55 protein-coding genes and 1 other RNA gene (2 of these 56 cut by a window edge) are annotated in these 55,366 nt (G+C 63.5%); 20 read left to right on the forward strand and 36 right to left on the reverse strand.

Annotated features, from left to right (window positions below; translation table 11 throughout):
* From AC3CB8_RS22895 to AC3CB8_RS22905, 3 genes are all read right to left on the reverse strand, one after another.
* Positions 1-1,599: the 5' portion of a potassium transporter Kup gene (locus tag AC3CB8_RS22895; protein WP_352563899.1), read on the reverse strand. Its footprint begins 321 nt before the window's first position; 1,599 of the gene's 1,920 nt are visible here — the first part of the coding sequence; the start codon lies at positions 1,597-1,599; its stop codon lies off the left edge, out of view.
* 194 nt (positions 1,600-1,793) lie between these two features.
* Complete coding sequence (locus AC3CB8_RS22900; RefSeq protein ID WP_352563898.1) at positions 1,794-3,707, reverse strand: potassium transporter Kup; 1,914 nt, start codon at positions 3,705-3,707, stop codon at positions 1,794-1,796.
* A gap of 98 nt (positions 3,708-3,805) precedes the next feature.
* Positions 3,806-4,546, reverse strand: coding sequence for a pyridoxine 5'-phosphate synthase (locus AC3CB8_RS22905; RefSeq protein ID WP_352563914.1), 741 nt, complete (start codon positions 4,544-4,546; stop codon positions 3,806-3,808).
* A gap of 160 nt (positions 4,547-4,706) precedes the next feature.
* Between AC3CB8_RS22905 and AC3CB8_RS22910 the strand changes: the two genes are divergently transcribed.
* Positions 4,707-5,135, forward strand: a complete 429-nt coding sequence (locus tag AC3CB8_RS22910; RefSeq protein WP_023769748.1) for a SpoIIAA family protein — start codon at positions 4,707-4,709, stop codon at positions 5,133-5,135.
* 30 nt (positions 5,136-5,165) lie between these two features.
* Here AC3CB8_RS22910 and AC3CB8_RS22915 read toward each other — a convergent pair whose 3' ends face one another.
* From AC3CB8_RS22915 to AC3CB8_RS22955, 9 genes are all read right to left on the reverse strand, one after another.
* Positions 5,166-6,293 carry an ATP-dependent DNA helicase gene (locus AC3CB8_RS22915; protein WP_023769747.1) on the reverse strand — a complete coding sequence of 376 codons (1,128 nt, stop codon included), beginning with the start codon at positions 6,291-6,293 and terminating at the stop codon, positions 5,166-5,168.
* 91 nt (positions 6,294-6,384) lie between these two features.
* A complete protein-coding gene (locus AC3CB8_RS22920; protein ID WP_352563897.1) occupies positions 6,385-6,783 on the reverse strand; it encodes a nitrile hydratase accessory protein in 399 nt (132 codons plus the stop codon).
* Complete coding sequence (nthB, locus tag AC3CB8_RS22925; protein WP_023769744.1) at positions 6,770-7,429, reverse strand: nitrile hydratase subunit beta; 660 nt, start codon at positions 7,427-7,429, stop codon at positions 6,770-6,772. The genes AC3CB8_RS22920 and nthB overlap by 14 nt, the downstream gene beginning before the upstream one ends.
* The gene (nthA, locus tag AC3CB8_RS22930; RefSeq protein ID WP_352563896.1) at positions 7,426-8,031 is read right to left on the reverse strand and encodes a nitrile hydratase subunit alpha; all 606 of its coding nucleotides are present in this window, start codon (positions 8,029-8,031) and stop codon (positions 7,426-7,428) included. The genes nthB and nthA overlap by 4 nt, the downstream gene beginning before the upstream one ends.
* A 78-nt stretch (positions 8,032-8,109) precedes the next feature.
* Positions 8,110-11,271: an efflux RND transporter permease subunit gene (locus AC3CB8_RS22935; RefSeq protein ID WP_352563895.1), complete on the reverse strand. Its 3,162-nt coding sequence runs from the start codon at positions 11,269-11,271 to the stop codon at positions 8,110-8,112.
* Entirely contained in the window at positions 11,268-12,542 is a 1,275-nt protein-coding gene (locus AC3CB8_RS22940) for an efflux RND transporter periplasmic adaptor subunit (protein ID WP_023782656.1), read from the reverse strand. Before AC3CB8_RS22940 ends, AC3CB8_RS22935 begins: the two co-directional genes overlap by 4 nt.
* Positions 12,543-12,784: 242 nt before the next feature.
* Positions 12,785-13,381: a LysE family translocator gene (locus AC3CB8_RS22945; RefSeq protein WP_023769741.1), complete on the reverse strand. Its 597-nt coding sequence runs from the start codon at positions 13,379-13,381 to the stop codon at positions 12,785-12,787.
* Positions 13,382-13,493: 112 nt separating this feature from the next.
* Positions 13,494-14,069, reverse strand: coding sequence for an acetolactate synthase small subunit (gene ilvN, locus AC3CB8_RS22950; protein WP_013894763.1), 576 nt, complete (start codon positions 14,067-14,069; stop codon positions 13,494-13,496).
* Between the two features lie 78 nt (positions 14,070-14,147).
* Entirely contained in the window at positions 14,148-15,944 is a 1,797-nt protein-coding gene (locus AC3CB8_RS22955) for an acetolactate synthase 3 large subunit (protein WP_084569459.1), read from the reverse strand.
* A 446-nt stretch (positions 15,945-16,390) separates the two neighbouring features.
* Between AC3CB8_RS22955 and AC3CB8_RS22960 the strand changes: the two genes are divergently transcribed.
* On the forward strand, positions 16,391-18,199 hold the full coding sequence (locus tag AC3CB8_RS22960) for an NAD(P)/FAD-dependent oxidoreductase (RefSeq protein ID WP_023769739.1): 1,809 nt from the start codon (positions 16,391-16,393) through the stop codon (positions 18,197-18,199).
* Here AC3CB8_RS22960 and AC3CB8_RS22965 read toward each other — a convergent pair.
* The 3 genes from AC3CB8_RS22965 to tmpA are packed head-to-tail and all read right to left on the reverse strand — an operon-like array spanning position 18,187 to position 20,150.
* Positions 18,187-18,387, reverse strand: a complete 201-nt coding sequence (locus AC3CB8_RS22965) for a hypothetical protein (RefSeq protein ID WP_023769738.1) — start codon at positions 18,385-18,387, stop codon at positions 18,187-18,189. The two genes, AC3CB8_RS22960 and AC3CB8_RS22965, sit on opposite strands and share 13 nt — an antisense overlap.
* A 30-nt stretch (positions 18,388-18,417) precedes the next feature.
* Complete coding sequence (gene tmpB, locus AC3CB8_RS22970) at positions 18,418-19,002, reverse strand: (R)-1-hydroxy-2-trimethylaminoethylphosphonate oxygenase (RefSeq protein ID WP_352563893.1); 585 nt, start codon at positions 19,000-19,002, stop codon at positions 18,418-18,420.
* A complete protein-coding gene (gene tmpA / locus AC3CB8_RS22975) occupies positions 18,999-20,150 on the reverse strand; it encodes a 2-trimethylaminoethylphosphonate dioxygenase (protein ID WP_352563892.1) in 1,152 nt (383 codons plus the stop codon). Before tmpA ends, tmpB begins: the two co-directional genes overlap by 4 nt.
* 118 nt (positions 20,151-20,268) lie before the next feature.
* On the opposite strand from tmpA, the gene AC3CB8_RS22980 reads away from it, so the two are divergent.
* Positions 20,269-21,150, forward strand: a complete 882-nt coding sequence (locus tag AC3CB8_RS22980) for a LysR substrate-binding domain-containing protein (RefSeq protein WP_023792026.1) — start codon at positions 20,269-20,271, stop codon at positions 21,148-21,150.
* 11 nt (positions 21,151-21,161) lie between these two features.
* Here the strand turns inward: AC3CB8_RS22980 and AC3CB8_RS22985 are convergent, their stop codons facing one another.
* Genes AC3CB8_RS22985 through AC3CB8_RS22995 form a run of 3 tightly spaced genes read right to left on the reverse strand, consistent with a single transcriptional unit; the run spans position 21,162 to position 22,611 of the window.
* Positions 21,162-21,692 (reverse strand): GNAT family N-acetyltransferase, encoded by a 531-nt coding sequence (locus AC3CB8_RS22985; protein ID WP_023769734.1) that lies wholly within the window; start codon positions 21,690-21,692, stop codon positions 21,162-21,164.
* A gap of 42 nt (positions 21,693-21,734) precedes the next feature.
* Entirely contained in the window at positions 21,735-22,043 is a 309-nt protein-coding gene (locus AC3CB8_RS22990) for a hypothetical protein (RefSeq protein WP_140615734.1), read from the reverse strand.
* Positions 22,044-22,047: 4 nt separating this feature from the next.
* On the reverse strand, positions 22,048-22,611 hold the full coding sequence (locus tag AC3CB8_RS22995; RefSeq protein ID WP_352563891.1) for a helix-turn-helix domain-containing protein: 564 nt from the start codon (positions 22,609-22,611) through the stop codon (positions 22,048-22,050).
* 152 nt (positions 22,612-22,763) lie between these two features.
* On the opposite strand from AC3CB8_RS22995, the gene AC3CB8_RS23000 reads away from it, so the two are divergent.
* Entirely contained in the window at positions 22,764-24,593 is a 1,830-nt protein-coding gene (locus tag AC3CB8_RS23000; RefSeq protein ID WP_023769731.1) for an ATP-binding protein, read from the forward strand.
* 282 nt (positions 24,594-24,875) lie between these two features.
* On the opposite strand, the gene AC3CB8_RS23005 is transcribed toward AC3CB8_RS23000, so the two are convergent.
* Positions 24,876-25,670 carry a GGDEF domain-containing protein gene (locus tag AC3CB8_RS23005; RefSeq protein WP_023769730.1) on the reverse strand — a complete coding sequence of 265 codons (795 nt, stop codon included), beginning with the start codon at positions 25,668-25,670 and terminating at the stop codon, positions 24,876-24,878.
* Between the two features lie 106 nt (positions 25,671-25,776).
* Complete coding sequence (miaA, locus tag AC3CB8_RS23010) at positions 25,777-26,742, reverse strand: tRNA (adenosine(37)-N6)-dimethylallyltransferase MiaA (protein ID WP_352563890.1); 966 nt, start codon at positions 26,740-26,742, stop codon at positions 25,777-25,779.
* Between miaA and serB the strand changes: the two genes are divergently transcribed.
* On the forward strand, positions 26,732-27,619 hold the full coding sequence (gene serB, locus AC3CB8_RS23015; protein ID WP_352563889.1) for a phosphoserine phosphatase SerB: 888 nt from the start codon (positions 26,732-26,734) through the stop codon (positions 27,617-27,619). The two genes, miaA and serB, sit on opposite strands and share 11 nt — an antisense overlap.
* On the forward strand, positions 27,616-28,188 hold the full coding sequence (locus tag AC3CB8_RS23020) for a GNAT family N-acetyltransferase (protein ID WP_023769727.1): 573 nt from the start codon (positions 27,616-27,618) through the stop codon (positions 28,186-28,188). Before serB ends, AC3CB8_RS23020 begins: the two co-directional genes overlap by 4 nt.
* 30 nt (positions 28,189-28,218) lie before the next feature.
* Here AC3CB8_RS23020 and AC3CB8_RS23025 read toward each other — a convergent pair whose 3' ends face one another.
* The 6 genes from AC3CB8_RS23025 to AC3CB8_RS23050 form a co-directional block, all read right to left on the reverse strand.
* The gene (locus AC3CB8_RS23025) at positions 28,219-29,736 is read right to left on the reverse strand and encodes a DegQ family serine endoprotease (protein WP_023792041.1); all 1,518 of its coding nucleotides are present in this window, start codon (positions 29,734-29,736) and stop codon (positions 28,219-28,221) included.
* Between the two features lie 144 nt (positions 29,737-29,880).
* Entirely contained in the window at positions 29,881-30,069 is a 189-nt protein-coding gene (locus tag AC3CB8_RS23030) for a DUF2065 domain-containing protein (protein WP_352563888.1), read from the reverse strand.
* A 6-nt stretch (positions 30,070-30,075) separates the two neighbouring features.
* The gene (hflC, locus tag AC3CB8_RS23035) at positions 30,076-31,035 is read right to left on the reverse strand and encodes a protease modulator HflC (RefSeq protein WP_023792047.1); all 960 of its coding nucleotides are present in this window, start codon (positions 31,033-31,035) and stop codon (positions 30,076-30,078) included.
* Positions 31,035-32,150, reverse strand: a complete 1,116-nt coding sequence (hflK, locus tag AC3CB8_RS23040; protein ID WP_023769725.1) for an FtsH protease activity modulator HflK — start codon at positions 32,148-32,150, stop codon at positions 31,035-31,037. Before hflK ends, hflC begins: the two co-directional genes overlap by 1 nt.
* 155 nt (positions 32,151-32,305) lie before the next feature.
* Complete coding sequence (locus AC3CB8_RS23045; RefSeq protein WP_023769724.1) at positions 32,306-32,824, reverse strand: dihydrofolate reductase; 519 nt, start codon at positions 32,822-32,824, stop codon at positions 32,306-32,308.
* Positions 32,824-33,837, reverse strand: a complete 1,014-nt coding sequence (locus AC3CB8_RS23050) for a DUF4424 domain-containing protein (RefSeq protein ID WP_352548653.1) — start codon at positions 33,835-33,837, stop codon at positions 32,824-32,826. The genes AC3CB8_RS23045 and AC3CB8_RS23050 overlap by 1 nt, the downstream gene beginning before the upstream one ends.
* A gap of 221 nt (positions 33,838-34,058) precedes the next feature.
* Between AC3CB8_RS23050 and cobF the strand changes: the two genes are divergently transcribed.
* Complete coding sequence (cobF, locus tag AC3CB8_RS23055; protein ID WP_023769722.1) at positions 34,059-34,820, forward strand: precorrin-6A synthase (deacetylating); 762 nt, start codon at positions 34,059-34,061, stop codon at positions 34,818-34,820.
* A gap of 45 nt (positions 34,821-34,865) precedes the next feature.
* Here the strand turns inward: cobF and AC3CB8_RS23060 are convergent, their stop codons facing one another.
* The 4 genes from AC3CB8_RS23060 to modA all read right to left on the reverse strand — a co-directional run bounded on the left by AC3CB8_RS23060 (position 34,866) and on the right by modA (position 37,931).
* The gene (locus AC3CB8_RS23060) at positions 34,866-35,207 is read right to left on the reverse strand and encodes a winged helix-turn-helix domain-containing protein (protein ID WP_023769721.1); all 342 of its coding nucleotides are present in this window, start codon (positions 35,205-35,207) and stop codon (positions 34,866-34,868) included.
* Positions 35,208-35,281: 74 nt separating this feature from the next.
* Entirely contained in the window at positions 35,282-36,394 is a 1,113-nt protein-coding gene (modC, locus tag AC3CB8_RS23065) for a molybdenum ABC transporter ATP-binding protein (RefSeq protein ID WP_352548650.1), read from the reverse strand.
* Positions 36,391-37,095 carry a molybdate ABC transporter permease subunit gene (gene modB / locus AC3CB8_RS23070; RefSeq protein ID WP_023782669.1) on the reverse strand — a complete coding sequence of 235 codons (705 nt, stop codon included), beginning with the start codon at positions 37,093-37,095 and terminating at the stop codon, positions 36,391-36,393. Before modB ends, modC begins: the two co-directional genes overlap by 4 nt.
* A gap of 41 nt (positions 37,096-37,136) precedes the next feature.
* The gene (gene modA, locus AC3CB8_RS23075) at positions 37,137-37,931 is read right to left on the reverse strand and encodes a molybdate ABC transporter substrate-binding protein (RefSeq protein WP_352563887.1); all 795 of its coding nucleotides are present in this window, start codon (positions 37,929-37,931) and stop codon (positions 37,137-37,139) included.
* Positions 37,932-38,084: 153 nt separating this feature from the next.
* Here modA and AC3CB8_RS23080 point away from each other — a divergent pair, with 153 nt between their 5' ends.
* Positions 38,085-38,327 carry a TOBE domain-containing protein gene (locus tag AC3CB8_RS23080; protein WP_352563886.1) on the forward strand — a complete coding sequence of 81 codons (243 nt, stop codon included), beginning with the start codon at positions 38,085-38,087 and terminating at the stop codon, positions 38,325-38,327.
* On the opposite strand, the gene AC3CB8_RS23085 is transcribed toward AC3CB8_RS23080, so the two are convergent.
* Positions 38,305-39,099, reverse strand: a complete 795-nt coding sequence (locus tag AC3CB8_RS23085; protein ID WP_023782671.1) for a thymidylate synthase — start codon at positions 39,097-39,099, stop codon at positions 38,305-38,307. The two genes, AC3CB8_RS23080 and AC3CB8_RS23085, sit on opposite strands and share 23 nt — an antisense overlap.
* A 173-nt stretch (positions 39,100-39,272) precedes the next feature.
* Positions 39,273-39,584, reverse strand: a complete 312-nt coding sequence (locus tag AC3CB8_RS23090; RefSeq protein WP_015317265.1) for a DUF2853 family protein — start codon at positions 39,582-39,584, stop codon at positions 39,273-39,275.
* 168 nt (positions 39,585-39,752) lie between these two features.
* Between AC3CB8_RS23090 and ssrA the strand changes: the two genes are divergently transcribed.
* Together ssrA and AC3CB8_RS23100 are read left to right on the forward strand one after the other, a co-directional pair.
* Positions 39,753-40,113: a transfer-messenger RNA gene (ssrA, locus tag AC3CB8_RS23095) on the forward strand.
* A gap of 188 nt (positions 40,114-40,301) precedes the next feature.
* Complete coding sequence (locus AC3CB8_RS23100; protein WP_023792070.1) at positions 40,302-40,739, forward strand: VOC family protein; 438 nt, start codon at positions 40,302-40,304, stop codon at positions 40,737-40,739.
* Between the two features lie 104 nt (positions 40,740-40,843).
* Here AC3CB8_RS23100 and AC3CB8_RS23105 read toward each other — a convergent pair whose 3' ends face one another.
* Complete coding sequence (locus AC3CB8_RS23105; RefSeq protein ID WP_023782672.1) at positions 40,844-42,049, reverse strand: multidrug effflux MFS transporter; 1,206 nt, start codon at positions 42,047-42,049, stop codon at positions 40,844-40,846.
* 184 nt (positions 42,050-42,233) lie between these two features.
* On the opposite strand from AC3CB8_RS23105, the gene AC3CB8_RS23110 reads away from it, so the two are divergent.
* The 4 genes from AC3CB8_RS23110 to AC3CB8_RS23125 all read left to right on the forward strand — a co-directional run bounded on the left by AC3CB8_RS23110 (position 42,234) and on the right by AC3CB8_RS23125 (position 44,035).
* The gene (locus tag AC3CB8_RS23110) at positions 42,234-42,923 is read left to right on the forward strand and encodes a TetR/AcrR family transcriptional regulator (protein WP_023769714.1); all 690 of its coding nucleotides are present in this window, start codon (positions 42,234-42,236) and stop codon (positions 42,921-42,923) included.
* Between the two features lie 146 nt (positions 42,924-43,069).
* Positions 43,070-43,606: an SspB family protein gene (locus tag AC3CB8_RS23115; protein WP_023782673.1), complete on the forward strand. Its 537-nt coding sequence runs from the start codon at positions 43,070-43,072 to the stop codon at positions 43,604-43,606.
* 10 nt (positions 43,607-43,616) lie between these two features.
* On the forward strand, positions 43,617-43,814 hold the full coding sequence (locus AC3CB8_RS23120) for a DUF4169 family protein (RefSeq protein WP_023769711.1): 198 nt from the start codon (positions 43,617-43,619) through the stop codon (positions 43,812-43,814).
* Complete coding sequence (locus AC3CB8_RS23125) at positions 43,811-44,035, forward strand: ribbon-helix-helix domain-containing protein (protein WP_352563884.1); 225 nt, start codon at positions 43,811-43,813, stop codon at positions 44,033-44,035. The genes AC3CB8_RS23120 and AC3CB8_RS23125 overlap by 4 nt, the downstream gene beginning before the upstream one ends.
* A gap of 2 nt (positions 44,036-44,037) precedes the next feature.
* Here the strand turns inward: AC3CB8_RS23125 and AC3CB8_RS23130 are convergent, their stop codons facing one another.
* Positions 44,038-45,834 carry a chloride channel protein gene (locus AC3CB8_RS23130; protein WP_352563883.1) on the reverse strand — a complete coding sequence of 599 codons (1,797 nt, stop codon included), beginning with the start codon at positions 45,832-45,834 and terminating at the stop codon, positions 44,038-44,040.
* Between the two features lie 166 nt (positions 45,835-46,000).
* Here AC3CB8_RS23130 and AC3CB8_RS23135 point away from each other — a divergent pair, with 166 nt between their 5' ends.
* The 3 genes from AC3CB8_RS23135 to AC3CB8_RS23145 all read left to right on the forward strand — a co-directional run bounded on the left by AC3CB8_RS23135 (position 46,001) and on the right by AC3CB8_RS23145 (position 47,763).
* Positions 46,001-46,429 (forward strand): MarR family winged helix-turn-helix transcriptional regulator, encoded by a 429-nt coding sequence (locus AC3CB8_RS23135; RefSeq protein ID WP_031247585.1) that lies wholly within the window; start codon positions 46,001-46,003, stop codon positions 46,427-46,429.
* Between the two features lie 104 nt (positions 46,430-46,533).
* The gene (locus AC3CB8_RS23140) at positions 46,534-46,839 is read left to right on the forward strand and encodes a hypothetical protein (protein ID WP_352563882.1); all 306 of its coding nucleotides are present in this window, start codon (positions 46,534-46,536) and stop codon (positions 46,837-46,839) included.
* A 24-nt stretch (positions 46,840-46,863) separates the two neighbouring features.
* Complete coding sequence (locus tag AC3CB8_RS23145) at positions 46,864-47,763, forward strand: sigma-70 family RNA polymerase sigma factor (RefSeq protein WP_023782677.1); 900 nt, start codon at positions 46,864-46,866, stop codon at positions 47,761-47,763.
* Between the two features lie 26 nt (positions 47,764-47,789).
* Here AC3CB8_RS23145 and AC3CB8_RS23150 read toward each other — a convergent pair whose 3' ends face one another.
* The gene (locus AC3CB8_RS23150) at positions 47,790-51,836 is read right to left on the reverse strand and encodes an AsmA family protein (RefSeq protein ID WP_023792080.1); all 4,047 of its coding nucleotides are present in this window, start codon (positions 51,834-51,836) and stop codon (positions 47,790-47,792) included.
* Positions 51,837-51,966: 130 nt separating this feature from the next.
* Here AC3CB8_RS23150 and AC3CB8_RS23155 point away from each other — a divergent pair, with 130 nt between their 5' ends.
* Entirely contained in the window at positions 51,967-52,953 is a 987-nt protein-coding gene (locus AC3CB8_RS23155) for a Dyp-type peroxidase (protein WP_023792084.1), read from the forward strand.
* Between the two features lie 103 nt (positions 52,954-53,056).
* On the opposite strand, the gene AC3CB8_RS23160 is transcribed toward AC3CB8_RS23155, so the two are convergent.
* Positions 53,057-54,472, reverse strand: coding sequence for an FAD-binding oxidoreductase (locus AC3CB8_RS23160; protein ID WP_023782680.1), 1,416 nt, complete (start codon positions 54,470-54,472; stop codon positions 53,057-53,059).
* A gap of 163 nt (positions 54,473-54,635) precedes the next feature.
* Here AC3CB8_RS23160 and AC3CB8_RS23165 point away from each other — a divergent pair, with 163 nt between their 5' ends.
* Complete coding sequence (locus AC3CB8_RS23165) at positions 54,636-55,115, forward strand: thioesterase family protein (RefSeq protein ID WP_023769702.1); 480 nt, start codon at positions 54,636-54,638, stop codon at positions 55,113-55,115.
* Positions 55,116-55,353: 238 nt separating this feature from the next.
* On the forward strand, positions 55,354-55,366 hold the beginning of the coding sequence (locus AC3CB8_RS23170) for a hypothetical protein (RefSeq protein WP_015317249.1). The gene runs 185 nt beyond the window's last position; the window shows 13 of its 198 coding nt (coding positions 1-13); the start codon lies at positions 55,354-55,356; the stop codon falls past the right edge of the window.

Below are 55,366 nucleotides of genomic sequence, written 5' to 3' on the forward strand. Positions count from 1 at the left end.
GGGCTGCGGCGCGGTCACCACCGAAAGGATGACGTTCTGCTCGTGCAGCACCTTGTAGTGCTTGAGGCTGTGCATCAGCGCGGTTGGCGCGCTGAGCGGATCGCTGGTCAGGAACACCGCGGTGCCGGACACCAGCTGCGGCTTCTTCTTCAACAGATTGCCGGCGAGGAAATCGAGCGGGATTTCGTTGCGCCGGGTCTTGTCGAAGAGATAGCGGCTGCCACGCACCCAGGTCCACATGCCCAACACGATGGTGAAGGCCACCACCAGCGACGCCCAGCCGCCTTCGAACACCTTGACGATGTTGGAGGCGAAGAAGCCGACGTCGATGAAAGCGAACAGTACGGTCAGCGGGACCGCGACCGACAGCTTCCATTTCCAGATACGGGTCATGACCACATAGAGCAGGACCGTCGTCACCAGCATGTTGCCGGTCACCGAGATGCCGTAGGCGGAGGCCAGCTTGCTGGACTCGCCGAAGCCGACCACCAGCATCATCACCACCAGAGCCAGCAGCAGGTTGACGCGCGGCATGTAGATCTGGCCGGACTGTTTTTCCGACGTGTGCAGGATTTCGAGCCTTGGCAGCATGTTGAGCTGCACGGCCTGTCGGGTCAGCGAAAAAGCCCCTGAAATGACCGCTTGGCTGGCAATGACCGTCGCCGCCGTCGCCAGCACCACCATCGGGATCAGCGCCCAACCCTCGTTCATTTCGAAGAACGGATGGCCGACCACGCCGTTCTTCGCCAGCACGAACGCGCCCTGCCCGGCATAATTCAACAGCAGGCAGGGGAACACGATCCATAGCCAGGCGAGCACGATGGGTTTGCGTCCGAAATGGCCGAGATCGGCGTAAAGCGCCTCGGCGCCGGTGACGGCAAGGAAGATGGCGCCGATGGTGACGAAAGCCACATCGGGCGAATGGATCAGGAAGGCGACGATATAGTGCGGGCTGACCGCCCACAGGATCTCCGGATCCGCGATGATGTGCTTGAGACCGGAAAGGCCGATGGCCAGGAACCATATCGCGGTCACCGGGCCGAAGACCAGCCCGACGCCACCGGTGCCGAAACGCTGAACCGCGAACACCATGGCGAGGATGACCAGCGTCAATGGCACCACATAGGGCTGGAAGGTGGGGGTGACGACATTCATGCCCTCGACCGCCGACAGCACCGAAATCGCCGGCGTGATGACGGCGTCGCCGAAAAACAGCGAGGCGCCGACGATGCCGATGCCGAGCATCAGCGCCGAGCGTTTCGGAAAACTGCCGCGCGCCAGCGCCATCAGCGACAGCACGCCGCCCTCGCCGCGATTGTCGGCACGCAGCACGAACATGATGTATTTGATGGTGACGATGATCGTCAGTGACCAGATGATCAGCGACAAAACGCCAAGAATGTCGCCACGGTCGGCAACTTGCCCGCCGGAAGACGCGACCAGCGCCTCGCGGAACGCATAGATCGGGCTGGTGCCGATATCGCCATAGACCACGCCGAGCGCGCCCAGCATCAACACCTTGGCGCTGTGCTGTTCGATTTCGGGATGGCTCGATTGGTCGACGGGTTCTGCCTCACTACCAGCACTGGCAAGGGCCATGTACGACACTCCGATAAACGCGCGGTGCTCTACGCTTGCTGCAATGCAATATCAAGTGCCGTAACGTTATGGCACTCATGTCTGCAGCGCGCGGCTTCTTGTGGGCGACGTCGAGCGAATGCCGGTCGATGCGACATTCGCGGGCTCATGTCCGGATCCATGGCAAAACCTGCGGGCCGGCGAGCACGTGTCTGTTAAATGGCGACCTGCGTGCCGATTTCAACGACGCGGCCGGTCGGGATCTGGAAATACTCCGTCGCATCGGCCGCCGAGCGCGCCAAGCCGATGAACAGCCTGTCCTGCCACACCGGCATGCCTGAATTGGGCGATGCCTTGAGCGACCGCCGCGAAAGGAAGAAGGACGTCGTCATGATGTCGAACTTCCAGCCTTGCTTGCGGCAGATCGCCAGCGCGCGTGGAATGTTGGGCTGTTCCATGTAGCCGAAGGTCAGCGTCACCCGCATGAACAACTCGTTGACCGTCTCCATCTTGACGCGTTCGCTGTCGGGCACGACGGGCTGCGGCGCGGTCACCACCGAAAGGATGACGTTCTGCTCGTGCAGCACCTTGTAGTGCTTGAGGCTGTGCATCAGCGCGGTTGGCGCGCTGAGCGGATCGCTGGTCAGGAACACCGCAGTGCCGGACACCAGCTGCGGCTTCTTCTTCAACAGATTGCCGGCGAGGAAGTCGAGCGGGATTTCATTGCGCCGGGTCTTGTCGAAGAGATAGCGGCTGCCGCGTATCCACGTCCACATGATCAGCCCCATTAGGCAGGCAACGGTGATCGAGACCCAGCCGCCTTCCACGATCTTCACGACATTGGCCAGGAAGAAGCCGCTGTCGATGATGCCGAACAGCAAGGTCAGCGCCAGGGCGAGCGCCAGCTTCCATTTCCACATCTTGCGCATCACCACGAACAGCAGGATCGTCGTCATCAGCATTTCGCCGGTCACCGAGATGCCGTAGGCGGACGCCAGCGAACTCGAACTGCCGAAACCGACCACCAGCAGCATCACGCCCATCGCGATGAGTAGGTTGACGCGCGGCATGTAGATCTGCCCGGACTGCATCTCCGACGTATGCTGCACCTCGATGCGCGGCAGAAGATTAAGCTGCACCGCCTGTCCGGTCAGCGAAAAAGCCCCTGAAATGACCGCTTGGCTGGCAATGACCGTCGCCGCCGTTGCAAGCCCCACCATCGGCATCAGCGCCCAGTCAGGCAGCATCTGGAAGAACGGGTTGGTCGGTTTTCCGTCATTGGCGAGCACAAAGGCGCCCTGCCCGAAATAGTTGAGCAGCAGGCAGGGGAAAACCACGGAAAACCATGCCAGCACGATCGGCTTGCGTCCGAAATGGCCGAGATCGACATAAAGCGCCTCGGCCCCGGTTACCGCCAGGAACACGGCGCCGACGGTGACAAAGGCGGCGGTCGGTGTGCTGGCCAGATAAGCGACCGCGTAATAGGGATTGATGGCAAGCAGGATCGATGGATCGTCCAGCAAGTGATAGATGCCGGCAACGCCGATGGCCAGGAACCACAGCGCCGTCACCGGCCCGAACACCGCCGCCACCTTTCCCGTGCCGAAGCGTTGCACGGAGAACAGGATGGCAAGGATGACCAGGGTGATCGGCACGACATAGGCGTCCAGCGTTGGGGTCACCACCGTGAGGCCTTCGACCGCCGACAGCACCGAGATGGCCGGCGTTATGATCGAATCGCCGAAAAACAGCGCCGCGCCGCAAAGACCGATCACCAGAATCAGTCGAGCGCCTTTGGGATAGGCGCTGCGTGCCAACGACATCAGTGACAGTGTGCCGCCTTCGCCCTTGTTGTCGGCACGAAGCACGAAGGCAACGTATTTGACGGTCACGATGATCGTCAGCGCCCAGACGATCAGCGACAGCACGCCAAGCACGTGAACGCGCGTATCGATGCCGGGCGAAGCGTGAAGCGCCTCGCGAAAGGCGTAGATCGGACTTGTGCCTATGTCGCCATAGACAACGCCGAGCGCGCCCAGCATGAGAACCTTGGTGCTGTGCTGCTCGACCCCGGCATGGCCCGATTGCTCGACGGTTTCAGCCTCGCTCCCGCTATTGGCAAGGGCCATCGACCACTCTCCGACAAGCGCGCGGTGCTTTATGCATGCTGCGATACGATATCAAATGCACGCGATGGCTGCCATACCAATACGAAGTATTACCACCCCTACCAGCCGCATGCCCTGAGGAACCGGCCCACTGTGCTGGCCATGCCATACTCCAACGCGTCGGCTGTCAACCCATGTCCGATCGACACTTCGGCCAATGCCGGAACACGCCTTGCCAGCGCGGGCAGATTGACCACCGTCAGATCGTGCCCGGCATTGACCTGGAGACCGGCGGCAAATGCCGCGTCAGCCGTTTTCCCCAATCGTTCCAATTCTTTGGCCGCCTTACCGGAATCGGAATGATAGCTGCCATAAGGACCGGTATAGAGTTCGATACGATCGGCGCCAGTGTCGCGCGCGGCCGCCATGCCGGCGGGATCGGCATCGGAAAACAGCGAGACCCTGAAACCGCCCTTCTTCAGACGTCTGACGATCGGCGTCAGAAACGCCGCATCGGCGATGAAGTTCCAGCCATGGTCGGAGGTCGCCTGGGAGGGATCGTCGGGCACAAGCGTCACCTGTTCGGGCTGATGTTTCTCCACCAGCGCCAGGAAATCCTCGCTTGGGTAGCCCTCGATGTTGAATTCCGCCCGTGGGAACTCGTCGTCGATCAGCGCCCTGATCTCGGGCAGGTCGGAATGCCTTGTATGACGTTCGTCGGGGCGCGGATGCACCGTCAGCCCATGCGCTCCGGCGGCAAGCGCGAGGCGGCCGACACCGATCACATCGGGCCACGGCAGGTCGCGCCGGTTGCGCAGCATGGCGATGGCGTTGAGGTTGACGGAAAGCTTGGCGGGCATGGTTTGGCGTCCGTGAAACAGGCGATCGAGGCGCGCCGCGCTCATTCGTTCCGGCACGGCGCATTTGAGACGGCGCATCTATAGCGTCTTTGACGGGAACAGATAGGGCCTTTCCGGTGTTCCAGAAGACCAACATACTCCACGAAAGGGAGGCACCACCTTGAATTTCCTCCAATCCGTGCCGGCGATCCGCCGCATCGAGACCAGCCGCGACGACCTCTTTGCCATCGACGTGGTCGGCCATGTCTCGGCCGCCGATGCCGAAAACCTGTTCGGTCTGCTGGAGGCGGCCTATTTGCTCCATCAGAAGATCGACGTGGCCGTGCGCATAGTCGATCACGAGGGCGTCGACTGGGCCGACATCTCGGACGAGACCATCAAGAAGGGTGCCATCCATGCATTGGAACATGTTGGCCGTTGCGCGGCGATCGGCGCCCCTGACTGGACGCCGAACGCACGATACGCCTTGCCCGCTTCCTCGCCCGTCGAATTCAGGCATTTCAAGATCGAGGACGAGGCAGCTGCCTGGGAATGGCTCGGCGCGCGGCCGACGAGTGAGGAGGCGACCGCCGCTCCAGAAAGAGGATGAAAAGGTTCTCCCGGCCACCCGCCGAGTCTTCTACCTGACGATGGTCAGGCGTTCGGCGGCCCGGGTGATGGCTGTGTAAAGCCAGCGCTGGCGCGTTTCCTTGAAGGCCCAGCTCTCGTCGAACAGCACGATCTCGTTCCACTGCGAGCCCTGTGCCTTGTGCACCGTCAGCGCATAGCCATAGTCGAAATCGTCGAAGCGCTTCTTCTGCTGCCAAGGGATTTCGGCGTCCGGATCCTCGAACGCCGCCTTCAGCAACTTGATCTTGGCGACGCCGCGATCCGGATCGTCCTCCTCGGGCGAAACCAGAAGATTGATGCCGGGCTTGACCGTCTCGCGCGACGAGGTCATCACCTTCCACAGCGATCCGTTGAGCAGGCCCTTGGCTGGGTCGTTGCGCAGGCACACCAGCTTGTCGCCGGCTTGTGGGTAATCGGCATTGAAGCCCTTGAGCTCGCGCAGGCGCTGGTTGTAGCGCCGCCGCGTGCGGTTGGTGCCGACCAGCACTTGGTCCGCCCTCAGCACCAGTTCCTGATTGACGTCTTCCTTGCCGATCACCTTCGCGGTGCCATAGTCGCCGCGCATGAATTCGCGGCCCTCGCGCACATCGAGCGCCAGCCGCAGGATCGGATTGTCGCGCGCCTGCCGGTGGATTTCGGTCAGCAAGAAGTCCGGCTCATGATCGGTGAAGAAGCCGCCACCCGAGATCGGCGGCAACTGGCCGGGGTCGCCCAGCACCAGGATCGGCGTGCCGAAACTCATCAGGTCGCGGCCGAGCTGCTCGTCGACCATCGAGCACTCGTCGATGACGACCAGTTTCGCGCGCGAGATCGGGCTCTGCCGGTTGAGTGAGAAGGTTGGCGACATCGAGGTCTTGCCGGTGACCTCGTCGGCCACCGATTCCTCGCCCTTGGGCCTGTAGATCAGCGAATGGATGGTGCGGGCGTTGACCGCGCCCTTGGAGCGCAGCACCTGGGCGGCCTTGCCGGTGAAGGCTGCGAACTGCACCTGGCCGTCGACATGTTCGGCGAAATAGCGCGCCAGCGTCGTCTTGCCGGTGCCGGCATAGCCGAACAGCCGGAACAGCTGCGGCTTGCCGGTCTTCAGCCAGCGGGCGACCGCTTGCAGCGCCTCATCCTGTTGGGGTGAAAATTCCATCTGATCGTGTGACCGGATTCGCGAGGCAAACACAAGATCGCCGCCACCACATCGACACTGCCGGTGGCGAACTCCCCTGCAGTTCAGGCTATCAGCCGCAAGCAGGAACGTAAAGGGAACGAAATTCAGCTGGTAGCCGCGGATCGTTCTCCAGTAGGATCGGCTTGCCATGCGGCGTGGCGTACGCGGCGCGCTCCCAGGCCCGCGCCATCGCGTCGACATCGGGTTTGGCGGCCAGCCCCTTGGAGGCGAGCAGCCCTTCCAGCGCCGCCAGCCAATGCTCGTAATAATCGTGGCCGTCCGCCGCGGCATCTGGCTTCTTCACCTCGGCTGACAAGGCATCCGCCCATTCGTTCCACGAAAACAGGCCCTTACGGTGCAGCGCCATAGTCATGGCGAAGGCTTCGGCCTGCCATGGCTCGGCGAACACAGGTGCGTCGAAGCCGGCGGGCAAACTGGCGGCGGACCCCTTCGCTTCAGGCCGGCTCAAGATAACTCTCCCAGGCATCGATCGAGACGACAAGCGTCGGGTCGGCGCCCTCGCCCCAGATTTCCGTGCCGTCGAGAACCACGGTGTAGACCCATTGCGGATTCTCGCCCTGCCCATGCGCGTTGCTGTCGGGAAAGACGAAGCCGTCGCGCACCGCCTCGATGGTGCCCTGCTTGTCGCGCGCATAGCGCGGCAGCCTGGTGTGGCCGGTCGGGTTGAAGTTTTTCGTCCGCACAGAATCCCCGGCCTTGAAGCGCGGCGCTGTCTCCACCGGCCGATCGCAAGGACCGCCCTTGGCCAGCACAGCGGGAACGTTTTCCGCCTTCAGCACTCTTTTGGGCTTCGCCGCCGGATCGATCGCCTCGCCCGCCCCGAGGTCGCGCTCGCTGACGAAACCATGCCGCTTGAGCAAGATCTCAAGCGCCTTGATCCAGATCTGATAGTAGCTGGAGCCATAATAATCGGCCGGATGCAGCGATTCCCGCGCGTGCCGGCTCTCGTCGATGTTCCAGGCGCCCATGCCGCCGGCGCAGAGCGTCACGCCGAGCGCCCGCCTCTCCCATTCGGCATGGAAATACGGCTCATCCCGTTCGGGCGCGACCGGCCCGAAACCCATCTGTCCGCCGAGATCCTGCGGCCCGTTCATGCGGGGTGACTTGCCAGAGCCGTGCCGATCATGGCATCGCGGCTCACCAGCTCGGACAGCCGCTCCTCGCTCCAGCCTTCGGTGCCCTCCGGTCGCATCGGCACGACGAGATAGCGCAGTTCCGCTGTCGAATCCCAGACGCGTATCTTCGTCCCCGCCGGCAGCACCAGCCCGAACTCCTCGAGCACGCCGCGCGGATCGATCACCGCGCGCGACCTGTAGGGCGGCGCCTTGTACCACACCGGCGGTAGGCCAAGCACGGACCACGGATAACAGGAGCACAATGTGCAGACGACGAGGTTGTGGGTATCCCCGGTATTGAACACCGCCTGCATATGCTCGCCTTGCCGGCCGGTATAGCTCAGCGATTCGATCGCCGCCGTCGCGTCGCGCTTCAGCCACGCGGCAAAAGCGGGATCGCTCCAGGCCTTGGCCACTACCCGGGCGCCGTTGCGCGGACCGATCTTCTTCTCGTAGGTATCGACGATGACGTCGATCGCGGCCGGATCGATCAGCCCCTTGCGGGTCAGGATGGTTTCCAGCGCGCGCACCCGCGCGGCAAACGGATCGAGTTCGTTGTCGTGGTCATGATCGTGGGACATGATGGCAAACTAAAGTTCCGATCCACCTGCCGCAAGTATTACGGCTTGGGCCAGCGGAACTCGGCGCGTGCCTGCCTGCTACTCGGCGGCAGTCTTCTGCGGCTCACCGGGGATGTCGTCATTTGTGCCGAACAGCGAGGGCTGGTCGCCCTCTTCGACTAGGTGCAACTCGGCCTTGCGCTTCGGCATGAGTCCGACCAGCCAGCCCGAGAAATTCTCCATGTAGACGTAGATTACCGGTGTCACGAACAGGGTCAGCGCCTGCGAGGCGAGCAGGCCGCCGACGACGGCAACGCCCAGCGGCTGGCGCAGTTCCGCGCTGGCGCCGGTGCCGAGCGCGATCGGGAACGTGCCCATCAGTGCTGCCAGCGTCGTCATCATGATCGGCCTGAACCGCATCAGGCAGGCTTTGTGGATGGAATCGGTGGCCGACATGCCCTCTCGTCGCAGTTCAAGCGCGACGTCGACCATCATGATGCCGTTCTTCTTCACGATGCCGATCAGCATCAGGATGCCGATCACCGCGATGACGGACAGATCCATGCCGGCGAAGCGCAAGGCGACAACCGCCCCGAGCACGGCCGACGGCAGGCCGGTCAGAATGGTGAGTGGGTGGATGAAGCTCTCATACAGAATGCCGAGCACGATATAGATGGTCAGGATGGCGCCGCCGACCAGCAGGCCCTGGTTGGCAAGCGAATCCTGGAAGGTCTTGGCGGTGCCGGCGAAGGTCGTCGAGATCGCCGTCGGCATGCCGATCTGCTCTTTCAGCGCATCGATGCGTTTCACGCTGTCGCCCAGCGCCACGCCCTGCGGAAGGTTATAGGAGATGGTCACCGCCGGAAGCTGACCGAGCTGGTTGACCGTCAAGGCGCCGGCCGTGCGGTCGACCCGGGCGAAGGCGCCGAGCGGCACCAGGCTGCCACTCGCCGTCCGCATCTGGATGGCAAGCATCCGCTCCGGCGACCATTCGATCTTGGGATCGAGTTCGGCGATGACTTCGTAACTGTCGGCCGAGCCGAAGATCGTTGAAACCTGGTCGGTGCCGAACCCGCCATAAAGCGCCGAGCGCAGCGTGTCGGTGTCGATGCCGAGTTGGGCGGCCTTGTCGCGGTCCACCACCAGCGTCGCCTGCAAGGCGTTGTTCTGCAGGTCGCTGGTGACGTCGGTGAAGGTCGTGTGGTCGGCCGCCATCGCGTCATTCAGTTTCTGCGCCCACTGATCTGTCAGGCCGGTGTCGAGGCCCTGAACCACGAGCTGGTAGGCACTGGCCGACGAGCGTGAGCCGAGCCGCAGATTCTGCACCGGCTGCATGTAGGTCTCGATGCCCGCCACGCCGGCCAGTTGCTTGCGCAGATCCGAAAGCACCTTCTCGATATCGGGACGCTGGTCCTTGCCCTTGAGCTGGACGAAGAGCTGTCCCTGGTTCAGCGCATTGTTACCGCTGCCCGCCGACCAGGCCACATGGTCGACATAGGGCGACTTCGAGAACACGCTCGCCACCTGCCCCTGCAGCTTGGCCATGGCGTCGAACGAAATGTCCTGGCGCGCGATGGTGGTCACTGAAATCTGGCCGATATCTTCTTGCGGGAAGAAACCCTTCGGCGAAACCTCGATCAGCCACACCGAGGCTGCCGCGGTGCCGACGAAGACGAGGAACACCAGGAAGGTGTGCCGCAGGCAGAAGCTCAGAATCCGGTCGTAGCCGCGCGTGATGAAATCGCGCTTGTGGCCGGCACCATGTGCCTCGCGGTCGGCCTTGCTGACTGACAGCAGCCGCGAGCACAGCATCGGCGTCAGTGTCAGCGACACGAACATGGAGGCCAGGATGGCGACGGTGACCACGACAGCGAACTCGTTGAAGATGCGCCCGATCACGCCGCCCATCAGAAGCACCGGGATGAACACCGCCACCAGCGAGATCGAGATCGAGATGATGGTGAAACCGATTTCGCGCGCGCCCTTCAGCGACGCGTCGAAGGCTGAAAGCCCATCCTCCTCCATGTGGCGGAAGATGTTTTCGAGCATCACAATGGCATCGTCGACGACGAGGCCGACGGCGAGCGTCAGGCCCATCAGCGATATGTTGTCGATGGAAAAGCCGAACAGGAACATCGCGCCGAGCGTGGCGATCAGCGAGATCGGCACCGCCACGGCCGGGATGATCGTCGCCGTCACGCGACGCAGGAACACGAAGATCACCATCACCACCAGCGCGATGGTCAAGAGCAGCGTGAACTGTACGTCGTCGACCGCCTGGCGGATCGAGCTTGAGCGGTCGTTGAGCAGCTTGATCTGGGCTGCGGCCGGCATCTGGTCCTGGAAGGACGGCAGCATCGCCTTGACCTTGTCGACGACGTCGACCGTGTTGGCGTCCGGCTGGCGCTGCACCGCCATGATGATCGCGCGGGTACCGTCATACCAGCTTGCGGTCGTGGTGGTCTGCACCGAATCGACGACACGGGTCACCTCGCCCAGCCGCACCGGGTGGCCGTTCTTGGTGGCGATGATGAGGTTTGAGAAACCGGCCGCGTCGGTAAGCTGCGTGTTGGCGGTGATGGTGAGCTGCTGCTTGTTGTTCTGCAGCACGCCGAGCGGCGTGTTGCTGTTGGCGGATGCGACCGCTGCCTGCAGCTGATCGATCGAGATGCCGCGCGCGGCAAGCGCGGTCGGATCGATCTGAATGCGCACCGCGTATTTCTGCTGGCCGAAGATCGAGACCTGCGCGACGCCGTCGATGGTCGACAGCGATGGCGAGATCACGTTTTCGGCGAAGGCATCGAGGTCGGTCAGCGGAACCGTGTCGCTGACCAGCGACATTAGCAGGATCGGCGCATCGGCCGGATTGACCTTGCGATAGCTCGGCGGCGCCGTCATCTGCGGCGGCAGCGATTTCTGCGTGCGCGCGATGGCCGCCTGGACGTCCGCGGCGGCCGCGTCGATGTCGCGGTTGAGCACGAACTGGATGGCGATCGAGGTCTGGCCGAGCGAATTGGTGGTCGAAATGGAATCAATGCCGGCGATGGTCGCGAACTGCTTGATCAGCGGCGTCGCCACCGACGTGGCCATGGTTTCCGGCGAGGCGCCAGGCAGCGAGGCCGAGACGTTGACGACAGGGAATTCGGCGCTGGGCAGTGCCGCCACCGGCAGGAATTTATAGGCAAACAGTCCGCCCAGCACGAGGGCGAACGACATCAGAAGGGTGGCGACTGGCCGGCGGATGCAGAATTCGGAGATCATTGGGCCGCCTCGCCGGCGCTGGTCGCCTCGGCCACCTTGGGCGCGGCCGCCTTGCCTTCATGCACCGCGGCGCCGTCCTTCAGCCTTGTCTGGCCCTCGGTGACAACCTTCTCGCCGCTTTTCAGCCCCTGGCTGATGGCGCTGTTTGCGCCTTCGGTCAGCGCCACCTGCACCGGCCGCATCTCCACGGTGTTGTCTGGCTTGACCACATAGACGAACGGCCCCTTCTGGCTGGGCTGCACCGCCACGGTCGGAACGGAGGTCATCCGCGGCATGATGCCGGCGTCGAGCACGACATTCACATACTGGCCAGGCCAAAGGGAAAGATCGGCATTGGGAATGCTTGCCCGCGTTGCGATCGTGCCCGATGCGGTGTCGACGCTGGAATCTACGAAATCGAGCGTGCCCTTGCCAATCGGCGTCGGGTCGCCGTTCTGGGTCAATGTCACGGCGTTCTGCCGTGGATTGGCAAGCGCCTTGTGAAGCAGTGCAAGGTTGCTTTCCGGCAGATTGAAGTTGACCTGCAGCGGGTCCATCTGGGTGATGGTCACCAGTGGCGTCGCCGTGCTGCTGTTCCCGTTGCTGACGGTGACGAGGTCGCCTACGGCGACATTCACGGCGCCCAGCCTGCCGTCGATCGGCGCGGTGATGCTGGCAAAGCCAAGCTGGACGTTGTCGGCGTCGATCGTCGCCTTGTCGGCCTCGACCGTCGCCGCCGCCGCCTTCTGCGCGGCAACGGCCTGATCGTAGGTCTGCTGCGTACCGGCCTGCTTGGCGACAAGGTCCTTGGCGCGCTGAAGATCGGAGTTCGAGCTGGCGAGCAGCGCCTGGTCCTTGGCAAGCGCCGCCTGGTCCTTGGCGAGTTGCGCCTTCAGCGCCCGGTCGTCAAGCGAGAACAGGAGGTCGCCAGCCTTCACCATCTGCCCGTCCTTGACGTCGATCGACACGATCTGGCTGGAGACGCGCGCGTTGATGTTGACCACGGCCGGAGAGGAAACGAACCCGATGGCATAGCGGCGGATCGGGAAATCCGCGGTTGTAGCCGTCGCCGAAACGATCGAGGTCGAACGGGCACCGTTGCCGCTACCCGCCGCCTTGTCCCCCGCCGGCTTGTCGGCCGCTGGCTTGTCGGCCGCCGGCTTGCCCGTCGCGGCGACCTGTTTCGCCCCGAGGAACTGCTGAGCCTTATTCAGCGCGTCCGGCGACAGATAAAGCCAGGCCGCGCCGACACAGGCGACCGCCAGCAATGAAAGAACGACTTTTCCACGCATCGACAAAAGACCTCTCCGTCCGACACGCCGTAGCCAGGTGGTCGTATTCTAGCGCAATTCCGGCTCGTTGCCGCGATTTCGCCGAATAGATAGGACGCGGGTTTGTCGGAAAAGGGCCAAAACACGGCATTACGAAGATTTAATGTGCACTGCACAATAGCTGTGCAGCCGGCTATCGTTAGAAACCGGAGGTAGGGTGGGCTCCGAAAATGGCTTCGAGGGGGCAGATGGAGGCTTATGATCTAGCGCAGCATCGGCCAAAGCGTCGCCGCCAGCAGCACGCCCATGGCGATGTTGAACCATTTCAACCGCACCGGATCGGACAGGAAGCCGCGTAGCGCTGTGCCGAATCCGGCCCAGACCGAGACACTGGGGAGATTGACCACCGTGAAAGCCACGCCGATCAGAATGACGGACAAGAAAGGTCGTTCGGAATTGGTGTAGACGGCCATCGCGGTGATCGCCATCACCCAGGCCTTGGGGTTGACCCACTGGAAGGCCGCGGCATCGATAAAGCGCATCGGCCGCGCATCCGTGTCGCCCTTGCCGCTGAGCGAGCGCGACATGGCAATCTTCCAGGCGAGGTAGAGCAGATAGACGGCGCCGGCAATCTTAAGCCCGGTGTGCAGCGCGGGGAAGGCGGTTAGCACCGCCCCAAGCCCGAAGCCTACGGCAAGCAAGAGGACGAGAAAGCCGAAGCTGATCCCCAGCATGTGTGGCACAGTCCTGCCGATGCCGAAATTCACGCCGGAGGCCAGCAGCATGAGGTTGTTCGGCCCCGGCGTGATCGAGGTCACGAAGGCATAGACGAGCAGTGCGAGGAACGCGTCGAGTGACATGATATCCTCCCAGATACGTCAGCACTATTGTCTTTTCCGATGGTGCACAAAGGCCAGTGCCGACCGTTGGTCACGCCAGTCCCTACACTCATGGAAATTCAGACAGGTCGGCCTACATGCCCTGCGGGCCGCGGTTCATGGCGGCCACGCCGGTGCGGCAGATCTCGACCAGGCCGAGCGGCTTCATGATGGCGATGAACTGGTCGAGCTTGGACCCCTTGCCGGTGATTTCGAAGATGAAATGTTCGGTGTTGGCGTCGATGACGCTGGCGCGGAAAGCGTCCGCCAGGCGCAACGCCTCGACTCGAGCCTCGCCGGTGCCGGCAACCTTGACCAGCGCCAGTTCCCGCTCCAGCGGCCGCTCCTGTCCGAACTCGTGCGAACGAACGGTGAGATCGACCACGCGATGCACCGGCACGATGCGCTCGAGCTGATGCTTGATCTGCTCCAGCACATGCGGTGTGCCGCGCGTCACGATGGTGATGCGCGACAGGTGCTTCTCATGCTCCGTCTCCGAGACGGTCAAGCTCTCGATATTGTAGCCGCGGCCGGAAAACAGGCCGATGACCCGGGCAAGCACGCCCGGTTCGTTGTCGACCAGCACGGATAGCGTGTGGTTTTCCGGCCTCTCCGTCTCCTTGGCGATGAAGTAGGCGGAACCGGTGGGTTGAAGGTGCTGTGCGTTCATGACATGAATCTCAAATTCTTGATCTAATTACCTGTTTTCGCACGGCTTCTTTTGACAAGCCCTGCCCCGGCTCGTCGTCTACACCAGTTCCCTGCCCTTGGCGTCGATTGCATTGGCCACGACCTCGTCGGTGGCCTCGTCCGGCAAGAGCATCTCGTTATGCGCCTTGCCTGACGGGATCATCGGGAAGCAGTTGGCGAGCGTCGCGACGCGGCAGTCGAACAGCACCGGCTTCCTGACCGAGATCATCTCCTTGATCGCGTCGTCCAGTTCGTCTGGCTTGTCGCAACGAATGCCGTGGCCGCCATAGGCCTCGGCCAGCTTGACGAAATCGGGCATCGCTTCGGTGTAGGAATGCGACAACCGGTTGCCGTGCAGCAGCTGCTGCCACTGGCGCACCATGCCCATATACTGATTGTTGAGGATGAAGATCTTGATCGGCGCGTCGTGCTGCACGGCGGCGCTCATCTCCTGCATGGTCATCTGCACCGAAGCATCGCCGGCAATGTCGACGACCAGCGCGTCGGGATGCGCGATCTGCACGCCGAGCGCGGCAGGCAGGCCGTAGCCCATCGTGCCCAGCCCACCCGAGGTCATCCAGCGGTTCGGCTTCTCGAAATGATAATGCTGCGCCGCCCACATCTGGTGCTGGCCGACCTCGGTGGTGATGTAGGTGTCCATGTCCTTGGTCAGCTCGTAGAGCCGCTGGATGGCGTATTGCGGCATGATCACGTCGTTGTTCATCTTGAAGGCGAGTGAATCGCGCCCGCGCCATTTGGCGATCTGCTCCCACCAGGGATAGAGCGCCTTCTTGTCGTGCTTGGCGGTTGCCCGCCACAGCCGCAGCATGTCTTCCAGCACGCGCCCGACATCCCCGATGATGGGCACTTCGGTGTGGACGTTCTTGTTGATCGAGGACGGATCGATATCGATGTGGATTTTGCGCGAGTTCGGTGAGAACGCATTCAGCCTGCCGGTGATACGGTCGTCGAAACGCGCGCCGATGCAGAGCATCACGTCGCAATCATGCATGGCCATGTTGGCTTCGTAGGTGCCGTGCATGCCGAGCATGCCCAGCCAGTTCTTGCCCGACGCCGGATAGGCGCCGAGCCCCATCAGCGTCGAGGTGATCGGGAAACCGGTGAGATCGACCAGTTCGCGCAAGAGATGGCTCGCTTCCGGGCCGGAATTGATGACACCGCCACCAGAATAGATCACTGGTTTCCTGGCGCCGGCCATCAGTTCGACCGCCGCCTTGATCTTATCCAGGTCGCCCTGGACCTTGGGCTGGTAACTGGTGCGCGGCGCGATCTGCGGCGGCACATAAAAGCCCTTGGCGAACTGCACGTCCTTCGGGATATCGACCACGACCGGACCGGGACGGCCGGTCGTCGCGACATGGAAGGCCTCGTGGATGGTCGCGGCGAGTTCGTTGACGTCCTTGACCAGCCAGTTGTGCTTGGTGCAGGGCCGCGTAATGCCGACCGTGTCGCATTCCTGGAACGCGTCGGAGCCGATGAGCGAGGTCGGCACCTGCCCGGTCAGGCAGACCAGCGGGATCGAATCCATCAGCGCATCCTGCAGCGGCGTCACCGCATTGGTGGCGCCGGGACCCGATGTCACCAGCATGACGCCTGCCTTGCCGGTCGACCGCGCATACCCCTCTGCCGCATGGCCGGCGCCCTGCTCGTGCCGCACGAGGATGTGCTCGACCTCGTCCTGCTGGAAGATCTCGTCATAGATCGGGAGAACGGCGCCGCCGGGATAACCGAAGACATGCTTGACGCCATTGTCCTTCAGCGCCTGCACCACCATTTCGGCGCCGGTCATTTCCCTACCTGCCATCTCGCGCCGCTCGTTCTGTCCATTGCTCATCGGTCTGGTCCCGTACTGTCCGCCATTGGGCGTTGCTGGTCGTTTAGTCGTGTTTCAGGCAATAAAAAAGGCCCCCGAGGGAGCCTGTGTCTGCGCATGGGGGGTTTTCGCCCGGCGGTTACACCGCCTTGCCCACGCGCCTTCCTACGAGAATGAGTGCCGTTTTCATGGTGGCGGACCATAAAGGCGAAGTCGCGGGGTCGTCAATGGGGTACCGCACGAATTCACTCGCCTGTGAGATCGGCTCCGCCGCGCGCTACCATAGTACAGTTGAGCCCATCCCATCGACGCACCACTATGCCGGGCTGACGACGTGCCTGGGAGGAGACGCGTTGCCGGCGAATGGGAGTCCCATCCCCAGGGCAGGGAGGTCCTGGCCGGCCGCTTGCTGTTCCAGTGGAAGCCTGAACAGGCGTTCTTGGAAAACGACAACCGGAGGAGAAACCATGCTCGAGAGAACACCCACCACGAAGGCGCAGGCACTGCTCGACAAGCTTGGCAAGGCGCTGGAGACCGGCGACATCGACGCGGCGGTCAACTGTTTCCAGGCGGATTGCTACTGGCGCGACCTCGTCACCTTCACCTGGAATCTCAGGACGATGGAGGGCCAGGAGCAGATCCGCGACATGCTGAAAGCAACCCTGGCTGGAACCCTGCCGAGCGACTGGAAGGTGGCCGAAGGCGAGGAGGCGACCGAGGCGGACGGCGTCACCACCGCCTGGATCACCTTCGAGACCGAGGTGGCGCGCGGCTTCGGCCTGGTGCGGTTCAAGGGCGACCTGATCTGGACCTTGCTCACCAGCATGGCCGAGCTCAAGGGCCATGAGGAGAAGGCCGGTTTCAATCGGCCGCTCGGCGCCAAGCACGGTCACGGCAAGGACAGGAAATCCTGGCGCGAGGAGCGTGATGACGAGATCGCCGAACTCGGCCGCGGCAAGCAGCCTTATGTCGTGATCATCGGCGGTGGCCAGGGCGGCATTGCGCTCGGCGCGCGCCTGCGCCAACTCGGCGTATCGGCCATCATCATCGAGAAGAACGAGCGTCCCGGCGATTCCTGGCGCAAGCGCTACAAGTCGCTCTGCCTGCACGATCCGGTCTGGTACGACCATCTGCCCTATATCGACTTCCCCAAGAATTGGCCGGTCTTCGCCCCGAAGGACAAGATCGGCGACTGGCTCGAGATGTACACGAAGGTGATGGAGCTGAACTACTGGTCCTCCACCTCGGCTAAATCCGCGAAATACGACGACGAGGCCAAGGAATGGACCGTCGTGGTCGAGCGTGACGGCGAAGAGATCGTTCTCAAGCCCAAGCAGTTGGTGTTGGCGACCGGCATGTCCGGCAAGGCGAACTGGCCGAAATACAAGGGCCAGGACATCTTCAAGGGCGAGCAGCAGCATTCCTCGACCCATCCCGGCCCCGATAAATATCGCGGCAAGAAGGTCGTGGTCATCGGCTCCAACAACTCCGCCCACGACATCTGCGCGGCTCTCTGGGAGGGAGGCGCGGACGTCACCATGGTGCAGCGCTCCTCCACCCATATTGTCAAGTCCGACACGTTGATGGATATCGGGCTCAGCGCACTCTATTCCGAGCAGGCGGTGGAGAACGGCATGACGACGCGCAAGGCCGACCTGATCTTTGCCTCGCTGCCCTATCGCATCCTGCACGAGTTCCAGATCCCGCTTTACCAGCAGATGAAGGAACGCGACGCGAAGTTCTACGAGGACCTGGAAAAAGCGGGCTTCCTGCTCGACTGGGGCGATGACGGCTCAGGCCTGTTCATGAAGTATCTGCGCCGGGGTTCGGGCTACTACATCGATGTCGGCGCCTGCGACTTGGTCATAGACGGCTCGATCAAGCTCAAGAGCGGACCAGGTGCGGCGGTGCGGGAATTGACCCAAACCGGCGTCAAATTCGCCGATGGCACCGAATTGCCGGCCGATCTCGTGATCTACGCCACAGGCTACGGCTCGATGAACGGATGGGCGGCGGACCTCATCTCGCAGGAGGTGGCCGACAAGGTCGGCAAGGTCTGGGGCCTTGGCTCCAACACCGCCAAGGATCCCGGCCCCTGGGAAGGCGAGCAGCGCAACATGTGGAAGCCGACCCAGCAGGAAGCGCTGTGGTTCCATGGCGGCAACCTCCACCAGTCGCGCCACTATTCGCAATATCTGGCGCTGCAGCTGAAAGCCCGGCAAGTCGGCTTGCCGACGCCGGTCTACGGGCTGCAACAGGTCTATCACAAGGGATAGTTCGCTTCTCCCGCATCGACACGGTGAACCTGTCTCGCCTCGGCGACATCGAACAAGGCGGCAGCGGCGAGTTCGCCGCCGGGGCTGGTCGGCGATGGCGTGAAAACGCCCTCGTCAGCCAAACGATCGCGGCAGGTCTCCGGCCGGTATGCCGCCACCGCGCTTTCGCCGTCGAAGCAGAAGCACATTGGCTGTCTCCTCCCGGTGATCGGTTTGCATCAGGGCCGATTGGCGAAGTCGTGCACGACGCGCTGCAGCAACGGCACATAATCGCGAAACGCCCGCGTCCGCATATTGGCGACCTTGCCGCCCTCGTCCCAGATGCGAACTCGCACCGCTTCTTCATGGAACGGGTTCTCGCGGAACGCAGCCACCTCGTCGGCACTCATCGGTCCGCCCTGCAGCGACAAGGTATGAACCGAAGCCGGCGACAGCCTGGAGAAATAGGTCGGGTCGGTGGCGCAGAGATAGCGCTTGGCGGCAACGTGCAGCCGGACGCAGTCGACAACAACAGGCGGGAAGAACGGCGCCAGCACCTCGCCGCCGGCCTCGTCATGGTGCTTGTCCTCGACATCCTCGGGCGAATAGGTGCCGAACTCGCTGGTGTAGTGGCCGATGTCGTGCAGCAGCGCGGCGGCCACCAGCACGTCTGGGGCTCCATCCTGTTCCGCCAACCAAGCCCCTTGCAGCATATGCTCGGACATCGTCACCGGCTCGCCAAGATAGGATTCGGCGCCGCGGCGCTCAAAAATGTCGGCGATGAATTCGACGATGGTGTCCGCGTTCAGATCCTGGCCGATCATTCCGCTGCCTCCTTGAAGCCGTGTTCGATCGCCGCGAGCGTCGACAACAGGCCGTCCTTGTCGGCGTAGCATCCCTGCAGCCAGCGCTTGCCGGTGCCGGAGAACGCCTTGCGGGCATGCATGACGCGGGTGTTGTCGACGATAAAGGCTTGGCCGGGCTCAAGCTTGAAGGTGACTTCGAAGGATGGATCCTCGATCAGCTCGGCGAAGCGGCGGTAGGCGGCATAATAAGCGCCCATCTCGGCGAACGGCACATCGACGGTCGGCGCCAGCGAACGGTTGTTGAAGCGGATGCAGATCAGTTCGCCGTCGGGTCCAAGCTCGATCATCGGTCGCTTCGCCTGCAGCCGCACGCCGGACGACCCAGCATATTCGAACCGCGCCGCATGGGAGCTCAGCAGCCGAAAACCTTCGGGATTTTCCGCTTGAAGGGCGGCCGCGACGGCAAAGCCATCAACGACGCTGGATTCACCGCCCTCCACCGTGTTCTCGATGCAGGACAGGATCTGCAGCGTCGGCACCGGATCGCGATAGGGGTTGTCGGTATGCGCCTGCAGGCCGAGATTGGTGTAGGCGAGATTGTTCGGGTTGACCTCGGCGCGCACTTCGAACCAGCGCCCGTAATTGGTCTCCCTGATATAGCCGAACAAGTCGGACACCTTGCACAGCCCCCCGGATTCGGCCGGCAGCCCGTCCATCACCGCAAAACCGTAAGTCCTCACCGCCGAAAGCCATTCGCGCAGGACGCCGCGGCCCTGCAAGGCCGCCGGATAGCTGGCGCGCGGCACCGAGTTCTGCATCGTCGCCCTGGTCCAGCGCTGGACAACATCGCCTGTCCAACCAAGCTGCCGTGTCTCGTCGCTATCATAGGCGTTCGCACGCAGCCATTGAGCGGGAAAGCTGACCGTTTTTCCCTCCGGTTCGAAGCTGATCTCCAGCGCTCCGGCCTTGACGGCGGCAGCGCCAATTCTCGTTTTCACCGGAATGTCGAGGATGGTGATCAGGCGCTGGCCGTTGCCGGCGCTGCGCGTCTTGTCGTCAAGCGCGTTGTCGCGCAGCCAGATGGCGTGAAAGCGGGTACGTTTGCCGTCTGTCCAACCAAGTTCGATTGTTCTGCCTTCATCGCCAACCAGCGCGTGGGTGAGCATGGAAATCCGTCCTGTCGCCTTGTTGCCCACGGTTCGTGCCGTGGTTTGGATTGCATGTTGACCTCCCAAGAGGCATAATTCCAATTATCATTTTTTGGTCTATGGTACCGGTCTACTAATGGCTCGGCGAACCATCCCTACCCTCCCTCCGCTCGACTGGCTGCGCAGTTTCGAGGCTGCGGCACGGCTGTCGAACTTCACCGCGGCGGCAGCCGAACTCGGCCTGACCCAGGCGGCCGTCAGCCAGCACATCCGGCTGCTCGAGGAAAGGCTGAAGACGCGTCTGTTTTCGCGGCTGGCGCGTGGGGTCGCGCTGGCGCCGGCAGGTGCCGCCTACCTGCCCCACATCCAGTCGGCCTTCGCCACCATTGGCAGCAGCACCACGGAACTGTTCGAACCGCGTGCCGTCCAGACCGTCTCGATCCGGGTGCCGATCTCGTTTGCGCTGCTGGCGCTGGTTCCGGCGCTGCCCGATCTCGCCGAGGCGTTGCCACGCATCCAGCTCGATCTGGTGACGATCCATCGCCCGACCGACTATGATTTGCCGGGCTCGGCGCTCGACATCCGGTTCGGCAACGGATCCTTTCCCGGACGCGAGGCCGAGAGGCTGACCGCCGAGCGGCTTGTGCCAGTGGCAAACCCGGCCTTGGCCAGTGCCGCCGACTGGACGTCGCTGCCGCTGCTTCTGGTGGCCGGGGCGCGCGAGATGTGGGCGGAATGGTTCTCGGCGGCCGGATTGGCCGGCCATCCCCAGCGCTCGCACCGCTTCGACAGTTTCGTCGCCGCCATGCAGGCGGCGAGCGCCGGTGCCGGTGTGCTTCTGGGGTCAAGACCCCTAATCGACGCGGCGCTCTACAGCGGAGCGTTGGTCCGGCTTTCCGATTTTGAGCTCCCCAGCACGTCAGGGCATTTTCTGACCAGGCGTTCGACCGCGCACCTGACAAGCGCCGAGCAGGATTTCCGCCAATGGCTGCTGAAGCGCCTCGCCGGGAAGGCATGAGGTGACTGGCGTTACCGCGACGCTGTGCCGATGCGCTTCCAATAGATCAGCGTGCCCGTCAGCCCGCCATGCGGCTTCAGCGCATAGTCCGGCACTTCGCCTGCCAAGGTAAAGCCGAGCTTCTCATAAAGCGCCGAAGCACCCTCCTCGGTCGCCGTATCCAGAACCAGCAGCGTGCGTCCCTTCTCCGCCGCGAGGCGTTCGGCGGCTAGCATCAGGCGCGTCCCGATACCCCTGCCCCGCTGCCCGACCGATGTCATCAACTTGGCGATCTCGGCCCGATGCGGCTGATTGGGCGGACAGTCGAGCAGCAAGGTAACGGTGCCGACCAGAGCGCCGCCGTCCCATGCCCCAATCACCGTTCGTTGCCCTCGTGCCGCCGCGGCCAGCGACGTCTCCCAGAACGCGCTGGCCGCATCCGACGCCAGCGGATGCATAAAGCTGACCGATCCGCCGGCGGCAACCGTTTCGACCAGCAGATCGGTCAGCTGTGCGAGTGTTTCCCGGCTTGCGGTCAACGGCCCGATTTCTACAATGTTCATACCTGGTCCTCTGGAAACGATTGATGGTCGACAGCGCCGGCGTCAGTCGAGATGGCGCACACGCCGCCGTTTGCGCGCGGCCTTGATGGCGCCGATGCGTTCGGTGTCTTCTTCCTTGAGGTGCCGACCGCGCTCCAGGATCTCGAGCGTGTATTCCTCATAGGTCAGGCCCAGCCGTTCAGCCTTGTCCATCCGCATCAGCATGACTTCGCGGCTCGGCGCCTTCCATGCCTTGGCGTGCGCGGCCTGCCAGGCCAGGAAGATGTAAGGATCGCCCTTGCCCCATGGCGGCCCCTTGTAGTCGTCAAGAGGCGGCCCCCCATTGTGGGAGCGCTTTGGCCGTCTTGCCATGACGTCAGCTCCTGACCAGGGCGACGAGATAATCGGCGCCCGGCTCCAGAGCATGAAAGGTGCAATCCGACGGCGCTCCGAGCGCCAGGCAGTCGCCCGGTTCGAGCCTGTGCACATGGTCACCCTCGGTGAATTCGAGTTTTCCCGAGATCAGCCAGATCTGCTGCTTGATGAAGGCGTAGGAAGCCGCCGGCAAGCTGACCTTCGCGCCCGCCGGCAGATGGACCTTGATCAGTTCGAGCGGCATGTCGCAGGCCGGCGACAAATGCCGCCTGACATAGCCTGTGTCGGGGTCGCGCCACACCGGCTGGCCGGCCGCGCGCAGCAGCCCGCCGCCCTGCAATTCCGCCCGTGCGATGAGGGTCGAGAGCGTCATGCCGAAGGCCGCGGCTATGCGCACCAGAAGTGCCGCCGTCGGGCTGGTCATGCCGCGCTCCATCGTGCTCAGCATTGCCTTGGAGACACCGGACTGTTCGGCGAGCTCCGCCAGCGACCAGTCCCGCATGGTCCTTTCGGTACGGATACGTCTGCCGATGGTTAGGGAAATGTCGTTCGTTATATCATCCATTCGTTCATTATAACGAAACCATGAGGGCGCGAATAGCTATCTCAAAGCAATTTTCACCAGGCCCTTAATCCTCTCTACACCATCCGACCTCATCCGACCTTAACCCCGTTCCTGTAGGGTTCGCCTCAAGGGAAATGGGGATTGGCCTGTCCATGTATGTCGAACGCGAAGCTTCAGTCGGAGAACCGACATCGCAGGAGCGCCGCACAGCCGACCAGAACGACAAGCGCATCCTGGGCAATGTCGTGCAATGCGACGGTGCGCGCGCCACCATCAGCGCCTATGCCGACGATGTCGACGGCGCGGTCACCGGCCTGTGGACGGTCGGCAAGATGATCTCGATCAACCTTGGCACGACGCGAACCGTCGGCCTGGTCTACGCGATCGGCAAGTCGGATCTGGCCTGGAACAATGACGGCCAGAACGCCATCGAGGTCAGCATCGAGTTGATAGGAGAAGTCCGTGACGGCGCCGAACCCGAGGCCAAACCGATCTTCGACCGCGGCATCACCGTATATCCGCATATCGGCGCCGTCGCGCACCGCATCCGCACCCGCGACCTGCAGGCAGTCTATGACCTGGCCGGCCGCCATTCCATCACCATCGGCTCGCTGGCGCAGGACGAGGCGATCGCCGCCAACATCGCCATCGATGACACGCTGGCGCGCCACTTCGCCATTGTCGGCACGACCGGCGTCGGTAAGTCGACAGCGGTTTCGCTGCTGCTGCGCAAGTCGATCGCGGCGCGACCGGACCTGCGCATCCTGATCCTCGATCCGCACAACGAGTTCGCGGCCTCGCTGCCGGAATATTGCGTCAGGGTCGATTCCAAGACGCTCGACCTGCCGTTCTGGATGTTCACGCTGGAGGAATTCGCCGAAGTGCTGTTTCGCGGACGCGAAACGGTGCCGGAAGAGATCGATGCCCTTCGCGACCTCATTCCGCTCGCCAAGAATCTCTATCGCAACCCCGGTTCAGGGGCCTACCTCAGGCGCGGCAGCGATGCGCTGACCGCCGATACGCCGGTGCCCTACCGCATCGCCGACCTGCTCAAGCAGATCGACGAGCGCATGGGCATGCTCGAAAGCAAGACCGATCGTCCGACCCTCAAATCGCTGAAGACACGCATCGAATCGGCGGCGGCCGATCCGCGCTACCGCTTCATGTTCAATTCGCGCCTGATCGAGGACACCATCCACGAAACGATCGGCAACATCTTCCGCGTGCCGCATCATGGCCGTCCGGTGACCTGCTTCGAGATGGCCGGCATGCCGTCGGAAGTGGTCAATTCCGTCTGCTCGGTGCTGGCGCGTCTGGCCTTCGACCTCGCTCTGTGGAGCGAAGGCAAGCTGCAGCTGCTGTTCCTATGCGAGGAAGCACACCGCTACATGCCCGCCGATGCGCGTCTCGGCTTCGCGCCGACCCGGCACGCGTTGTCGCGCATCGCCAAGGAAGGCCGCAAATATGGCTGCTATCTCGGCGTCGTCACCCAACGCCCCGGCGAGCTGGACCCGACCATTCTCTCGCAGTGCTCGACCTTCTTCGCCATGCGGCTCGCCAACGAGCAGGACCAGGCGATCATCCGCTCGGCGATCGCCGACTCTTCGGCCTCCACGCTCGCGTTCCTGTCCTCCATGGGCCAGCGCGAAGCGATCGCCTTCGGCGAAGGCGTGGCGACGACCATGCGGCTGAAATTCGAAAGACTGCCCGCTCACCTGCTTCCGGGCACGGCCAAGCGCGAGGAAGACGTGACGTCCAAGGCCGGCGAGGTCGACCTGGTGGCGATCGTGGAGCGGCTGCGCAACGTACCAAAGCCACAGAGCCAGGCGATGGCCTTCGCCGAGGTGGTCGATTCCGGCCGGCAAGCCGGCGACCCCGACTACCGCAAAGCGCCGGCGGCGCGCGTGCAGTCGGACGAAGATTTCGACACACGCTACGGCCTCAAACCCGCCACCTTCGGCCTGCGCCCGCAGAACGATTGAGCTGAGCGTCACACCTCTGCGAAAAGTCCTGAGAACCCGCGCAAGCGGCCTATCCCATGTTCGTCGGAAAGCTTGGGTAATCCCGTCGGGGAATTCGTCAGGCTGGGCCGATTGGTGTCGGCTTCGAAAACCGAAGCCGAGCGACTCTAGGTTCATGAGCACCGGCCTTCGCCGGCCGCAGCCTTAAAGGCCACAACGTCTCATAGGTGCTTCGGCCGGCGAACGCCGGAAGCACGGAAGTCGGCGGCAGACGGCCAGCCTCACGAATTCAGTGATGGGATTTTAGGCGCAGACGCGGTTGCGGCCTTGCCTTTTGGCTTCGTAGAGCTGGCGGTCGGCGCGGCGATAGAATTCCTCCGCCGTTTCCTTGCGATCCCAGACGGCAAGGCCCACGCTGGTGGTGATCTTGAGCCGGACATTGTTACCGGACAGGATCGACATGTTGGCGACCGCCTTGCGGATGCGCTCGGCGAATTTGGCCAGAAGGTCCGCCTCCATGTTGGGCGTGACCACGGCGAACTCCTCGCCACCCAGGCGCGCCACCACATCGTGGAAACGTGTCATGTCCCTGAGGCATCTTGCGACAGCCTTAAGCACCTCGTCGCCGACATCGTGGCCGTGCGTGTCGTTGACCTGCTTGAAATGGTCGAGATCGAGGATCATCAGCCCGACCGGTTTTTCGATGCGCCGGAACTCCTCGAGATATTCCTTCAGCGCGTCGTCGAAATAGCGCCGGTTCTGCATGCCGGTCAGGCCGTCGGTCAGGGCGGCATGCTCGAGCGTTTCGGAGCGGGCGCTGAGCGACACCGTCATGGCGCGCAGCTTGCCCTCTTCGGTCGCCTGTTTGCGGATCAGCGGATAGATGAAGAAGATGCCGAAAAACAGCGCGGTGGCGAGCAGTACGCCGGTCGCGAACAGGAGCTTGTTGAGGTATATGACCTTGTCCAGGCCGGAGGCCGTATGGAGTTCCGTCGCGAAGGATTGCAGTTGCCCATAGGCGTGCAGTGTCACCAGGCCAGCGGCCAGGATCACGAAGATAAAGACGAAAAAAGCGGATTCCGCTTTGTGGAAACGCATCTGCTCCCCGATAGAAAAGTACCCCATGACCTTATGGCATCGACCGACTTACGGAGCGTTAAACTCCGACAACTTCGGCGAGAACCCTTCCCTCAGGGGCAACTTTTTACGTTGCATTAGCAACAAGTGTTTGGATCGTGGTTTCGAGATCGTCACCGGGGCGAAGTCTCTGCCATTCCGGCCCCAGCTGATGGCGGAACCAGGTAGCCTGGCGTTTGGCATATTGCCTTGTCGCGATCTTGGCGCGCTCGATCGCCTCGGGAAAGCTCGACTGCCCTGAGATCGCGGCCTGGAGCTCACGAACCCCGATCGCCTTCATCGCCGGCAGGTCTGGATCCAGACGAAGGGCCGCAAGCTGCTTGACTTCCTCCAGCGCGCCCTTGTCCAGCATCTGGTCGAAACGCCTTTCGATGCGGTCAACCAATGCTGCCCGATCCGGCTCGACGACCAAGAAATGCGCGCTCGGCCTGTCGATGAGCGGCGGGCCACGCTCTGCCTGCCAGTCCAGGATCGAGCGGCCGGAGACGTCGAGCACCTCGAGCGCCCGCACGATGCGCTGGCTGTCGGTTGGTTTCAACTGCATGGCGACGCTCGAATCCTCGCGCAGCAGCAACGCATGCAGCTTGACCGCGCCTTGCTCCTTCAATTCGTAGCGCCAGCGGTCGCGTATCCGTTGCGGAATATCAGGCATTTCCGAGATGCCTTCCGCCAGCGCACGAAAGTACAGGCCGGTGCCACCGACGAAGATTGGCCGCCGCGAGAGCGTCCCGTCATCAATGAGTTTCATGACGTCGCGCAGCCAGGCGCCGGTCGAGTAGGCGGTGCCGGGATGGACATGCCCATAGAGAAAATGCGGCGCTCGTGCGAGCTCGGCCGCCTGCGGCCGAGCCGTCAGCACGTCGAGAACCGCATAGCCCTGCATGGAATCGGTGTTGACGATGACGCCGCCTGTGTGTTCGGCAAGTTCAAGCGCCAGCGCCGACTTGCCGCTGGCGGTCGGCCCGGCTATCAGGATCGCGTTCTTCACGCGGCCTTCGCCCGCATCCGTGCCGGAATTCTCGATGCCGCTCATTGCCACGCTTGTTTCCCGTCCCGCCGATCGCGCTCTGTCGCCATCGCTTGCGAATATGGCCTCACGGTCGGTGGGCGCAAGCGCTGTCGTGTGGCTGGCCGAAGGCATTGCCTGTGATCTTGCCCTGCCGCCAGCTGCGCAGGCTGATGAAACGACCGCGAGCCTTCGTGCCGCACTGGCGGCTGAACCCCTCGACGTGATCGTCCAGCAGGCTGAAACACGCCGCAAGAAAATCCTTCTCGCCGACATGGATTCGACCATGATCGACCAGGAGTGCATCGACGAGCTGGCCGACGAGATCGGCGTCAAGAATCATGTCGCGGCGATCACCGCACGGTCGATGAACGGCGAGATCGCCTTCGAGCCGGCGCTGCGCGAGCGCGTGGCACTGCTCAAGGGGCTCGATGCCGCCGTCGTCGACCATATCGTCGCCAATCGGCTGACCTTGGCCTCGGGCGGCCGCGCGCTGGTCCAGACCATGCGCGCCAACGGCGCCTGGACGGCGCTCGTCTCGGGCGGTTTCGAGGTCTTCACCACGCGCATCGCTGCGATGCTTGGTTTTCAGGAAAACCGCGCCAACCGCCTTCTCGACCAGGACGGACGCTTCACCGGGCTGGTCGGCGAGCCGATTCTTGGCCGCGCCGCCAAGGCCGAGGCGCTGCTCGAAATCTGTGCGCGCCTTGGCCTGGCGCCGGCCGATGCCATCGCCGTCGGCGACGGCGCCAACGATCTCGACATGATCCGCCTGGCCGGAACCGGTGTCGCGCTGCATGCCAAGCCGACGGTGGCAGCGCAGGCCAAAGTCCGGATCGACCATGGCGACCTGACGGCGCTGCTTTATCTGCAGGGCTATCGGCAGGAAGAATTCGTCCAATGAAGCCGATCCGTACCGAACGCCTGATCCTGCGCAATTGGGAGGATCGCGACCGCGAATTGTTCCATCGCATCAATTCCGATGATCGCGTGATGGAGTTCTTCCCGTTTCGCCGCGACCGTGCGGCCGCCGACGCCAAGATGGATGAGTTCCGCGCCTGGGTCGATGAGGACGGCTACGGCTTCGCGGCGGCCGAGATTGCCGCGACAGGCGAATGCATCGGTTTCGTCGGCCTCCTCGCGACCGATGATGTGCCATCGCTGCCGGCCGACACAATCGAGATCGGCTGGCGGTTGGCTCCCGAATACTGGGGCAAGGGCTATGTCACCGAGGCCTCGGAGGCATGGCTGGCCTACGGCTTCGAGACATTGGCCGTCGACGAGATCGTTTCCTTCGCCGTGGCGGAAAACCACCGCTCGACCGCCGTTATGAAACGCCTCGGCATGACAGCCGACCCATTGAGCGATTTCGACCACCCCAGCATTCCAGACAGCCATCCCGCGCTCAAGCGGCATGTGCTCTACCGGCTGTCGCGCGAGGACTGGCAGGCAAGAAAAAAGGCGGCCGTTTAGCCGCCTTTTTCAAATCGCCGTATTGAAATCTCAATCCATTCGGATCGTCACGAACCTGAGCTCACCGGTCTTCGACGCCAGCATCAAGAGCGCGTTCTTGCGGCCCTGCTCCTTCAGCGCACCGATCCGGTCCATGACGTCCTTGGGCGTGGCGACCGACTCCTGTGCGATCTCGGTGATCACCTCGCCCGGCTGGATACCGCGTTCGGCGGCGGCGGAGTCCTTGGCCACGTCGGTGATGACGACGCCGGAGACATCGCCGGCGATGCTGAACTTCTTGCGAGTCTCGTCGTTGAGTTCGCCGACCGTCATGCCAAGCACCGAGGCGGTCGAGACGGCCGGAGCCTTGTCAGCGCCCTTGTTCTGATCGGTATTGCCGTTCTCGCCGCTGGCCAGCTTCTCGCCATCCTCGAGCCGGCCGAGCGTCACCTTCACCGTCTGCTCGACACCCTTGCGCACGATCAGCACGTCGACTGCCTTGCCCACCGGGCTTTCGGCGACGACACGCGGCAGGTCGCGCATTTCATGGATGTCCTTGCCGTCGAACTTGATGATGACGTCGCCGGCCTGGATGGTGCCGTTGTCGACTGGTCCGCCCTTGATGACGCCGGCCACCAGCGCGCCCTTGGCGGTCGCCATGCCGAGGCTTTCCGCGATGTCGTCCGTCACCGGCTGGATGCGCACGCCGAGCCAGCCGCGCCGCGTCTCGCCATATTGGCGCAACTGCTCGACGACGCCCGACGCGAGCTGCGAGGGAATGGAGAAGCCGATGCCGATCGAGCCGCCGGACGGCGAAATGATCGCGGTGTTCATGCCGATGACCTCGCCGGCGCTGTTGAACAGCGGTCCGCCCGAATTGCCGCGGTTGATCGCCGCGTCGGTCTGGATGAAGTCGTCATAGGGGCCTGAATTGATGTCGCGGTTGCGCGCCGAGACGATGCCGACCGTAACCGTGCCGCCGAGGCCGAACGGATTGCCGACCGCCATCACCCAGTCGCCGACGCGCATCTTGGTGGAATCGCCGAATTTCACCGCTGTCAGCTTGTGGCCTTTCGGATCGACCTTCAGCACCGCGACGTCGGTCTTGGTGTCGGTGCCGACCAGCGTCGCCTTCAAGGTCACGCCATCGGAGAAATTGACCTCGATGTCGTCGGCATCGGCGATGACATGGTTGTTGGTGACGACGATGCCTTGTTCGGCGTCGATGACGAAACCCGAACCGAGCGACTGCACCTTCTGCGAGCCGCCATCCTTTTCGCCACCGCGGTTCTTGAAGAAATCGTCGAAGAAATCCTGGAACGGCGAGCCTTCGGGCAGTTGCGGCATCGGCACCGCGCCCGGCCCTTCCGTCCCCTTCACCGTCTGCGAGGTGGAGATGTTGACCACCGCGCCAAGCACGCCTTGCGCCAGGTCGGCGACCGAGGCTGGTCCGTCGGCGGCGAATGTCGGGGTCATCAAGGACGGAACGGCGACGGCGCTCAGCACCAGCGCGGCCGCGCCGGCCATCAACGTCCGTCGAGCGGCGGCCAAAAGGGTGTTGGATGTCATCGAGAAGCCTCCCGGCATTTCTAAAAGAGAAAAGCGCTTCGACGAAAACGCCGTGTCGCGCCATGATGGCAAGAAATACGGCACGTTTGCGGCTATGACTATCGGCGGAGTGTAAATCGAGCGTTATTCCGCAAACCGCCGCCTCTACACGCCCCGCACCAGCCAGACGACGCCGACACCAATGGCGATCGCCGCCAGCCCGCCGATCCGCAAAGCATTCTCCGGCATCGACAGCACTTCGCCCGCGAGCTTCTTCGCAAGGCGGGGGAAGCCGCCATAGACCAAGCCCTCTATGACAAGGACCAGGCCTATCGCCGCCAAGAAATCCTGCACCGGCCGTTACTGGCCGGTGCTGGGTTGTGTCGTCGGCGCGGCAGGTGCCGCGGCCGGCGCCGGCGACGTCGGTTTCGCCGGTCCTTCCTTGCCGTCGGGATCGCGGAAGTAGCGGAAGAACTCCGAACTCGGCGACAGCACCATGGTCGTCCCGGTGTTGTCCAGCGCGGTGCCATAGGCATTCATCGACCGGTAGAAGTCGAAGAAGGCGGGATCGCGCTTGTAGGCGTCGGCGAAGGTGGCACTGCGCTGCGCTTCGCCCTCACCGCGCAGGATCTCCGACTCCTTCTGCGCTTCGGCAACGATCTCGACCACTTCACGATCGGCGCGCGCGGTGATGCGCTGTGCCGCTTCGTTGCCGCGTGCCCTCAGCCGCGCAGCCTCCGCCAGGCGTTCCGCCTTCATGCGATCGTAGGTCTGCTGTGAAACTTCGGCCGTCAGGTCGGTACGGCGGATCCGGACATCCTCGATCTGCAAGCCGAGAGACGTGGCGTCGGGCCTGAGCTGATCGCGCACTTCGCGCATCATCACGGCACGCTCTTCGGAAAGCGCGGCCTCGAAATCGCGCAAACCGTAGACGCGGCGCAGGGCAGCGTCGAGACGCGTCCTGAGCCGCGCTTCGGCCAGTTCGATCTGGCCGGACACGGCCGCCCGGAAGACGCGCGGATCCGAGATGCGATAGGCGATGAAGGCATCGACCTCATAGAACTTGCCGCCCGAGACCTGGACGCGGATGTTGTCGAGGTCGAAGCGCAGCACCCTGTTTTCGATCAGTTGCACCGTATCTGCGTCGAAGAACGAGAACGGCGCCTTGAAGTAGATGCCGGGCTCGCTCTTGACGTCGACGATCTCACCGAAGCGGAGCACCAGCGCCTGCTGGCGCGCATTGACCACGAAGACCGAGGAATAGATCAGGAAGAGGATGACCGCCGCCACGACGCCGAAGATGGGAAGACGGTTGGCCATCACTTGGTACCTCCCGTGTTCGCGGCGGGCGCGGCCGGTGCCGGCGGCTTCGGCTGCAATGCGGGCAGCGGCAGATAAGGCAAGACACCTTGTCCGTTGCCCTGCTCGACGATGACCTTGCTCGAGTCCTTCAGAACCCTCTCCATGGTTTCCAGATAAAGGCGTTTGCGCGTGACATCGGGGGCTTTGGCATATTCGTCGTAGACCGAGATGAAGCGCTGGGCCTCACCTGCGGCTTCCTGCACCACACGGTTTTTGTAGGCGGCCGCGTCTTCGCGGACCTGGGCCGCCTCGCCGCGTGCCTGGCCGAGCTTCTGGTTGGAATACTGATTGGCCTGCTCGACGAACTTGTCCTCGTCCTGCTCGGCGCGCTGCACCTCGTCGAACGCATCAGCCACCTCGCGTGGCGGCGCCGCATCCTCGATGGAGACGGCGTTGACGTTGAGACCGGCCTTGTAGCCGTCCAGCGTCGTCTGGATGATCTCGCGCACCGAGGCCGCAATGCCCTGGCGATCGTCGCGGAAAATGTCCTGCGCCGGCCGGCGGCCGACGGCTTCGCGCATGGCGCTCTCGGCAACCTGCCGCAGCATGCCATCCGGGTCGGAGACGTCGAACAGGTAAGCGCGGGGATCGGAGACCTGGTAGGCCACCGAAAACTGCACATTGACGATGTTCTGGTCGCCCGAGAGCATCAGCCCGTTGCCGCTGGTGTTGCCGCCGCCAATGTCGACGAGCTGCTCAGAAATCTTCGCCGTCTCGACGGTCTCGAGAGGCCACCAGTGGAAATGCAGACCTGGCTGGGAAAGTTCGGCCTTCGGCTTGCCGAAGCGCAGTTCGACCGCGACCTCGTCGGGCTGCACGGTATAGACCGCCTGGAAGGCCCACAGAACGACCAGCACCGCGGCGATCAGGCCGAACACCGCCGGACTGGCGCCGCCGCCGCCGGGCAGCGCACGCCGCAACCGATCCTGGCCACGGCGAATGATGTCTTCGAGGTCGGGAGGCGACCCCTGCGGGCCGCTCGGCCCCTTCGGTCCCTGCCCCCAGGGCCCCTGATTGTTACCGCCGCCACCCCACGGGCCGCCGCCGCCGCCACCTTTGTCGTTCCAGGGCATGAATGTCCTTTCGCTTGGAATTCCCTCAAGCGCCGCGGTTACGGCGCAAATCCAGTGTCGTTCTTCTATAGGGACGCCACGGCACGCTTTCAACGCGATGCGCCGCCGACTTCATCCGTTTTGAACCGGTAGCGACCCTTTGTCGTCCTTTATCTTCAAACTATCTGGCGGTGGCGCTCATAAACCGTATAGCGCGTCGCATGGCTGTCCTTTTCTCCTGACGCAATCTCCTGCGAACTGACCACTTGCCATGTATTAAGGTCGATCGGCGGGAAATGCGCGTCGCCATCGACGGCGGCCAGCACATGGGTCACGTGCAGACGGTCGGCCAGTGGCAGCGCCTGGGCATAGATTTGGCCGCCGCCGATGATGCAGACCTCGTCGACGCCCGTCATGCGGCGTCCACGCACGGTCGCCAGTTGGATCGCGGCTTCCAGCGTATGCGCCACCTCCACGCCCTCGGCGCGCCAGGCCTCATCGCGCGTGACGACGATGTTCAGCCTGCCCGGCAGCGGCCGGCCGATGCCTTCATAGGTCTTGCGGCCCATGATGATAGGCTTGCCCATCGTGTCGGCCTTGAACCGCTTGAGGTCGGTGGAGAGCCGCCACGGCAACCCGCCATCCCGCCCGATCACGCCGTTCTCGGCAATGGCGACATAGATCGCGACGTGCATCAGTTTGCGTCCCCGCCATTGCTGTCCGACGGTACGAGCAGGAGGATGTCGATGTCGTGCTCGGGATAGAAATCGTTCGCCTTCATCTCGAAACGCGTCGGCCCGACCTTTTTGACGTTGTCGCCGCAGAACGAGACCAGGGCTTTCGGATTGCCCTTGTCGACGGTCAGCTTGAACTTGCCGATGGTGCCCGCCGCCCAGTTGCCCCCGGTGGTCAGGATATAGGCGATGCGGCTTTCGTAGAATTTGGGATAGCCGTCCGGATTGTCCTTCGCCGCCTTGCGCACCGCATTCTCGAATGTGTCGTCCATGCAGTAGCGGCTCTTGTAGGCGGCGTATGAGTTCTGGAACTGGCCTTCATTGAAGAAACTGACCGAGGATGTGCCGCCCACGCTGGGCTTGTAGCTGTGCGAGACGTGAACGTCCTTGTTGGCCGGAAAGGTCGCGCGCCACCAATAGGTCGAGCGCAATTGCCAGAACGGCGAATAGACCGGTTTTTGGCCACTGTCGGCTGCCGAATCCTCGATGATGATGCCGCGGTTGACCCAGTCGTCAGCCACCGCTTGCGGCAGCTTCGCCAGCGCCGCCCTGGCCGCGTCGCCGAACGGATTGAAGGGCACGTTTTGCGCCTTGAGGTCGGCGCCGATGTCGATGCCGAGCGCGAGCACCTTCTGCTCGAGTTGGGGCTTGGCCGCGACGCCGTCGATCGTCACCTCGAAGCCGAGGAAATTGTCGCTCTGGTTTTCCGGGATCGCCGGCATCTCTTCGGGATCGCCCGAAATGTCGGGCATCGGGAAGGCGACGATCGCCTCGACATCCTTGTCGATGTTGTTGTGGAAGACGTAGTCCACCGTCACCTTTTCGGGGGAGATGAAAAGATCCTCGCTTTGCATCGCCACGGCATCGCTGCGCGACAGGATCACGCCGCCGGTGCCAAGCTCGGCAACCGAATCATTGGCCATCGCGGGCGCGGCTGAAAGCGCCAACGCTAAAGCCAGAACAGATCGCAACATCGAAGCCCCCTCGGCTGGAATGCCTGGATGACCCTAGCCGTTTCAATGCGGCGTTTCAAAGCCCTTCCGCTTGCTGGGCGTGCGTGACTGGTTTGGACAGGCAGGCGGTCTGGACACGCACGCGGTCTGCACACGCAAGCGCAAGCGGTCTGGACACGCAAGCGGTCTGGACACGCAGGCGGTCTGGACTAACAGGTTCCGATGGGGCAGGAGTTCGCGCCATGCGCAAGCTTCTCGTCATCGGCATAGGCGCCGGCAATCCCGACCACATGACCGTCCAGGCCATAGCAAGCCTGAACAGGGCGGACGTCCTGTTTATTCCCGACAAGGGGACCGACAAGACCGACCTTGCCGACCTGCGGCGCGGGATCTGCGACCGCTTCGTCACCAACCCGGCCTCACGCCGGGTCGAGTTCGACGTGCCCGTGCGCGCCGAACCAACCTCTTCCTATCGCTCGACCGTCGACGACTGGCACGAAGCCATCGCCGCCATCTACGAGGGACTGATCCGCGACGAGATCTCCGGGGGCGGCTGCGGCGCCTTCCTGATCTGGGGCGATCCTTCGCTCTATGACAGCGCCCTGCGCATCCTCGAGCGCGTGCGCCTGAGGGGCAATGTTGCGTTCGACCTGGAAGTCATTCCCGGCATAACGGCTATCCAGGCGCTGGCAGCCAGCCACAAAACGGCGCTGAACCGCATCGGCGATCCCGTGCTGATCACCACCGGCCGCCGCCTGACCGAGGAAGGCATGCCGGACAATGCAGGCAGCGCCGTCGTCATGCTCGACGGCAAATGCGCCTTCAACACGCTGGCCGACCAGGACCTTTTCATCCAATGGGGCGCCTATCTCGGCACGCCCGACGAGATCATCATCTCCGGCCGCCTTGGCAATGTCGGCGCCGAAATCGAAAAGCGCCGCGACGAAGCCCGCCGGAAGAAAGGCTGGATCATGGATACGTATTTGCTGCGAAAGCCGGAGTAGTCAGTAGGGATTAGGCTGCCTTCACTGCTCATACTCACTACTCCCCTATCCCGCCTCAATCTCCGCCTGCAACGCATCCATATGCGTTGACGCGGCCGCACTCGCCGCGCGTTCGATGGCGCGAAAACGGCTGACCACGGCCAGGCCGACGGTCGTCAGTTGCGCGCCGCCGCCTTTGCGGCCGCCGGTCTGCGCGGCCACCAGCGGCTTTCCGAACACCCGGTTCATGTCCTCGACCAAGTCCCATGCGTGCTTGTAGGACATCTCCATGCCGCGCGCGGCGGCCGAGATCGAACCGAAGGTGGCGATGTGCTCCAGAAGCTCGATCTTGCCAGGACCGATCCGTCCGTCCGGATCGAGATTTATCCGCAAGCTCAGCGACGGCATTTTTGCTCCTCCGCGATCGCTTCAGCTTCGGCGACCGTTATTCCAAAACAATATAGCGCCGATCGCCGCCGCTGTCAGCCATCGACCTCGAGCGGCAGGCCGGCGCCGGTATTTCCCCGGTCGAAGCTCACGGTCTTGACCACCGCGAAGACCTTGCCGCCGAGCCGCAGCTCCAGCGCCTGCCGTGACTGTTCGGTGATGCGGGCGAGCACCGTTGCGCCATTGCAGTCGATGCCGATTTCGACCGTCGGCCCCTCGCCCGGACTGATCGCGACGATCGTGCCGGGCAGGATATTGAGGGCACTGAGGCCCGTCGGTTTCTCCGCGGCGATCATCACATCGCGAGCACGAATGCGGATACGCACGGGAGCCCCGGCCTTCATCGCAAGGCGCGGCACGCGGATCTCGCCGGCGGCCGAGCCGAGCACGGTCATCCCAAAAGCCTCGTCGTGACGCAGCACCTTCGTGTCCAGCACGGCACCACCCTCGCCGCGCTCTTCCACCGGCAACAGGTCGAGCCTTTGCATGACAGCGTCGGTCGGACCGCTGGCCGTGACCTTGCCCTGCGCCAACATCACCACGTCGCTCGCCAGCCGCGCCACCTCGGCGACCGAATGGCTGACATAGACGATGGGGATCTTCGTTTCGTCGCGCAGCCGCTCGATATAGGGCAGGATCTCGGCCTTGCGCGCTTCGTCGAGCGAGGCCAGCGGCTCGTCCATGAGCAGCAGTCTGGGGCTGGCCAGCAGCGCCCTGCCGATCGCCACGCGCTGTTTCTCGCCGCCCGAGAGTTTTGCCGGCCGTCGGCCAAGCAGCGGGCCGATGCCCAGCAAGTCCACAACGGCGTCCATATCCGCGTAGCGTTCCGCCGCCGGCGTGAACCAGCGGCCGTAGCGCAGATTGCTGATCACGCTCATATGCGGAAACAGGCGCGCATCCTGGAACACCATGCCGATGCGGCGTTTGTGCCTTGGCAGGAAAATGCCTGCACCAGTGTCGACCAGCACGCGGCCATCGACCTCAATGCGCCCCTTGTCCGGCCGGATCAGCCCGGCAATCATGTTGATCAGCGTCGTCTTGCCGGAACCGGACGGCCCAAACAGCGCCGTCAGCCGTCCGGCGCTCTCAAAGCGGGCCTCGACGGCGAAATCGCCAAGCCGGTGGCCGATGTCGACAAGGACGCTCATTCGATGTCCATCCGCCGCCCGACCCGCCGCGCCAGCACTTCCGATGCGACCAATGCCGCCATCGAGATGACGATCGAAATCAGCGTCAGCCGCAGGGCCCCTTCGTCGCCGCCCGGCACCTGGGTAAAAGTGTAGATCGCCGACGGCAGCGTCTGCGTCTCGCCAGGAATGTTGGAGACGAAAGTGATGGTCGCGCCGAACTCGCCCATCGCCTTGGCAAAGGACAGGATGGCGCCGGCGATCAGCCCGGGCAGGATCAGCGGCAGCGTGATGGTGCCGAACACCCACAGCGGGTTGGCGCCGAGCGTTCCCGCCGCCGCCTCCATCTTGCGATCCACCGCCTCGATCGACAGCCGGATCGCCCGCACCATCAGGGGGAAGCCCATGACACCGCAGGCCAGGGCGGCACCCGTCCAGCGAAACGAGAAGACGATACCGAAATGTTCGGCGAGAAAGGCACCGGCCGGGCCGCGTTTGCCGAACGTCAAAAGCAGGAGATAGCCGGTTACCACGGGTGGCAGGATCAGCGGCAGGTGCACCACCCCGTTGAGCAGCGTCTTGCCCCAGAATTGCCCCCGGGCAAGCAGCAGCGCGATCGCTATGCCCGGCGGCAGGCTGGCGAGCATCGCCACCGTCGCCACCTTGATGGACAGCCGGACCGCATTCCATTCGTCGGGAGTGAGGTCCAGCAGCCAGCTCATAGTACGGTATCGGGCCTTTTCGAACTCAGGTGCTTGCCGACTCAGTTGCTCGGCGTGAGCACGGTAAAACCCTGTTCCCTAAAGAGCGCGCCGGCCTTGGCGGACTGCAGGCACTTCAGGAAGGCCGGGGTATCCTTGTCCTTCGAATCGGCTGTCTGGGCAACCGGATAGATGATCGGCGGATGTGTGTCCTCCGGGAAGGTGCCGACCACCTTGACCCCCTTTTCGGCGTGCGCGTCGGTGGCATAGACGATGCCGAGCGCGGCCTCACCAGTCGAAACCAGCTTCAGCGCCGCACGGACATTCTCGGCCTGCGCCACCTTGCCCTCGACCGAGGACCAGACGCCGAGCGATTCCAATGCCGCCTTGCCGTATTTGCCGGCCGGCACAGCCTTGAAGTCGCCCATGGCAAGCTTGCCGTCGCCGACCAGCTTGGCGAGGTCAAAGCCTTTCTCGATCTTGGTTTCGACCGTCGAATCCTTCGGCGCCACCAGCACGATCTCGTTGCCCAGCAACTTCACTTCTGTGTCGGGCTTGGTCAGCTTCTTGTCGGAGAGATATTTCATCCAGTCGAGATCGGCGGAGATGAAGATGTCGGCCGGCGCCCCGCCCTCGATCTGCTTGGCCAATGCCGAACTGGCGGCATAGGAAACGGTGGCGGCTTCGCCGACATCGGTCTCGCAGGCCTTGTTCACCGCATCGAGCGCATCCTTGAGACTGGCTGCCGCGAACACCACGAGCTTGTCTTCCGCGTGCGCTGCCGGCGTTGCCGCCATCAGCGCCGCCGCAAGACCGCCAACGGCGATTGCACTCAACCCGAAACCTTTGCGCGCCATCGAAAACTCTCCTGGGTTCTAAAATCCGATCGGCTCGAAGCCTGCACACCGATATATCCGCATGGATATAACAAGGAAAGGGCCTGCCTACCGAAACTCCGTCTGGCGCTGCATGATTGCTCTGATAAGACCGCCGCCGCGAAAGGAACTCCAATGAAGATCAGCGCCCGCAATGTCCTCGAGGGAATGATCACCGAGATCCTCAAGGGAGCCACCACCTCGCATGTCCGCATCGACATCGGCGGCGGCGCCATCGTCACCGCCTCGATCACCAACGAAGCCGTCGCCGACCTCAAGCCCGAAGAGGGCAAGCAGGCCTATGCCGTGGCCAAGGCCGCGGACGCGATGGTGGCATCGACCGGAAGGCCGCAGCTCAGACCGCGATGGGCGCCTTGATCGACGCGTCGGCGACGTAGTTTTCCAGCCGGAAATCCTCGAAGCGAAAGGCGAAAAGGTCCTTCACCTCAGGATTGATCCACATCGTCGGCAGGGTCCTCGGCGTGCGCCGCAACTGTTCGCGCGCCTGCTCGAAATGGTTCGAGTAGAGATGCGCGTCGCCAAGCGTGTGGACGAAATCGCCCGGCTTAAGCCCAGTCACCTGCGCCACCATCAGCGTCAGCAGTGCGTAGGACGCGATGTTGAAGGGCACGCCGAGGAAGATGTCGGCGGAACGCTGGTAGAGCTGGCAGGAAAGCCGGCCCTCGGACACGTAGAACTGGAACAGGCAGTGGCAAGGCGGCAGCGCCATGGCTTCCACCTCGGCGGGATTCCAGGCCGAGACGATCAGCCGCCGTGATTGAGGATTGCGGCGGATCTCCTTGAGAAGATTGGCGATCTGGTCGATCGAGCCGCCATGGCCGTCTGGCCAGGACCGCCACTGCCTGCCGTAGACGGGGCCGAGATCGCCATTCTCGTCGGCCCACTCATCCCAGATGGAAACGCCGTGGTCGGTCAGGTACTTGATGTTGGTGTCGCCGGCGAGGAACCATAGGAGTTCATGGATGATCGACTTCAGATGCAGCTTCTTGGTGGTGGTGACCGGAAAGCCGCGCGCCAAATCGAAGCGCATCTGGTAGCCGAAGACGGAGCGCGTGCCGGTGCCGGTGCGGTCGCCGCGATCGGCGCCGTTGTCCAGCACATGCTGCAGGAGGTCGAGATACTGGCGCATCGGTTCGGGGCTCGATTCGGGATCTCGTCGATCATAGCGCATATAGGCGCTGACGCCACGCTTGTCTGAGATCGTCCCCATTCAGCAGGGAACGAAGCCTGCCCAGAATCCTCCCCGGCGAACCGGAAGCGCGGAAATCGCCAGCCGGCCGCCAGAATGAATAACCAAAGGTCTCAGAGAGAGCCGAGCTTGCCCAGGTCCTTGGCCACCAGATAGTAGAAGGTCACGCGGTTCTTGGTATTGTCGGCGTGCATCGCCTTGCAGGTCTTCTCGATTGCCGCGTCGGCCTTCGCCCCGTCGCTGACGCCGAGCTTCTTGGCCACCCAGCTCTCCTTGACCCGGGCCAATTCCTTCGGATCCGTGCAGGACACCAGCGAGGAATCGCGGTTCCTCAGCGCAATGCCCAGGTGCTTGACGATTTTTTCGACCGCATCGGCACTTGCCGCGGCGTCATATTTCTTCACATCCGCAAGATAGTCGGCCATCAGAATTCCCCTCGTCGGCGCCACGGATCCGATCGATGAGGGCTGTGGCGCGCTTCGCAACTTGTGCGCTAGGTTGGCAAGTCCTCACCGCCCGCGAAGCTTCGGTTGAGACCGCGCCCAAGTCAACCCTTGGCGTCGCGATTTGACACGGGGACAAAGCACCATTGCGGCCTTTCATTTCCGCGCGAGCCCCCCTATATTCGTTTTGTCGGCTTGACCGACTATGGCGATAAATGGGCGATGAAATAAGCCGTTCGGACCCGGGGGCGGTACCCGGCGCCTCCACCAAAAGCCGCTGTTGAGGACAGAGCGGTTTTTGCTGGGGGCGAAATAGGATCGACGAAGGTGTAAAGATCGTACTTTTGCCCGGCATTGTACCACCGTCATCGGGCTAAACTTATAGTTGCCAACGACAACTATGCGGAAGCACGTCTCGCTGCTTAATGCAGTGCGATAGCTTCAAATCAAGCCCTAGGGGTTCGCACTTCTAGGCGGGGTTCGGAGGTACCTGGCAACAGAAACCTCCACTTCTTTCTCTTCACCATCGTCACGCAACGGCAGGCTCGGCTCTGGCCGATTTCGCGTGGCCGCTTAGCCGCGAAACAGTCGCGCATCCCTTCATCAATGGACAAAAAAGTCTGACGGGTCCGGCCTTTCCTGTGCGTTGTTGGACCAGGCGATACCTTGTAAACTGAAACGCCCTTGGAGATCGAAAACATGGCGCTCAAGCGGATGGACAATGTAGGAATCGTCGTCGAAGACCTCGGAGGGGCGATCGATTTCTTTCGCGAACTCGGCCTCGAGCTCGAAGGGCGGGCCACGGTCGAAGGAGAATGGGCCGGGCGCGTCACCGGACTGGGCGACCAGCATGTCGAGATTGCCATGATGCGCACGCCGGACGGCCACAGCCGGCTGGAGCTGTCCCGCTTCCTCGCGCCGCCTGTCGTCGCGGATCACCGGACCGCCCCGGTCAACGCTCTGGGCTATCTCCGCGTCATGTTCACCGTGGACGACATCGACGACACGCTTGCAAGGCTCCGCACGCGCGGCGCGCAACTCGTAGGCGAAGTTGTCGAGTACAAGGACGTGTATCGGCTCTGCTACATCCGTGGGCCTGAAGGGCTTCTCATCGGCCTCGCCCAGGAACTCAACTGAGCGTCAGCAACCAGAGCGCGGTCGTCAACGCGGAGGCAAACGCCGGCTTCGACACAAAGAGGGCCGGGATCGACCCGGCCGCTCCTGGTTCATTGAGGATTTTCCTATTCCGCCGGCGCTTCGACCGCTTCGCGCGAACGGCCAAGCGTGACTTTCGCCAGGGCGAACGAGATCACCGCGCAGAGCGTGATGCCGGCGACCATCGGCAGCGGCGTGCCGTCGAAGAACACACCGGCGACGCCCATGGCGAGCGCGCCGATGGCGAAGTGCAGCGTGCCCATCAGCGCCGACGCCGTGCCGGCGATCTCGCCATGCTCTTCCATGGCCAGCACCGATGTGGTCGGGATGACCAAGCCGAGGAAGCCGTAGCCGACGAACAGCAGGGCCGCCATCACGTCCAGCCGGTCGACGCCCGTCGCCATGATCGCGAACAGCACAACCATCGTCGTCGCGTAGCCGGTCACCGCCACCCACACCACACGCTTCAGTCCGAACCGTTCGGAAAGCAGGCCCGTCAACTGCGACATGCCGATAAAGGCAACCGCGTTGATCGAGAAGAACACGCTGTAGACCGAAGGCGACAGCCCGTAATGGTCGATCAGGATGAAGGAGGAGCTCGACAGATAGACGAAGAAGCTCGCAATGCCGAAGCCGGCGATCGCCACCAAGCCGAGGAAATTACGGTCGCCCATCAGGAAGCGGTAGCCGGCAAGGGCTGTACCGAAGGAGGACCCGACGCGTTCTTCCACCGGCCGTGTCTCCTTGAGCGAGGTCGCGAGCAGGATGGTGGCAAGCACCGCCGCGCCGGTCACCGTCCAGAATACGGCGCGCCAGCCGAAATTCTCGATGATCTGGCTGCCGGTCAGCGGCGCCAGGATCGGCGACACCGAAAACACCAGCATCAGCAGCGACATCAGTTTGGCGGCCTCATTGCCGGTGTGCAGGTCGCGCACGATGGCGCGCGGAATGGCCATTCCGGCACTCGCGCCAAGCCCCTGCAGGAAGCGGAAGGCGATCAGCCACTCGATGGTCGGCGCCATTGCCGAGCCGATGCCGCCGGCCATGAACAGCGCCAGGCCGCCATAGAGCGGAAGCTTGCGGCCGACCATATCGGAGATCGGCCCGACGACGATCTGGCCGAAGCCCATCGACAGGAAGAAGATCAAAAGGCTCATCTGCACGGCGGCGGTGCCGGCATGCAGATCGGTGCCGATCGACGGCAAAGCGGGCAGATACATGTCGATGGCGAACGGACCGATGGCGGACAACAGGCCGAGCACGACCGCGATGCGGAGGAATTTGGGATTCATGATAATGGCTTCTTTCGAATCTGGTTGCCGCCGCCAGGCGACGTCTGACCCTAGGACGTTCCATCCCGTGGGTTTCCTACTCCTGGAGCAAATTTATTCGCCTCCGGAGCGAAATCCCCTTATATCGTGTCCACAAATTTAGACAGTCTTGTCTAAATGGTCAATCACCTCTATATGGATTTTCATGAGATCGGGCGTTTCTCCTGACACTTTCCCGCCACGCGGCCACGAGGCCAAGCGCCTGTCGATCGTCGACGCCGCTGCCGGCGTGTTCTGCCGCGAAGGTTTCGCCGGCGCCAATATCGACCTGATAGCGGTTGAGGCCGGCGTGTCGCGCCAGACGGTCTACAACCACCATGGCGACAAGGAAAAGCTGTTCATCGCGGTCGTGCGCGACCTGACCGAGCGCTGCAACGCCGGCATTTTCGCCACCATCGCCACCTTTCCCGATCAGCCTGGGGATCTCGAGGCCGACCTGATCGGTTTTGCCGTGCGCCTGAACCAGAACTGCATCTGCAACCGCGACGGAAAATTCCTGCGCAAGCTGATCCAGACCGAGGGCGAGCGCTATCCCGAGCTCTTTGCCGAATGGCGCGAACAGGGACCCGGAAGGACATGGCCGGCGATCGCCGCCCGCTTCGCCCGCCTCGCCTATGGCGGCTATCTCGCGATCCACGATCCCGATGTCGCGGCGCGCCAGTTCCTCGGCCTCGTCAATGCCGAACTGCAGACCACCTTCATGCTCGGCGGCACGCCGAGCGAGGATGAGGTGGTGCAATCGGCGACAAACGGAGTGCGCACCTTCCTGCGCGCTTTCGGCAAGCGCCCTTCCCCGACCAGCGTCAAAAGACACGCTGCGCTGGCTAACGCATAACATTTGGCGTTGCCGCCAAACCGCCTTGCCGATCAAATCATTCGCAATAGTCCTCGCTTCGGCGCGGCGGCGGTCTATATCAGGTTTACGCCGCGCCCAAGCTTGATTACAGCTATGCGGACGATTCAACGGAACCCGACCACCTCATGGCCGACGACCATATCCGCTACGACATTCTGGCCCAGGAGGCGTTGCGCGGCGTCATGCGCAAGGTCCTGGCAGAGGTCGCGCGCACCGGCCTCCCCGGCAACCATCATTTCTTCATCACCTTCCTGACCGGCGCGCCGGGCGTGCGCGTCTCGTCGCGGCTGCGCGAGCGCTATCCCGAGCAGATGACCATCGTCATCCAGTTCCAGTATTGGGACCTGAAGGTGACCGACACCGGTTTCGAGGTCGGTCTCTCCTTCTCCGACGTGCCGGAGAAACTGGAAATCCCGTTCTCGGCCGTGCGCGGCTTCTACGACCCCTCGGTCAATTTCGAGCTCGAATTCGACGTCAAGACCGATGCGCAGCCCGACGAAGAACCGGCAGCACCGGCGCCGGAGCCGCTGACCATCGTCTCCGAGAAGAAGCCGAAGGCCGAGAAGAAGGCCGCCGCCGAAGCGGAGAAGAAGGCAACCGCGGCGGATGCCGGCACCAAGGGCGCCGAAGTGGTCTCGCTCGACGCCTTCCGCAAGAAATAGCTCGCGGTCCGTGGCCGACATCGTCAATCTCCGCCAGGCTCGCAAGCAGAAGGCGCGGGACGACAAGGCACAAACGGCCAGCCGGAATCGCGCCTTGCACGGTCGCACCAAGGCCGAAAAGGAACGCGACCGCCTGATCGCCGACAAGAGCGAAAGGTTTGTCGCGGGCCATCACCGCGAAAAGCCCACCCAGCCTGACGATCAATGAGCGCCGTCGAAAAGCGCTCGGTGACCATTCGCGGCCATCGCACCAGCTATTCCCTCGAAAAGCCCTTCTATGACGATCTCGTCGCCATCGCGGCGAACAGGAAGCTGACACTCGCCGCCCTCGTCGCCGAAATCGACGAGACCCGGCCCCGTGACACCAACCTGTCCTCGGCGCTCAGGCTGCATGTCCTGGAATGGGCGAAGCGCGCGACGAGCGCCTGAACTTACGCACCCTCGGCCGCGTCCGCCTTTTTCCCGCGTCCGAAGCCGAGCAAGGTGGAGCGCTCTCGCTCCTCGGCCTGCTTGCGCGAGCGCACGCGCATCAGATCCTTCCAGCCGATATAGCCGACCAACCTTCCATCCTCACGCTCCACGACCGGCAGATGCGAGACATTGGCTGTCACCAGCTTGTCCGACAGGCCTTCCAGATATTCGTCGGGATGGGCCAGCGTCACCTTGCTTCCGGCCAGCAGCTCGCCAAGCGTAGCCGTCCGGTGCTTTCCGGCACGGCGCCAGCGCAGGATCGCCGGCGGATCGATGAGGCCGAGCACCTGCCTATTTTCATCGATAACCGGAAAACTCGGATGGCGGGTTTCCGGCGCGGTCAGGAAGGCGGCCGCACCATGCAGCGTCATCGTCGCCGGCACGCTCTCGACCTCTGACGTCATCACCTCGCGCACCCTGGTCAGCGCGAAGGGGTCGACGCGATATTCGCGAACCAGATGGTGCCCCCGCCTGGCGATCTTCTCGGTCAGGATCGAACGCTTCATCAGCAGGACGGTGACCCCGTGCGCGGCGGCACAAGCCGCGATCAGCGGCACCAGCACATGAGTGTTGCCGGTCAGCTCGACGGCGAAGAAAGTGGCTGTCAGCGGCGCCCGCATCGTGCCGCCCATGGTGGCGGCCATTGCCAGCAGTGCCCAGAAGCCCGGGTCCGCCGCCGGCAGGATGCCTGCAAGCACCGCCCCCATCGCGCCACCCATGATCAACAGCGGCGCCAGCACGCCGCCCGAGGTTCCCGAGCCGAGCGCCACCGACCATATGATGGCCTTGACCGCCAGCAGCAGCAGCGCCGCCGTCGCGATCGTGCGGCCGTCCAGCATGTCGGCGATGTTGTCATAGCCGACGCCTAGCGCCCGTGGGTCGATCAAGCCGCCTATGCCGACCACCAGGCCGCCGAGCATTGGCCACCACATCCAGTGGATCGGCAGCTTCTGGAAGCCGTCCTCGCAGGCATAGACCATCTGGGTCAGCAGCCCGGACAACAGGCCGGCGCATATGCCGACCAGCACCCAGCCGCCAAGGCCGAGGAAGGAGATGGCCATGTTGCCCGCGAACGGAAAGATCGGCCCCGGCATGTGCAGCATGGTGCGCTCCACCTCGGCCACGATGGCCGCCACCGCCACGGGGATGAAGCTGCGTGGCGTCCATTCGAACAGCAGCAATTCGACCGCCAGCATGATGGCCGCGATCGGCGTGCCGAACACGGTGGTCATGCCGGCCGCCGCTCCCGCAACCAGCAATGTCTTGCGCTCGTTGTCCGAGACCGGCAGCATCTGCGCGATCAACGAGCCGATGGCGCCGCCGGTCATGATGATCGGACCCTCGGCGCCGAACGGCCCGCCGGAGCCGATCGAGATCGCCGACGACAGCGGCTTCAGGATCGCCACCTTGGCGTCCAGCCTGGAGCGTCCGAGCAGGATCGCCTCGATGGCCTCGGGAATGCCGTGGCCGCGGATCTTTTCGCTGCCATAGCGCGCCATCAGGCCGATGATCAGCGCGCCGATGACCGGAACGATGACGGCGGCAAGCCCGAGCGGCGTATCCTGCAGCTTCAGCTCGGCAAGCGAGAACTGGCCGAAATAGGCGATGTTGGTGGCGAACCTGATCAGCTTCAGAAGCGCCACGCCGGCAAACAGCCCGGCGGTCGCCACCACCACCGCTATCGCGGCGACGAGCAGCACTCGGGCATCCGTGGTGAAATCCCGGAGGTGATCGGGATTGGAGTTATGGGTGTTCATGGTGGCTTTGCTTCCTGGCGGCGGCCGTGTCTCGGGTTCTGCGGCACGGTCGAAGTGGCCAGCCGGTTGTTGGCCGGATATGTATCGTAACACGATATATCTGTTCAAGCGGCTTTCGCTCGAAATTTCGTTTGAGCTTTCACCGGAAAACGAAGACATCTCCGATATGACGCAGCCCAAGACACCACGCCCCGCCATCAGGCAATCCGACTACCAGCGGTTGTCCGAGTTCCGCTACCTGATCCGCCGCTTCCTCGAATTCAGCCAGGTGCAGGCCGAGGACGCCGGTCTGACCCCGCGCCAGCACCAAGCGCTGCTGGCGATCAAGGGATATCCCGGCGGCGGGCCGGTGACGGTCGGCGACCTGGCGGAACGCCTGCGCATCCGTCACCACAGCGCCGTCGAACTGGTCAACCGTCTCGGCGAGGCAGGACTGGTCGCTCGCGACCAGGACAAGGACGACCACCGCCGCGTGCTGCTGCGGCTGACCGAGCGCGCCGACGGTTGCCTGGCCGAACTGTCGGCCGCGCATCTCGACGAGCTCTCGCGCATCGAACCCATGCTGCGGCGCCTGCTCGATCGGAGCCAGGACTGACGTCCAGCATCCGTGCGGGCCGATACGGGACTTTTTTCCGGAATCCGAATCCTTTGGCCTGGCCGCCGCGTCTTGGACACGCGACAGCCAAGGGAGCCGATGCGATGAAACACCATTTGATACGCTACAAGACGAAACCGGAGCGGGCCGACGAGAACGAGCGCCTGGTCAAGGCAGTGTTCGAGGAACTGCGCGGCAAATCGCCGGAAGGCGTTCGCTACATGACCTGGCGCTCCGGCGACGGCACTTTCGTCCATCTCGTCGAGACCGAAACCGACGGGCATGCCGACCTCATCACAGGACTTGCCGCCTTCCAGGCCTTCCAAAGTGGCATCATGGATCGCTGCATCGACCCTCCGCAGCGTGACGTGATGACAGTGGTGGGCCACTATCGGATGCTGGACGAATAGAACCGTTTCGAGAATGGCCGGTGCATGAACAATCCAGGCGAAATCCCAGAGCCTTTCGACCGCTTGTTCGGCGAATTGCGCCCCAAACTGCATCGCTACTGCGCCCGGATGACGGGCTCGGTCGTCGATGGCGAGGACGTCGTGCAGGAGGCGCTGGCCAAGGCATTCGAGGCTCTGGCCGGCACCGCCCCGATCGCCAATCCCGAAGGCTGGCTGTTTCGCATTGCCCACAATGCGGCGCTCGACTTTTTGCGCCGCCGCGCCCGTGAGAGGACTTTCTCCGAGGAGGAGCCGGACATGATCGCCGACGCTGCGAATTCCATCGCCGACCGGCAGGCCGCGGCAGCCGGATTGCACAGTTTCATGCGCCTTCCCGTCGCGCAGCGAAGCAGCGTTATCATGATGGATGTCCTGGGCTATTCGCTGCGGGAGATCAGCACCATGCTCGACACCAGCATCCCCGCGATCAAGGCAGCGCTGCATCGTGGCCGTGGCCGGCTGCGTGAGCTCGCCGACGAACAGGACGATCGTCCTGTTCCCAGGCTGAGTGCATCGGAGCGCCTGTTGCTCGACGCCTATGTCGATCGCTTCAACGCCCGCGATTTCGATGCCGTGCGAGACATGCTGGCCGACGAAGTGCGGCTGGAACTGGTGGCCAGGGCAAGGCTCAGCGGCCGCAAGGAGGTGGCCACCTATTTCGGCAATTATTCCAGGGTGCGGGATTGGCATTTGCAGTCTGGTTTCGTCGAGGACCGTCCGGCAATCCTCGTGCGCGATCCCAAGGACCCGACGGCAGCACCGGCATACTTCATCCTGCTGAGTTGGCAGGGCGGCAAGCTTGCCGCCATCCGCGACTTCCGCCACGCCAGATACGTCGCCGACGGCGCCGAAACGTTCGTCCTTGAGACGATTGCCTGGCGGTGAGCAACCGGAAAGCCTAGCCCTGCTGCCTACTGCAGTGACTTCAGCAGATTGTCGACCGTGAACGGATTGGCCTTCGGCTTGGCCGGAGGCGGATTGTCGTTGGCGGGCACCTGCTCGGCCTTGGGCGCCTGTTGCGCCGCCTTGCGCTCGGCTTCGAGCCTGGCTTTTTCCTGGGAGGCAATGCGCATCGCCTCCTCCGCCTTCTGGCGCTCCTGCTCGGCCTGCGCCTTGGCCGCTTCGTCCGCTGCCTGCTGTTCCGCCGCCGCCTTGGCCTCCGCATCGGCCTTGGCTTTTGCATCCGCGTCGGCCTTCGCCTTGGCATCCGCTTCGGCCTGGGCCTGAGCTTCGGCCTGGGCCTGAGCGTCGGCCTCCGCTTTCGCCTTGGCGTCGGCCTCGGCCTTCAGGCGCGCCGCTTCCTCTTGTTGGCGCAGCTCCTCCGCGGCCTTGTCGCGGGCGTCCTGAAGGGCCGCGTAATAGCGCACTTCGCGTCGCAGCCGCTGTTTCTCCAGCAGCGCGGCCTGCATGGCCTCGACGCGCTGCTGTTCTTTTTCCAGCGCACGCTGGGTCAGGAATTGCGCCAGGGGCTCGCTGTCGAACTGCCGTTTCACGGCGCCGAACGGCCCCTCGGCGGTGAAATTCACGGCCGGCTCGGAGCCGACCAGCGCTTCGTCGCCGGGCCGATAGGTGACCGCGCCCTTGGCGGAAACCGTGCTGGCATTGAGATCCGCCGCGATGTCGGCCGACAAGGTCGCCGCCGGGTTTTCAAGGCTGATCGGCGGCGCCCTGAGCGTGCCGCCGGCTATCGTGAAGGCGACCTCGGCGTTCCCGGCGGCAAAACTTCCGTCGGCGGCGATGTCAGGCGCGAAGCCAGCCGTCTTGGCGGCGTCGATATCGCGTCCGATCGCATCCGCCTTGGCCAGGAATGCGCCGAACGCGTCAGGATTGACGCCAGCGATCCGCAAGTCCTTCAGCGTCGCCGTGCCGGATCCCGATAGAGCGGCGATCATAGCGTCGACGGATTTGCCGCTGGTCGACAGCGTCGTCGAGAAATCGCCGACGCCGCCGATGCCCGCATCCGGCAAGACGTTCGCCAGATCGGCACCCGCCAGTTTCATCTGTCCGGTGAAAAGCCCGGTACCGTCATTGTTCTTCAGATCGAACAGGCCGGAGAGCGCCCCGCCGAGGAATTTGGCCTTGAGATCGGTGACCCGAATGCCTTCCGGGTCGAGCTTGAGCGAGAGTGCCGCGTCATAGGCGGTGGCGAGCGGGCCGACGGTCAGCGAAGCCGTGGTCAGGTCGAGATCGGCCGTGAACGGCAGGCTGGACTTCTGGCTGAACGGCGCCGACGGCCACGCGCCGGATTTGTCATTCTTGTCGGCATTGTCACTCTTGTCAGCATTGTCACTCTTGCCGGCATTGTCACTCTTGCCGGCATTGTCACTCTTGCCGGACCCGTTCTTGTCCACGAGAAAAGCGGAATCGCCAAACAGCGCCACCGCCATCGGATCGAGGTCGAGTTCGTCGAGCGCCAGCGCTCCTGCCAGATGCGGCACGCCGTCCTTGCCGTCGACCCCCTGCTTGACATCGAGGTTGATGTCGCCCGACACCGCCGCCTCGTTGATGGCGCCGCTGAGCCCGGAGAGCACCAGCAGGCCGTTGCCGTAGTCGGCCTGCGCGGCCAGCGATGTCGACATGCCGGCGCCCATGCCGGGCAGGCCGATGCCTGTCGTCATCAGCCATGGCTCGATGTCGGAGGCGTCGAGATTGATCTTGCCCTTGGCCGTCGGGCCTTGCGGCGTGTCGGCGACCATCCCCTGGAAGCCGGCCTTGAAATCATTGCCGGCAAGGCTGAAGCTCGTCGCCAGACCGCCGGAAAGCGTGCCCTTGGCCTGAATATCGGTGCTTGCTTCACCCAGCATGCCGAGCGGCAGCGCCGGCAGGCCATAGAGCGCGAGCAAGGCGGTTGCGTCCGGGTTCCGGGCATTGAAAGTCAGTGTCACTGGCGCGTCGGCAAGCCTGTCCACCGCGCCCTTCCCCGACAGCGACGCCGAAAAGGACGAGCCGCCGGCCTTGCCTTGCCCGCTCACCGCCAGGCCCGTGGTGCCGTCGCCATTGTCGGCGGCACTGGCCACGAGGTCGACGCGCGCGTCCTGGAACAAGTCGGGATAAGCCGCGGCGCGGTCTGCGAGCCCCTTCAGCACGGCATTGTCCGGATAGTGCCGTGCCGCGACATCGATCAGTGGTTTGAGGTCGACCGCGACCACTGAGGCGTCGAGCTTGCCGGTCGGGCTCGCCGGAAAATCCTTGATGCGGCCGGTGGCGCTGATCGAGGAACCGGCCAGCCCGCCGACAGACAGCCGGTCGATTTCGAGCAGTCCGCCGCGCAGCCTGAGCGCGGTATCGACCGTGTCGGCGGTCAAGCCGCCGGCGCTGACAGGGCCGGCCTTGATCTGGAAATCGAGGTCGCTGTCGGCAAAACGATTGGCGCCCTTGTCGCTGACGAAGATCGAGGCGAAGGCCGCCAGCCCATCGACATCGAGATCGCCGCCCTCGAGCCGCATCAGCACCGACGGCTTTGCGTCTTCAGGCTGGCTGGAATCGATGCGGCCGGAAAACTTCGCCTTGCCGAGTATCAGTTCGAGATCGCTGAAGGATTGATGATTTTCCGAGAGATCGACCTTGGCCTTGAAACCGGCGGCAGGCAGACGGCGGATCGCCTCGTCGACATCCTTCGACAGCCAGGCGGCAAAACCTGAAGGTTGCGCCACGGCCAGCAGCAACGAGCCGGTAAAACCGAAATGGCCCTGCACGTTGAGCATGACCATGCCGTCGGCTTCCAGTCTGGTGCGGCCGGGCAAGGTCGCGGCCAGCGATTTCACCGACCACCCGTCACCGACCGGTTCGGCCGAAAGATGAACATCGCGCACCGTGGTGTCGCCGGCCACCACCGCCGGCAGCTTGACCTCGACCGTGCCGGGAATGGTCGGCTTCGGCAGATCGAGCAGCGCCTGCTCAAGCCCGGCGATGCGCTGATCCAGTGTCAGGCCTGTACCCGCCTGGGCACCCACCGCCTCGTCGAACTGAACCTGCGCGCCATTGGCCTCGATGGCGAAGCTCGGTTTCTGGCCGAGATCGACCGAGGCCTTGCCATCGGCGGTATAGGGATTGTCGAGCGGACCGGTCTCGAAACGGAATTCGTCGACGCCAAGCTTCTGATGGTCGAGCGAGAACTTGCCGTTCAGCCGGAAGCCCGGATCGGACTTGCCGGTGCTGACCTTCACCGTCTCGCCATCCGTGCCGCGCAACTCGGCTGAATTCTTGCCCGCACTATTCTTGTCCGCGCCCGAAATCTTGAACTGGCCGGAATAGACGGCGGCACCCTTGACGATGCCGGCATTGCCGTCGGTCTCGATGACCAGCGGATAGGCGTCGGGATCCGCCTTCACCCGTAACCGCATCTGCCCGGAGGGTTCGGCCTTGCCGGTCGACGCCGCGACAGTGGTCCGCAACCCGTCCAGCCGCAACGTGCCGTCCATGCGCCAGGGACCGGCCAGCGACTTGGCCGAAATGGTCGAGTTGATCTCCGAAAAGATGTGGCTGCGGCCGCCGGCGGCATGGCGCAGTTCGATCTGCCCTTCCGTCACCGTCAGTTTCTCGATCGTGACCTGGCCGGGGTCGAAGGGCGAAGACGGGCGCATCGCCCAATCGACGGTTCCGTCGGCGGCGATGTCGATGGTCGCCTTCGGCCGCACCAGCCGCATGTCGAAGATCAGCACCTCGCCGCGCAGGAAGGGTGCGAGTTCCGCGTCCATCGAAAACGTCTCGACGGTCATGGCCGGCCGGCCGTCGGGACCACCGGCAACGGCGACGTTGGAAAAGGTCACCGAGGGAAACGGCAGCAGCCTTGCCGTGGCGTCGCCCTGCACGGTCACCTTGCGGCCGAGGATTGCGCTTGCTTCGCGCTCGAACTCGGCGCGGTAGCCGGTCCAGTCGATAAAGTGCGGCACCACCAGCGCCGCAAGCAGCACCAGCACGAACAGGCCACCGAAGATCACGAACAGGCGTGCGAGCATCAGCTCCGAACAGGTTGATTGCAATTCTGCCGCACTCTACCCGCATCCGCGTGTCGATAAAGAGGCAATTCATCCCGTTGCGTCATGTCGGACGATCTGAAACAAGTCCGCTAAAAGCGGAGATTCTCGGATGTCGGGCAAGAACTGGGATCGCGTGCCGATCGATGCGCAGAGTGTCGATGCCCCGCTATCGCAGTCGGCGATTTTCCTTGTCGGCACCGTCGCCGGCGATCAGCCGGCTCTGGCCAGGGTTTGTTCCGTGCTCGGCGAACTCGACGATCTGGTCAAGACTGTCGGATTCCGCGATCTCGGCGGGCGCCTGTCCTGCATCGCCGGCATCGGGCGCGATCTCTGGGACCGGCTCAGCCCCGGCCGGCGGCCGCTGGAACTGAAGCCGTTCGCGCCGATCAAGGGCGCGGTCCATTCGGCGCCAGCGACACCGGGCGACCTGCTCTTTCACATCCGCGCCGAGCGGCCCGACATGTGCTTCGAATTCGAGCGTATCCTGCTTGACAGGCTTGGTCCCGGCGTCAGCGTCGTCGACGAAGTGATCGGCTTTCGCTATTTCGACGCCCGCGACCTGCTCGGCTTCGTCGACGGCACCGCCAACCCGGCCGGCCTCGATTTGCCCGCCTCGGCGCTGGTCGGTGACGAGGACGCCGATTTCGCCGGTGGCAGCTATGTCGTGGTCCAGAAATATCTGCACGACATGCGGGCCTGGGCGCGCATTCCCACGCCCGAGCAGGAGGCAATCATCGGCCGCACCAAGATCGACAACATCGAAATCGACGATGACGACGCGCCGCGCAAATCGCACAAGTCGCTGGCAACCGTAGTCGATGCCGATGGCAACGAACACGACATATTGCGCGACAACATGCCGTTCGGCAGGCCCGGGCGGAACGAATTCGGCACCTACTTCATCGGCTACAGCAGATATCTTTGGGTCACGGAGAAAATGCTGCAGCGCATGTATGTCGGCGACCCGCCCGGCGCCTACGACCGGCTGCTCGATGTCTCCACGCCGCACACCGGCACGACATTCTTCGCCCCGACCCGTCCCATGCTGCAGACGCTTGCGCAGGAGGTCCAGGAGCAGCTTCCCACTGCAGGGTAGAGCGGCGGTTGGCGGGCTCTAACCGCCCCCCTTAGCGTGCGTCGCGCTTCGCCTGCACGACCTTGCCGCCTTGCGCGGTCAAGGCGCGCTCGTCGCGGTGCCCTTAGCCCGCGTCAGGCAGGATCTTGCCCGGATTCATGATGTTTTGCGGATCGAGCGCCTGCTTGATCGTGCGCATGATGTCGACGCCGTGACCGAGTTCGCTTCGCAGGAAGCCGATCTTGCCCTGCCCGATGCCGTGCTCGCCGGTGCAGGTGCCCTCCATGGCGATCGCCCGCATGTTGAGCCGCGCGACGAATTTTTCCGACAGCGCGATTTCCTTGGGATCGTTGACATCCATCAGCACCAGCACGTGGAAATTGCCGTCTCCGGCATGGCCGACGATGGGCGCGATAAGTCCCATTTCGGCAATGTCGGCCTCGGTCTCCATGACGCATTCGGCAAAGCGCGAGATCGGTACGCAGACATCGGTCGACAGGCCCTTGGCGCCCGGCCGCAAGGTCAGTGACGCCCAGTACGCGTCGTGCCTGGCCTTCCACAATTTGGTTCGTTCCTCGGCAACGCTGGTCCACAGGAACGGCCCGCCACCATTGTCTTGCGCGATCATTCCGAAGGTCTCGGCCTGCTCGGCAACGCCTGCGTCGCTGCCATGAAACTCGACGAACAGGCACGGGCTCTCGGGATAATCGAGCTTGGAGTAGGTCTTCATCGCCCGCATCTGCAGCGCGTTGACCAATTCGATGCGCGCCACCGGAATGCCCATCTGGATCGTCGCGATGACGGCGTTGCAAGCCGCTTCGACGCTCGGGAACGGGCAGACGCCGCCCGAGATCGCCTGCGGAATACCTTGCAGCTTTAGGGTCAGCGCGGTGATGATACCGAGCGTGCCCTCGGAGCCGACTAGCAGCCGGGTCAAATCATAACCCGCCGAACTTTTCTTCGCCCGCTTGCCGGTCGTCACCGTCTCGCCGTCGGCCATGACGGCGGTCAGCGACAGCACGTTCTCGCGCATCGTGCCGTAGCGAACCGCATTGGTGCCGGAAGCCCGCGTCGCCGCCATGCCGCCGAGCGAGGCATTGGCACCCGGATCGATCGGAAAGAACAGGCCGGTGTCGCGCAGATGCCGGTTCAAATCCTCGCGCGTGACGCCGGGTTCCACCGTGCAGTCGAGATCCTGCGGATTGACCGAAAGAATGCGGTTCATGCGCGATGTGTCGACCGAGATGCCGCCGCCCGGCGCATTTGTGTGGCCTTCCAGGGAAGAACCGACGCCGAAGGCGATCACCGGCACGCGATGCGCCGCGCAGGCACGCACGATTTCCTGCACCTCGGCCGTCGTCTCCGGGAAAGCGACGCCGTCGGGCGCCTGCGTCGGAATATAGGTGGTCGTGTGCGCGTGCTGCGAGCGGATGGCCTGTCCGGTCTGGAAGCGCTCGCCCAGCCGCTGCTTGAGGATGCCGAGCACCGCCGCGATGCCTTCCTCGTTGCGTTCGACCGGATTGAGGTCGCTCAGAGCCATGAATTCCTCCGCGAATGGACCAGCGTCCACCCTTGTTATGCGAGTATGGATGCCTAAAGCAATTTCAGGAAAAGTGTGAAGCGGTTTTCCATCCGAAATTGCGTCAGAATGTAAAGACACTCACCGGCCACGCTCTGTCCAGCACCAGAACAAGGAAGTTTCGATGTCCATTCCCGCCCCCTTCGTCTCCAAGCCCATGGACATCGAGAAGGACTGGATCGACTATAACGGCCATCTCAACATGGCCTATTACAACGTGCTGTTCGACCGCTGCTCGGACGAGGCCTTCGAGGCGATGGGCATGGGTCTGGACTATGTGAAAGAGCGGCGGCTCACCATCTACACCGCCGAGGTCCATGTCTGCTACGTCAGGGAACTGCATCTGGACCATAAGGTCATGGTCTCCTTCCAGCTCATCGACCATGACGAGAAGCGGCTGCGGGCCTATCAGGAAATCCGCCATGTCGACGGCTGGCTCGCCGCTACGTCCGAAACCCTGTCGCTGCATGTCGACATGTCGGGGCCGAAGGTGGCGCCCTTCCCGGCCGACGTGCTGGCCAGGATCGAAGCCATGCGCGCCGCCCACTCCGTGCTCCCGATGCCCGAGCGCGCCGGCCGTTCGATCGGGATCAAGCGCAAATAGGGCGAAGCCCAAGGCGACCGGGTCTGGCCTCAAAGCCACACCCGCGATTCAAAATCGGCGGGTTCCTGAAATCGGCCGGGACGCGTGCTTGAAGCCACCTCGCACCCGCATTAACCTTACCGAGGATTTAACGGGAACAAGCCATTTGAGCCGTTGAACGACTCAGCGGAGCGGTCGAAAACGTCCGCACAAGGGTTGTTTAGCGGGCGGCGCGGCGAAGCCGGTTCGAGGAACGTGCATGAAAACCGACA

It is taken from the genome of Mesorhizobium sp. P160927, assembly GCF_057766385.1.

Coding starts and splice junctions, on each gene's coding strand:
- AC3CB8_RS23135 (WP_031247585.1), top strand. CDS start 46,001: ATGACGCAGCCCAAGACACCACGCCCCGCCATCAGGCAATCCGACTAC.
- AC3CB8_RS23155 (WP_023792084.1), top strand. CDS start 51,967: ATGTCGGGCAAGAACTGGGATCGCGTGCCGATCGATGCGCAGAGTGTC.
- tmpA (WP_352563892.1), bottom strand. CDS start 20,150: ATGCTCACCCACGCGCTGGTTGGCGATGAAGGCAGAACAATCGAACTT.
- AC3CB8_RS22905 (WP_352563914.1), bottom strand. CDS start 4,546: ATGCCCGCCAAGCTTTCCGTCAACCTCAACGCCATCGCCATGCTGCGC.
- ilvN (WP_013894763.1), bottom strand. CDS start 14,069: ATGAACGCACAGCACCTTCAACCCACCGGTTCCGCCTACTTCATCGCC.
- AC3CB8_RS22960 (WP_023769739.1), top strand. CDS start 16,391: ATGCTCGAGAGAACACCCACCACGAAGGCGCAGGCACTGCTCGACAAG.
- AC3CB8_RS23110 (WP_023769714.1), top strand. CDS start 42,234: ATGAGATCGGGCGTTTCTCCTGACACTTTCCCGCCACGCGGCCACGAG.
- hflC (WP_023792047.1), bottom strand. CDS start 31,035: ATGGCCAACCGTCTTCCCATCTTCGGCGTCGTGGCGGCGGTCATCCTC.
- serB (WP_352563889.1), top strand. CDS start 26,732: ATGCCGCTCATTGCCACGCTTGTTTCCCGTCCCGCCGATCGCGCTCTG.
- tmpB (WP_352563893.1), bottom strand. CDS start 19,002: ATGATCGGCCAGGATCTGAACGCGGACACCATCGTCGAATTCATCGCC.
- nthA (WP_352563896.1), bottom strand. CDS start 8,031: ATGTCCCACGATCATGACCACGACAACGAACTCGATCCGTTTGCCGCG.
- AC3CB8_RS23090 (WP_015317265.1), bottom strand. CDS start 39,584: ATGGCCGACTATCTTGCGGATGTGAAGAAATATGACGCCGCGGCAAGT.
- nthB (WP_023769744.1), bottom strand. CDS start 7,429: ATGAACGGGCCGCAGGATCTCGGCGGACAGATGGGTTTCGGGCCGGTC.
- miaA (WP_352563890.1), bottom strand. CDS start 26,742: ATGAGCGGCATCGAGAATTCCGGCACGGATGCGGGCGAAGGCCGCGTG.
- AC3CB8_RS22985 (WP_023769734.1), bottom strand. CDS start 21,692: ATGAACATTGTAGAAATCGGGCCGTTGACCGCAAGCCGGGAAACACTC.
- AC3CB8_RS23025 (WP_023792041.1), bottom strand. CDS start 29,736: ATGACATCCAACACCCTTTTGGCCGCCGCTCGACGGACGTTGATGGCC.
- AC3CB8_RS23050 (WP_352548653.1), bottom strand. CDS start 33,837: ATGTTGCGATCTGTTCTGGCTTTAGCGTTGGCGCTTTCAGCCGCGCCC.
- AC3CB8_RS22980 (WP_023792026.1), top strand. CDS start 20,269: ATGGCTCGGCGAACCATCCCTACCCTCCCTCCGCTCGACTGGCTGCGC.
- AC3CB8_RS23165 (WP_023769702.1), top strand. CDS start 54,636: ATGTCCATTCCCGCCCCCTTCGTCTCCAAGCCCATGGACATCGAGAAG.
- AC3CB8_RS22900 (WP_352563898.1), bottom strand. CDS start 3,707: ATGGCCCTTGCCAATAGCGGGAGCGAGGCTGAAACCGTCGAGCAATCG.
- AC3CB8_RS23080 (WP_352563886.1), top strand. CDS start 38,085: ATGAAGATCAGCGCCCGCAATGTCCTCGAGGGAATGATCACCGAGATC.
- AC3CB8_RS23005 (WP_023769730.1), bottom strand. CDS start 25,670: ATGCGTTTCCACAAAGCGGAATCCGCTTTTTTCGTCTTTATCTTCGTG.
- modA (WP_352563887.1), bottom strand. CDS start 37,931: ATGGCGCGCAAAGGTTTCGGGTTGAGTGCAATCGCCGTTGGCGGTCTT.
- AC3CB8_RS23160 (WP_023782680.1), bottom strand. CDS start 54,472: ATGGCTCTGAGCGACCTCAATCCGGTCGAACGCAACGAGGAAGGCATC.
- AC3CB8_RS23125 (WP_352563884.1), top strand. CDS start 43,811: ATGAGCGCCGTCGAAAAGCGCTCGGTGACCATTCGCGGCCATCGCACC.
- AC3CB8_RS22990 (WP_140615734.1), bottom strand. CDS start 22,043: ATGGCAAGACGGCCAAAGCGCTCCCACAATGGGGGGCCGCCTCTTGAC.
- AC3CB8_RS23020 (WP_023769727.1), top strand. CDS start 27,616: ATGAAGCCGATCCGTACCGAACGCCTGATCCTGCGCAATTGGGAGGAT.
- AC3CB8_RS22940 (WP_023782656.1), bottom strand. CDS start 12,542: ATGCGTGGAAAAGTCGTTCTTTCATTGCTGGCGGTCGCCTGTGTCGGC.
- AC3CB8_RS23140 (WP_352563882.1), top strand. CDS start 46,534: ATGAAACACCATTTGATACGCTACAAGACGAAACCGGAGCGGGCCGAC.
- AC3CB8_RS23045 (WP_023769724.1), bottom strand. CDS start 32,824: ATGCACGTCGCGATCTATGTCGCCATTGCCGAGAACGGCGTGATCGGG.
- AC3CB8_RS22955 (WP_084569459.1), bottom strand. CDS start 15,944: ATGAGCAATGGACAGAACGAGCGGCGCGAGATGGCAGGTAGGGAAATG.
- cobF (WP_023769722.1), top strand. CDS start 34,059: ATGCGCAAGCTTCTCGTCATCGGCATAGGCGCCGGCAATCCCGACCAC.
- AC3CB8_RS22965 (WP_023769738.1), bottom strand. CDS start 18,387: ATGTGCTTCTGCTTCGACGGCGAAAGCGCGGTGGCGGCATACCGGCCG.
- modC (WP_352548650.1), bottom strand. CDS start 36,394: ATGAGCGTCCTTGTCGACATCGGCCACCGGCTTGGCGATTTCGCCGTC.
- AC3CB8_RS23130 (WP_352563883.1), bottom strand. CDS start 45,834: ATGAACACCCATAACTCCAATCCCGATCACCTCCGGGATTTCACCACG.
- AC3CB8_RS22915 (WP_023769747.1), bottom strand. CDS start 6,293: ATGGAATTTTCACCCCAACAGGATGAGGCGCTGCAAGCGGTCGCCCGC.
- hflK (WP_023769725.1), bottom strand. CDS start 32,150: ATGCCCTGGAACGACAAAGGTGGCGGCGGCGGCGGCCCGTGGGGTGGC.
- modB (WP_023782669.1), bottom strand. CDS start 37,095: ATGAGCTGGCTGCTGGACCTCACTCCCGACGAATGGAATGCGGTCCGG.
- AC3CB8_RS23085 (WP_023782671.1), bottom strand. CDS start 39,099: ATGCGCCAGTATCTCGACCTCCTGCAGCATGTGCTGGACAACGGCGCC.
- AC3CB8_RS22995 (WP_352563891.1), bottom strand. CDS start 22,611: ATGGATGATATAACGAACGACATTTCCCTAACCATCGGCAGACGTATC.
- AC3CB8_RS22935 (WP_352563895.1), bottom strand. CDS start 11,271: ATGATCTCCGAATTCTGCATCCGCCGGCCAGTCGCCACCCTTCTGATG.
- AC3CB8_RS23100 (WP_023792070.1), top strand. CDS start 40,302: ATGGCGCTCAAGCGGATGGACAATGTAGGAATCGTCGTCGAAGACCTC.
- AC3CB8_RS23000 (WP_023769731.1), top strand. CDS start 22,764: ATGTATGTCGAACGCGAAGCTTCAGTCGGAGAACCGACATCGCAGGAG.
- AC3CB8_RS23115 (WP_023782673.1), top strand. CDS start 43,070: ATGGCCGACGACCATATCCGCTACGACATTCTGGCCCAGGAGGCGTTG.
- AC3CB8_RS23145 (WP_023782677.1), top strand. CDS start 46,864: ATGAACAATCCAGGCGAAATCCCAGAGCCTTTCGACCGCTTGTTCGGC.
- AC3CB8_RS23060 (WP_023769721.1), bottom strand. CDS start 35,207: ATGCCGTCGCTGAGCTTGCGGATAAATCTCGATCCGGACGGACGGATC.
- AC3CB8_RS23150 (WP_023792080.1), bottom strand. CDS start 51,836: ATGCTCGCACGCCTGTTCGTGATCTTCGGTGGCCTGTTCGTGCTGGTG.
- AC3CB8_RS22945 (WP_023769741.1), bottom strand. CDS start 13,381: ATGTCACTCGACGCGTTCCTCGCACTGCTCGTCTATGCCTTCGTGACC.
- AC3CB8_RS23105 (WP_023782672.1), bottom strand. CDS start 42,049: ATGAATCCCAAATTCCTCCGCATCGCGGTCGTGCTCGGCCTGTTGTCC.